At 65.6% G+C, this 54,885-nt stretch carries 58 protein-coding genes (2 of these 58 cut by a window edge); 29 read left to right on the plus strand and 29 right to left on the minus strand.

The genetic code is table 11. From position 1 onward, the window contains the following. The 3 genes from ychF to PZ895_RS02160 form a co-directional block, all read left to right on the plus strand. Window positions 1–59: the 3' portion of a redox-regulated ATPase YchF gene (gene ychF, locus PZ895_RS02150; protein ID WP_275837378.1), read on the plus strand. Its footprint begins 1,045 nt before the window's first position; 59 of the gene's 1,104 nt are visible here — the last part of the coding sequence; its start codon lies beyond the left edge, outside the window; it ends in the stop codon at window positions 57–59. A gap of 73 nt (window positions 60–132) precedes the next feature. After that, on the plus strand, window positions 133–600 hold the full coding sequence (locus PZ895_RS02155) for a MaoC family dehydratase (RefSeq protein WP_275837379.1): 468 nt from the start codon (window positions 133–135) through the stop codon (window positions 598–600). After that, on the plus strand, window positions 597–1,067 hold the full coding sequence (locus PZ895_RS02160; RefSeq protein WP_275837380.1) for a MaoC family dehydratase: 471 nt from the start codon (window positions 597–599) through the stop codon (window positions 1,065–1,067). The genes PZ895_RS02155 and PZ895_RS02160 overlap by 4 nt, the downstream gene beginning before the upstream one ends. Here PZ895_RS02160 and PZ895_RS02165 read toward each other — a convergent pair. From PZ895_RS02165 to PZ895_RS02205, 9 genes are all read right to left on the minus strand, one after another. Beyond that, window positions 1,064–1,693, minus strand: coding sequence for an FMN-binding negative transcriptional regulator (locus tag PZ895_RS02165; protein ID WP_275837381.1), 630 nt, complete (start codon window positions 1,691–1,693; stop codon window positions 1,064–1,066). The two genes, PZ895_RS02160 and PZ895_RS02165, sit on opposite strands and share 4 nt — an antisense overlap. A gap of 65 nt (window positions 1,694–1,758) precedes the next feature. Next, a complete protein-coding gene (locus PZ895_RS02170) occupies window positions 1,759–2,304 on the minus strand; it encodes an adenine phosphoribosyltransferase (RefSeq protein ID WP_275837382.1) in 546 nt (181 codons plus the stop codon). A 115-nt stretch (window positions 2,305–2,419) separates the two neighbouring features. After that, window positions 2,420–3,250, minus strand: coding sequence for a cytochrome c1 (locus PZ895_RS02175; RefSeq protein WP_275837383.1), 831 nt, complete (start codon window positions 3,248–3,250; stop codon window positions 2,420–2,422). Between the two features lie 33 nt (window positions 3,251–3,283). Then, complete coding sequence (locus PZ895_RS02180) at window positions 3,284–4,588, minus strand: cytochrome b N-terminal domain-containing protein (protein ID WP_275837384.1); 1,305 nt, start codon at window positions 4,586–4,588, stop codon at window positions 3,284–3,286. A gap of 21 nt (window positions 4,589–4,609) precedes the next feature. Further along, window positions 4,610–5,173 carry a ubiquinol-cytochrome c reductase iron-sulfur subunit gene (gene petA / locus PZ895_RS02185; RefSeq protein WP_275837385.1) on the minus strand — a complete coding sequence of 188 codons (564 nt, stop codon included), beginning with the start codon at window positions 5,171–5,173 and terminating at the stop codon, window positions 4,610–4,612. 216 nt (window positions 5,174–5,389) lie between these two features. Then, on the minus strand, window positions 5,390–5,698 hold the full coding sequence (locus PZ895_RS02190) for a DUF6665 family protein (RefSeq protein ID WP_275837386.1): 309 nt from the start codon (window positions 5,696–5,698) through the stop codon (window positions 5,390–5,392). A 4-nt stretch (window positions 5,699–5,702) separates the two neighbouring features. Beyond that, window positions 5,703–7,598, minus strand: a complete 1,896-nt coding sequence (locus tag PZ895_RS02195) for an ABC transporter ATP-binding protein (RefSeq protein WP_275837387.1) — start codon at window positions 7,596–7,598, stop codon at window positions 5,703–5,705. Beyond that, window positions 7,595–9,457 carry an ABC transporter ATP-binding protein gene (locus tag PZ895_RS02200; RefSeq protein WP_275837388.1) on the minus strand — a complete coding sequence of 621 codons (1,863 nt, stop codon included), beginning with the start codon at window positions 9,455–9,457 and terminating at the stop codon, window positions 7,595–7,597. The genes PZ895_RS02195 and PZ895_RS02200 overlap by 4 nt, the downstream gene beginning before the upstream one ends. Beyond that, window positions 9,441–9,695: a hypothetical protein gene (locus PZ895_RS02205; protein WP_275837389.1), complete on the minus strand. Its 255-nt coding sequence runs from the start codon at window positions 9,693–9,695 to the stop codon at window positions 9,441–9,443. Before PZ895_RS02205 ends, PZ895_RS02200 begins: the two co-directional genes overlap by 17 nt. Window positions 9,696–9,955: 260 nt before the next feature. On the opposite strand from PZ895_RS02205, the gene PZ895_RS02210 reads away from it, so the two are divergent. Beyond that, complete coding sequence (locus PZ895_RS02210) at window positions 9,956–10,417, plus strand: tRNA (cytidine(34)-2'-O)-methyltransferase (protein ID WP_275837390.1); 462 nt, start codon at window positions 9,956–9,958, stop codon at window positions 10,415–10,417. A 202-nt stretch (window positions 10,418–10,619) separates the two neighbouring features. Here PZ895_RS02210 and PZ895_RS02215 read toward each other — a convergent pair whose 3' ends face one another. The 3 genes from PZ895_RS02215 to PZ895_RS02225 form a co-directional block, all read right to left on the minus strand. Beyond that, entirely contained in the window at window positions 10,620–10,982 is a 363-nt protein-coding gene (locus PZ895_RS02215; RefSeq protein ID WP_275837391.1) for a DUF559 domain-containing protein, read from the minus strand. A gap of 156 nt (window positions 10,983–11,138) precedes the next feature. Continuing rightward, the gene (locus tag PZ895_RS02220; protein ID WP_275837392.1) at window positions 11,139–11,432 is read right to left on the minus strand and encodes a MoaD/ThiS family protein; all 294 of its coding nucleotides are present in this window, start codon (window positions 11,430–11,432) and stop codon (window positions 11,139–11,141) included. Between the two features lie 22 nt (window positions 11,433–11,454). Then, complete coding sequence (locus PZ895_RS02225) at window positions 11,455–12,537, minus strand: exo-alpha-sialidase (RefSeq protein ID WP_275837393.1); 1,083 nt, start codon at window positions 12,535–12,537, stop codon at window positions 11,455–11,457. A gap of 370 nt (window positions 12,538–12,907) precedes the next feature. On the opposite strand from PZ895_RS02225, the gene leuA reads away from it, so the two are divergent. The 3 genes from leuA to PZ895_RS02240 all read left to right on the plus strand — a co-directional run bounded on the left by leuA (window position 12,908) and on the right by PZ895_RS02240 (window position 16,053). After that, window positions 12,908–14,632 (plus strand): 2-isopropylmalate synthase, encoded by a 1,725-nt coding sequence (leuA, locus tag PZ895_RS02230; protein ID WP_275837394.1) that lies wholly within the window; start codon window positions 12,908–12,910, stop codon window positions 14,630–14,632. Beyond that, a complete protein-coding gene (locus PZ895_RS02235; protein ID WP_275837395.1) occupies window positions 14,629–15,399 on the plus strand; it encodes an alpha/beta fold hydrolase in 771 nt (256 codons plus the stop codon). The genes leuA and PZ895_RS02235 overlap by 4 nt, the downstream gene beginning before the upstream one ends. A 75-nt stretch (window positions 15,400–15,474) precedes the next feature. Continuing rightward, window positions 15,475–16,053: a hypothetical protein gene (locus PZ895_RS02240; protein WP_275837396.1), complete on the plus strand. Its 579-nt coding sequence runs from the start codon at window positions 15,475–15,477 to the stop codon at window positions 16,051–16,053. On the opposite strand, the gene PZ895_RS02245 is transcribed toward PZ895_RS02240, so the two are convergent. Next, entirely contained in the window at window positions 16,017–16,967 is a 951-nt protein-coding gene (locus tag PZ895_RS02245) for a metallophosphoesterase (protein WP_275837397.1), read from the minus strand. The genes PZ895_RS02240 and PZ895_RS02245 overlap by 37 nt on opposite strands. A 71-nt stretch (window positions 16,968–17,038) precedes the next feature. On the opposite strand from PZ895_RS02245, the gene PZ895_RS02250 reads away from it, so the two are divergent. Beyond that, entirely contained in the window at window positions 17,039–17,509 is a 471-nt protein-coding gene (locus PZ895_RS02250) for an NUDIX domain-containing protein (RefSeq protein ID WP_275837398.1), read from the plus strand. Between the two features lie 26 nt (window positions 17,510–17,535). Here the strand turns inward: PZ895_RS02250 and PZ895_RS02255 are convergent, their stop codons facing one another. Further along, a complete protein-coding gene (locus PZ895_RS02255) occupies window positions 17,536–17,793 on the minus strand; it encodes a hypothetical protein (RefSeq protein ID WP_252926110.1) in 258 nt (85 codons plus the stop codon). A gap of 114 nt (window positions 17,794–17,907) precedes the next feature. On the opposite strand from PZ895_RS02255, the gene hemF reads away from it, so the two are divergent. Further along, complete coding sequence (gene hemF / locus PZ895_RS02260) at window positions 17,908–18,822, plus strand: oxygen-dependent coproporphyrinogen oxidase (RefSeq protein ID WP_275837399.1); 915 nt, start codon at window positions 17,908–17,910, stop codon at window positions 18,820–18,822. Between the two features lie 377 nt (window positions 18,823–19,199). Beyond that, window positions 19,200–19,958, plus strand: coding sequence for an alpha/beta hydrolase (locus PZ895_RS02265; protein ID WP_275837400.1), 759 nt, complete (start codon window positions 19,200–19,202; stop codon window positions 19,956–19,958). 48 nt (window positions 19,959–20,006) lie between these two features. Here PZ895_RS02265 and PZ895_RS02270 read toward each other — a convergent pair whose 3' ends face one another. Then, a complete protein-coding gene (locus tag PZ895_RS02270) occupies window positions 20,007–20,630 on the minus strand; it encodes a L,D-transpeptidase (RefSeq protein WP_275837401.1) in 624 nt (207 codons plus the stop codon). Window positions 20,631–20,803: 173 nt separating this feature from the next. On the opposite strand from PZ895_RS02270, the gene PZ895_RS02275 reads away from it, so the two are divergent. Then, window positions 20,804–20,989 carry a DUF1059 domain-containing protein gene (locus PZ895_RS02275; protein ID WP_275837402.1) on the plus strand — a complete coding sequence of 62 codons (186 nt, stop codon included), beginning with the start codon at window positions 20,804–20,806 and terminating at the stop codon, window positions 20,987–20,989. Here the strand turns inward: PZ895_RS02275 and PZ895_RS02280 are convergent. The 3 genes from PZ895_RS02280 to PZ895_RS02290 are packed head-to-tail and all read right to left on the minus strand — an operon-like array spanning window position 20,986 to window position 23,505. Beyond that, window positions 20,986–22,245 (minus strand): CCA tRNA nucleotidyltransferase, encoded by a 1,260-nt coding sequence (locus PZ895_RS02280; RefSeq protein WP_275837403.1) that lies wholly within the window; start codon window positions 22,243–22,245, stop codon window positions 20,986–20,988. The genes PZ895_RS02275 and PZ895_RS02280 overlap by 4 nt on opposite strands. Then, window positions 22,242–22,880, minus strand: a complete 639-nt coding sequence (locus tag PZ895_RS02285) for a CoA pyrophosphatase (protein ID WP_275837404.1) — start codon at window positions 22,878–22,880, stop codon at window positions 22,242–22,244. Before PZ895_RS02285 ends, PZ895_RS02280 begins: the two co-directional genes overlap by 4 nt. Next, complete coding sequence (locus PZ895_RS02290; protein WP_275837457.1) at window positions 22,870–23,505, minus strand: DUF1285 domain-containing protein; 636 nt, start codon at window positions 23,503–23,505, stop codon at window positions 22,870–22,872. The genes PZ895_RS02285 and PZ895_RS02290 overlap by 11 nt, the downstream gene beginning before the upstream one ends. A gap of 108 nt (window positions 23,506–23,613) precedes the next feature. Between PZ895_RS02290 and PZ895_RS02295 the strand changes: the two genes are divergently transcribed. From PZ895_RS02295 to PZ895_RS02315, 5 genes are all read left to right on the plus strand, one after another. After that, complete coding sequence (locus tag PZ895_RS02295; RefSeq protein WP_275837405.1) at window positions 23,614–24,618, plus strand: MoxR family ATPase; 1,005 nt, start codon at window positions 23,614–23,616, stop codon at window positions 24,616–24,618. Beyond that, window positions 24,618–25,514, plus strand: coding sequence for a DUF58 domain-containing protein (locus tag PZ895_RS02300; RefSeq protein ID WP_275837406.1), 897 nt, complete (start codon window positions 24,618–24,620; stop codon window positions 25,512–25,514). The genes PZ895_RS02295 and PZ895_RS02300 overlap by 1 nt, the downstream gene beginning before the upstream one ends. Then, entirely contained in the window at window positions 25,514–28,324 is a 2,811-nt protein-coding gene (locus PZ895_RS02305; protein ID WP_275837407.1) for a DUF4159 domain-containing protein, read from the plus strand. The genes PZ895_RS02300 and PZ895_RS02305 overlap by 1 nt, the downstream gene beginning before the upstream one ends. After that, on the plus strand, window positions 28,321–30,390 hold the full coding sequence (locus PZ895_RS02310) for a hypothetical protein (protein ID WP_275837408.1): 2,070 nt from the start codon (window positions 28,321–28,323) through the stop codon (window positions 30,388–30,390). The genes PZ895_RS02305 and PZ895_RS02310 overlap by 4 nt, the downstream gene beginning before the upstream one ends. A 74-nt stretch (window positions 30,391–30,464) precedes the next feature. Further along, a complete protein-coding gene (locus tag PZ895_RS02315) occupies window positions 30,465–30,857 on the plus strand; it encodes a VOC family protein (protein ID WP_275837409.1) in 393 nt (130 codons plus the stop codon). A 156-nt stretch (window positions 30,858–31,013) separates the two neighbouring features. On the opposite strand, the gene PZ895_RS02320 is transcribed toward PZ895_RS02315, so the two are convergent. Next, window positions 31,014–31,526 (minus strand): N-acetyltransferase, encoded by a 513-nt coding sequence (locus PZ895_RS02320; RefSeq protein ID WP_275837410.1) that lies wholly within the window; start codon window positions 31,524–31,526, stop codon window positions 31,014–31,016. A 334-nt stretch (window positions 31,527–31,860) separates the two neighbouring features. On the opposite strand from PZ895_RS02320, the gene PZ895_RS02325 reads away from it, so the two are divergent. After that, entirely contained in the window at window positions 31,861–32,850 is a 990-nt protein-coding gene (locus PZ895_RS02325; RefSeq protein ID WP_275837411.1) for a glutathione S-transferase family protein, read from the plus strand. 25 nt (window positions 32,851–32,875) lie between these two features. Here PZ895_RS02325 and PZ895_RS02330 read toward each other — a convergent pair whose 3' ends face one another. The 3 genes from PZ895_RS02330 to PZ895_RS02340 all read right to left on the minus strand — a co-directional run bounded on the left by PZ895_RS02330 (window position 32,876) and on the right by PZ895_RS02340 (window position 36,961). Next, entirely contained in the window at window positions 32,876–33,643 is a 768-nt protein-coding gene (locus tag PZ895_RS02330) for a L,D-transpeptidase (protein ID WP_275837412.1), read from the minus strand. A gap of 194 nt (window positions 33,644–33,837) precedes the next feature. Continuing rightward, window positions 33,838–34,746, minus strand: coding sequence for a cation diffusion facilitator family transporter (locus tag PZ895_RS02335; protein ID WP_275837413.1), 909 nt, complete (start codon window positions 34,744–34,746; stop codon window positions 33,838–33,840). Between the two features lie 25 nt (window positions 34,747–34,771). Continuing rightward, window positions 34,772–36,961, minus strand: coding sequence for an anthranilate synthase (locus PZ895_RS02340; RefSeq protein ID WP_275837414.1), 2,190 nt, complete (start codon window positions 36,959–36,961; stop codon window positions 34,772–34,774). A 288-nt stretch (window positions 36,962–37,249) separates the two neighbouring features. Here PZ895_RS02340 and cueR point away from each other — a divergent pair, with 288 nt between their 5' ends. Further along, a complete protein-coding gene (gene cueR / locus PZ895_RS02345; protein WP_275837415.1) occupies window positions 37,250–37,642 on the plus strand; it encodes a Cu(I)-responsive transcriptional regulator in 393 nt (130 codons plus the stop codon). Here the strand turns inward: cueR and PZ895_RS02350 are convergent. Next, window positions 37,582–38,346 (minus strand): phosphatase PAP2 family protein, encoded by a 765-nt coding sequence (locus PZ895_RS02350; protein WP_275837416.1) that lies wholly within the window; start codon window positions 38,344–38,346, stop codon window positions 37,582–37,584. The genes cueR and PZ895_RS02350 overlap by 61 nt on opposite strands. Before the next feature lie 264 nt (window positions 38,347–38,610). Between PZ895_RS02350 and PZ895_RS02355 the strand changes: the two genes are divergently transcribed. From PZ895_RS02355 to PZ895_RS02365, 3 genes are all read left to right on the plus strand, one after another. Further along, window positions 38,611–39,000, plus strand: a complete 390-nt coding sequence (locus tag PZ895_RS02355; RefSeq protein WP_275837417.1) for a hypothetical protein — start codon at window positions 38,611–38,613, stop codon at window positions 38,998–39,000. A gap of 116 nt (window positions 39,001–39,116) precedes the next feature. Further along, window positions 39,117–39,647 (plus strand): YcnI family protein, encoded by a 531-nt coding sequence (locus tag PZ895_RS02360; protein ID WP_275837418.1) that lies wholly within the window; start codon window positions 39,117–39,119, stop codon window positions 39,645–39,647. 59 nt (window positions 39,648–39,706) lie between these two features. After that, window positions 39,707–41,317, plus strand: coding sequence for a copper resistance protein CopC (locus PZ895_RS02365; RefSeq protein WP_275837419.1), 1,611 nt, complete (start codon window positions 39,707–39,709; stop codon window positions 41,315–41,317). A 2-nt stretch (window positions 41,318–41,319) separates the two neighbouring features. On the opposite strand, the gene PZ895_RS02370 is transcribed toward PZ895_RS02365, so the two are convergent. From PZ895_RS02370 to PZ895_RS02380, 3 genes are all read right to left on the minus strand, one after another. Then, window positions 41,320–42,567, minus strand: coding sequence for a DUF2254 domain-containing protein (locus PZ895_RS02370; protein WP_275837420.1), 1,248 nt, complete (start codon window positions 42,565–42,567; stop codon window positions 41,320–41,322). A 116-nt stretch (window positions 42,568–42,683) separates the two neighbouring features. Further along, window positions 42,684–44,363, minus strand: coding sequence for a formate--tetrahydrofolate ligase (locus PZ895_RS02375; protein ID WP_275837421.1), 1,680 nt, complete (start codon window positions 44,361–44,363; stop codon window positions 42,684–42,686). Between the two features lie 238 nt (window positions 44,364–44,601). Further along, entirely contained in the window at window positions 44,602–45,216 is a 615-nt protein-coding gene (locus tag PZ895_RS02380; RefSeq protein WP_275837422.1) for a thymidine kinase, read from the minus strand. 197 nt (window positions 45,217–45,413) lie between these two features. Here PZ895_RS02380 and PZ895_RS02385 point away from each other — a divergent pair, with 197 nt between their 5' ends. The 3 genes from PZ895_RS02385 (at window position 45,414) to choV (ending at window position 48,473) form a co-directional block, all read left to right on the plus strand. Next, the gene (locus tag PZ895_RS02385; protein ID WP_275837423.1) at window positions 45,414–46,361 is read left to right on the plus strand and encodes a choline ABC transporter substrate-binding protein; all 948 of its coding nucleotides are present in this window, start codon (window positions 45,414–45,416) and stop codon (window positions 46,359–46,361) included. A gap of 73 nt (window positions 46,362–46,434) precedes the next feature. Beyond that, window positions 46,435–47,289, plus strand: coding sequence for a choline ABC transporter permease subunit (gene choW / locus PZ895_RS02390; protein WP_275837424.1), 855 nt, complete (start codon window positions 46,435–46,437; stop codon window positions 47,287–47,289). Beyond that, complete coding sequence (gene choV / locus PZ895_RS02395; protein WP_275837425.1) at window positions 47,286–48,473, plus strand: choline ABC transporter ATP-binding protein; 1,188 nt, start codon at window positions 47,286–47,288, stop codon at window positions 48,471–48,473. Before choW ends, choV begins: the two co-directional genes overlap by 4 nt. Before the next feature lie 10 nt (window positions 48,474–48,483). Here choV and PZ895_RS02400 read toward each other — a convergent pair whose 3' ends face one another. Together PZ895_RS02400 and PZ895_RS02405 are read right to left on the minus strand one after the other, a co-directional pair. After that, on the minus strand, window positions 48,484–48,690 hold the full coding sequence (locus tag PZ895_RS02400) for a DUF1059 domain-containing protein (protein ID WP_275837426.1): 207 nt from the start codon (window positions 48,688–48,690) through the stop codon (window positions 48,484–48,486). Window positions 48,691–48,785: 95 nt separating this feature from the next. After that, complete coding sequence (locus PZ895_RS02405) at window positions 48,786–50,066, minus strand: TadE/TadG family type IV pilus assembly protein (RefSeq protein ID WP_275837427.1); 1,281 nt, start codon at window positions 50,064–50,066, stop codon at window positions 48,786–48,788. 316 nt (window positions 50,067–50,382) lie between these two features. On the opposite strand from PZ895_RS02405, the gene PZ895_RS02410 reads away from it, so the two are divergent. From PZ895_RS02410 to PZ895_RS02430, 5 genes are all read left to right on the plus strand, one after another. Beyond that, on the plus strand, window positions 50,383–51,144 hold the full coding sequence (locus PZ895_RS02410; protein ID WP_275837428.1) for a 3-hydroxyacyl-CoA dehydrogenase: 762 nt from the start codon (window positions 50,383–50,385) through the stop codon (window positions 51,142–51,144). Window positions 51,145–51,155: 11 nt separating this feature from the next. Then, a complete protein-coding gene (locus PZ895_RS02415; protein ID WP_275837429.1) occupies window positions 51,156–52,307 on the plus strand; it encodes a CaiB/BaiF CoA-transferase family protein in 1,152 nt (383 codons plus the stop codon). A 1-nt stretch (window position 52,308) separates the two neighbouring features. Beyond that, entirely contained in the window at window positions 52,309–53,079 is a 771-nt protein-coding gene (locus tag PZ895_RS02420) for a DUF2470 domain-containing protein (protein ID WP_275837430.1), read from the plus strand. Window positions 53,080–53,184: 105 nt separating this feature from the next. Then, entirely contained in the window at window positions 53,185–53,529 is a 345-nt protein-coding gene (locus tag PZ895_RS02425) for a metalloregulator ArsR/SmtB family transcription factor (RefSeq protein WP_275837431.1), read from the plus strand. Between the two features lie 51 nt (window positions 53,530–53,580). Beyond that, the gene (locus PZ895_RS02430; protein ID WP_275837432.1) at window positions 53,581–54,387 is read left to right on the plus strand and encodes an RNA methyltransferase; all 807 of its coding nucleotides are present in this window, start codon (window positions 53,581–53,583) and stop codon (window positions 54,385–54,387) included. Here the strand turns inward: PZ895_RS02430 and PZ895_RS02435 are convergent. Beyond that, window positions 54,343–54,885: the end of a hypothetical protein gene (locus PZ895_RS02435; protein ID WP_275837433.1), read on the minus strand. The gene runs 585 nt beyond the window's last position; only the last 543 of its 1,128 coding nucleotides appear in the window; its start codon lies beyond the right edge, outside the window — the gene reads right to left on this strand; its stop codon occupies window positions 54,343–54,345. The two genes, PZ895_RS02430 and PZ895_RS02435, sit on opposite strands and share 45 nt — an antisense overlap.

Raw genomic sequence — 54,885 nt, forward strand, 5'->3', positions numbered from 1 at the left:
AAGGCAAGGAATATGTCGTGCAGGACGGCGACGTGCTGCTCTTCAAGTTCAACACCTGAGGTCGGCTGGGCCATTGCGCCCGGCGCTGCGGCAGGCCACACTATCGTTCAAGATTGAACAGGATTGCGAGCCATGACCGAAAAGCGCTGGGCGTTCGAGGACTTCACCGTCGGGCGCACGATCGTCCTGCCCGAAAAGCATGTCACGGCCGAAGAGATCATCGACTTCGCCTCGCAGTTCGACGCCCAGCCCATGCATCTGGACGAAGCGGCCGGCAAGGCGTCGATCCTCGGCGGCCTCGCCGCATCGGGCTGGCACACCTGCGCGATGTTCATGCGCATGATGTGCGACGCCTTCCTGAACGATTCGACCTCGCAAGGGGCGCCCGGCGTCGACTATGTGCGCTGGAAGAAGCCGGTGATCGCCGGCGACACGCTGACGGGCAGATCGACGATCACCGCCGCACGCGTATCGGCCAAGCGGCCGGGGCTGGGCTTCGTCACCGTCGAGCACCGGCTTTTCAACCAGAAGGGCGAGACGGTGCTCGAACTGGCCAATACCGGCATGTTCCTGCTGCGCGAACCGGGAGCGGCCGCATGACGCTCGACGAATATCTCCTGATCGGCAAAAAAGTCGAACTCGGCAGCCACACCTTCACGGCGGACGAGATCAAAGAATTCGCGGCGAAATACGACCCGCAGCCCTTTCACATGGACGACGAGGCAGCACGGCAGTCCGTCTTCGGTCGTCTATGCGCGTCGGGCTGGCACACCTGCGCGATGTGGATGCGCTACAACCTTCAAAAGCGGCAGGACATGGAAGGCGCCGGCTGGGGCGGCGAGGGCGAAAAGCCCGTCTTCGGCCCCTCGCCCGGCTTCACCAATCTGAAATGGCTCAAGCCCGTCTATGTCGGCGAAACGATCACCTTCACCCGCACCGCCAAGGCACATCGGGCGGTGGCTTCCCGCCCCGGCTGGCGCGTGATGACGCTGGTTTGCGAGGCATTCGATCAGAGCGGCGACAAGGTGCTGGAGTTTGAAAGCGCGGTGCTGTTGCAGGCGGATTAGGTTCCAGGCAGCACCATCGCCGCAGCCAGCCGATCCACCTCACGCTCACTCGCTCCAAGCCCGGCCGCCACGCCAAACCGATCCGCTTCCGGCCTGTTCTGGCTCATCTTGCGCTTGCCGAAAAGGCGGGTGATGGGCAGGCGCAGGCCGACGATGCCGCGCAGTTGCGCGTCGATGAAACGGTCCGGCGCATCCGAGACGGCCCAGGGCTCGGCGCGCCCGGCCTCGTGGCGAAGGGTCAGCCGCGTGACGATTTCGCGCAGCCGCTCTGCATCATCGAAGAACTCGACCGGGCCATGCGCGTGGACGGCGACGTAGTTCCAGGTCGGCACGACCTTGCCGTGCTCTCGCTTGGAGGCATACCAGGACGGCGTGACGTAGGCGTCCGGGCCGGAAAAGATCGCCAGCGCCTCGCCGGTCGGCGCAAGCTGCCACTGGTTGTTGGCCCTGGCGACGTGGCCGTAAAGCGTGCCGAACTCGCCTTCGCTCGCCTCAAAAATCAGCGGCAGCGGCGTGGCGATCAGCCCCTCTTCGGTCGATGTGACGAGTGTCGACAGCCCCGCTGCGCGCATGATGGCGGCGAGCGCGGCGGGGTCGTCCTCACGGAAGGCGGGCGGCGTGTACATGGCTCGATCCTACTATCGACGCTGCGTCGGAAAAGAGGCGAGACCGCCGAGCGATTGGACCAGCCTCAGTGTCCCTCGAACGCCACCAGCGTCCGCACCGGCACGCCGAGCGCTTCGAGCTTCGCCCGGCCGCCCAGTTCCGGCAGGTCGATGACGAAGCAGGCGGCGACGATCTCGGCGCCCATCTGGCGCAGCAGCTTCGCCGCGCCCTCGGCCGTCCCGCCAGTCGCGATCAGGTCGTCGACGAGGATGACCTTCTCGCCCGGCGCGACGGCGTCCTTGTGCATCTCCATTTCGTCGAGCCCGTATTCGAGGCTGTAGGCAACGCGCACGGTCTCGTGCGGCAGCTTGCCTTTCTTGCGGATCGGGATGAAGCCGGCCGACATCTGGTGCGCGATCGCGCCGCCGAGGATGAAGCCGCGCGCCTCGATGCCGGCGATCTTGTCGATCTTGGCGCCGGCATAGGGATGGACCAGTTCGTCGATGGCACGGCGGAACGCGCGCGCATTGCCGAGCAGCGTGGTGATGTCGCGGAACATGATGCCCGGCTTCGGGTAGTCGGGAATGTTGCGGATCGCCGAGACGAGCGTGTCGTGAAGGGTCGTGTGCATGGCTGCCCCGCGATGGATGTGCGCTATTGGTAGAAGAAGGCGGCGGCGAAAGGAAGCCGCGCGCGGCCACGAAAAAAGGGCGCCCGCAGGCGCCCCTTGAAAACCATCGCGAACGTCAGTGCGCGACGTTCGACCAGATCTTGCGCTTGGTCAGATACACCAGCACCGCAAAGCCGATCAGGAACAGCATGACCACGAAGCCCATGCGCTTGCGATCCTCCATATGCGGCTCTGCGGCCCACATCAGGAACGCGGTCACGTCATGGGCATATTGCTCGACGGTCTCGGGCGTCCCGTCGTCGTAGCTGATCAGGCCCTCCTGAAGCGGGGGCGCCATCGACAGCGACGTTCCGGCGATGAAATGCGGGTTGTAATAGGTGCCGGGCTGCTGCTCGTAGCCCTCCGGCGCCTCTTCATACCCGACCAGGAGGTTGTAGATATAGTCCGGGCCGCTCTCGGCATATTGGGTGAAGATGTCGAAGACGAAGAGCGGAAAGCCCCGCTCCACCGCGCGCGCCTTGGCGATCAGCGACAGGTCCGGCGGCGCCGCGCCGTTGTTCGAGGCCGCGGCCGCTTCCGCATTGGGAAACGGGCTCGGGAAATAATCGGACGGGATCGCGGTCCGCATGAACATGTCGCCATTGGCGTCCGGTCCGTCCTCGATCTCGTACTCGCCGGCGAGCGCGCGAACCTGCGCCTCCGAATAGCCGAGGTCTTCGAGCGTGCGGAACGCGACGCGCTCCATTCCGTGGCAGGCCGCGCAGCCTTCGCGATAGACCTTGAGGCCGCGCTGCAACTCGCCCCGGTCATAGGTGCCGAACGGGCCTGCGAAGCTCCAGTTCTGTTCGACCGGCTTGATCAGCGGATATTCCGCCGCGCCTGCCGCCGCCGTCGCACCGACGACGATACCGAGCGCGGCAACAATCCCCTTGAGAACAGTCTTCATGTCTTGTCAGTCCTTTCGAGCCGGCGCGCCGGTTCAGCCTTTGGTTTCCGGCGACGCATTGGCGCCGGCGGGCTGGACGGATGCCGCCCCCCTGTTCTTGGCAAGCACCGCTTCGGTGATCGAGTTCGGCAGGCGCTTCGGCGTCTCGATCAGCCCGAGAAGCGGCATGAGGATCAGGAAGAAGCCGAAATAATAGAGCGTGGCGATCTGCGACATGATCACATAGGCGCCTTCCGCCGGCTTGGCGCCGAGCCAGCCGAGGAAAATCGAGTTCGCCACGAACAGCCAGAAGAACAGCTTGTACCAGGGGCGGTAGACGGCCGAGCGGACCTTGGACGTGTCGAGCCAGGGCACGAAGAACAGCACCGCGATGGCGCCGAACATGGCGAGCACGCCGCCCAGCTTGGAGTCGATCGGGCCGATGTTGAAAGTGATGGCGCGCAGGATCGCGTAGAAGGGCAGGAAGTACCATTCCGGCACGATATGCGACGGCGTCTTCAGCGAATCCGCCATGATGTAGTTGTCCGCATGTCCCAGATAGTTCGGGATGTAGAAGACGAAATAGGCGAACATGATGAAGAACAGCACCATGCCGAACGCGTCCTTGACGGTGGCATAGGGCGTGAAGGGCAGCGTGTCGGTCTTCTGCTTGACCTCGATGCCGGTCGGGTTTGTCTGTCCCGTCACATGCAGCGCCCAGACGTGGAGGACAACGACGCCGGCGATCATGAAAGGCAGGAGATAATGCAGCGAGTAGAAGCGGTTCAGCGTCGGATTGTCGACCGCGAAGCCGCCGAGAAGGAGCTGCTGGACCCACTCGCCGACGAGCGGAATGGCGGTGAAGAAGCCGGTGATGACCGTCGCGCCCCAGAAGGACATCTGGCCCCAGGGCAGCACGTAGCCCATGAACGCCGTCGCCATCATGAGCAGATAGATGATCACGCCGAGAATCCACAAGAGCTCGCGCGGCGCCTTGTAGGAGCCGTAATAGAGCCCGCGCGCGATGTGCAGATAGACGGCGACGAAGAACATCGACGCACCATTGGCGTGGATGTAGCGCATCAGCCAGCCCGAATTGACGTCGCGCATGATCTTTTCGACCGAATCGAACGCCATGTCGACATGCGCCGAATAGTGCATGGCCAGCACGACGCCGGTCACGATCTGCACGACCAGCATGATCGAGAGAATGCCGCCGAACGTGTAGGCGTAGTTCAGATTGCGCGGAACGGGATAGGAAACGAACGAGTCGTGCACCAGCCGCGGCAGCGGCAGGCGTGAATCGAACCAGCGTCCCATGCCGCTCGTCGGCGTGTAGGTAGAGTGTCCACCGCTCATTATTGTAAGCTCTCTCTTGACTTAGCCGATTCTGATGACCGTCTCGGAAATGAATTCGAACACCGGCACGGGCAGGTTCGTCGGCGCCGGGCCGGTACGGATGCGGCCGGCGGTGTCGTAATGCGAACCATGGCAGGGGCAGAACCAGCCGCCGAAATCGCCGGCCTGGCCGAGCGGCACGCAGCCCAGATGCGTGCAGGAGCCGATCATGACGATCCAGTTCTCCATGCCCTCGCCGGCCGAGCGCGCGAGATCAGTCGCCGGCTCCGCGTCGCCCAGATTGTCGTTGCGGGCGACCGGGTCCTTGAGATCGGAAAGCTCGACGGCACGCGCGTCGGCGATTTCCTGCTCGGTGCGGTTGCGGATGAAGACCGGCTTTCCGCGCCACTTCGCGGTCACGGACATGCCCGGCTCGATCGCCGACACGTCGACATCGACGGTCGCGAGCGCCAGCGTCGACGCATCCGGGCGCATCTGGTCGATGAACGGCCAGACCGCGCCACCGACGGCGACCACGCCGGCCATGCCGGTGGCGATGTAGAGAAAGTCGCGGCGGGTCGGCTCGGTCGTATCGTTCACGCTCACGGGACTATGATCCTTATTGCCTCACTTCGACCGCAGGAAGCCGTGATGCTCACCCGTCCCGGACATGCTGCGCAACGGCAAGCGATGCCGGGGGCGTCCCCCAGTCATTTGGCGAAGGTTTCTATGCCCGCCTTGGCCTCTTGTCCAGACGTTACAAGGGCGTGAGGGCAGTTTGTCGCGGGGGTTGTTGATAGTCGAAAGAGCGCTTTTGCAAGATCAACTCGCACCCAGTCGCGCCAGCACCTCGGGCGGAATGCCGTAGTCGCGGATCGCGTCGTGGTGGCGGCGAAGGCCGATAAGTTCGCGCTGGATGAAATAGGCATGGACCGCATCCGCCGCCGCCTTGACGAGAAGCCTGCGGTTCTCGTCGCGCGTCTGATGGGCGTTGAGCGCCGCCATTGCCCTGGCGACCCGGTCCCCCGCCCGCCCCAGCGAGGACGCCATCTCGCCGGCGAGTTCGTAGTCGAGCGTGTCGAGCCCGGTCTGGATGCGCGCGCCGCCTTGTCCGGGAAGCCGAAGCGCCATCGCCCTACTCCGCCGCGAGACTCTGCGCGAGGAAGCCGCCGGACTGGCGCTTCCAGAGCTGCGCGTAGAGGCCGTCGCGTGCGATCAGCGCGTCATGCGTGCCCTCCTCCACGATCCGGCCCTCGTCGATGACGATCAGCCGGTCGAGCGCGGCGATGGTGGAGAGCCGGTGCGCGACGGCAATCACGGTCTTGCCCTCCATCAGCCGGTAGAGATTGTCCTGGATCGCCGCCTCGACCTCCGAATCGAGCGCCGAGGTCGCCTCGTCGAGCAGCAGGATGGGCGCATCCTTCAGCATCATCCGCGCGATCGCGATGCGCTGGCGCTGGCCCCCGGAAAGCTTGACGCCGCGCTCGCCGACATGCGCGTCGTAGCCGGCGCGGCCCTTGGGGTCCGAAACGCCGGCGATGAAGTCGTGCGCCGCCGCCCCGCGCGCCGCCTCGATCACCTCCGCCTCGCTCGCATCGGGGCGGGCATAGGCGATGTTGTCGTGGATCGAGCGGTGCATCAGCATCGGGTCCTGCGCGACCACGCCGAACTGCGCGCGCAGCGAGGCTTGCGTCAGGGAGCGGATGTCGCGCCCGTCGATCAGGATGCGCCCTTCCTCCACGTCGAAAAGGCGCAGGATCAGATTGACGATCGTCGTCTTGCCCGCGCCCGAGGGACCGACCAGCGCGACCTTCTCGCCCGCCCGGATGTGGAGGTTGAGATCGTCGATGATCCCGCCATCCTTGCCGTAGTGGAAGGAGACGTTCTCGAAGCGGATGTCGCCCCTCGCGCGCGGCGCGACGATCGCGTCGGGCGCGTCCGTGAGCGTCGGATCGACCGATATCGTGCCGGTCGCGTCCTGCACGGTCGCGTAGTTGCGGATGAGGCCGTTGATGTTGAACATCATGTAGCCGGACATCTGGTTGAGCCGGTAGGCGAGCCCCATGGCCGCCGCGATGGCGCCCGTCGTCGCAGTTCCCGCCATCCAGCTTTGCAGGGCGACGAGGAAGATCGCCGCCATCATGAAGCCGTTGATGATGGCGACGGCGGCGCGCACGCGGGTGATCGACCGCGTCAGCCTCTTCACCGCCATCAGATAGTTGTGCATCCCCTCGCGCACGAAGGAATGTTCGCGCCCGCCTGAATCGAACAGCTTGACGGCGAGGATGTTGGTGAAGGCGTCGACGAGACGTCCGTTGACGACCGAGCGTTCGTCCGCCGTGCGCCGGCCCGCCGCGCGCAGCGGCGGCAGGAGCTTCCAGCCGGCAATTGCGTAGACCGCGATCCACGCGGCGAGTATCGCCAGCATCCACGGATCGACCGAGAACATGATCGTCGCGGCGAGCACGAGAAAGGTGACGAAGCCCCAGACGGTCTGTAGCGAGGAGATGATGAAATCGCCCGTCGCCTCCGACCCTTGCGTGATCTTGGTGGCGATGCGGCCGGCGAAATCGTTCTGGAAGAAGGTGTAAGGCTGCTCGATCACACGCCGGAACGCCTGCCAGCGCACACGCTGGTAAAAGTTCGGTGCGATGGTCTGTTCCTCCACCACCGTCTGGAAGATCATCGCGACGGCGCGGACCAGGAGGACAAGCAGGAGATAGGCCAGGATCGCCCAGCCATAATCGGCCAGAAGCGCCGTCGGCGTCGTCGTTTCCAGAATGTCGATGATTCTGCCGAGCGCCCAGTAGAGCCCCGCATCCACCGCCCCCGTCAGCCCGCCGGCAATCAGCAGCAACACGAATGACCCCGGCGCCTGCCGTGCGAAGAAGGCAATGAAGCCGAACGCCGTCTTCGGCAGCACGGCCCGATCCGTATCGGCGAACGGATCGATGACGTTCTCCACGCTCCGCCACGCCCGTTCGGACAGGCGTGACCTGGCATCGTCCGTCTTCACCGGCGCTTCGCTCATTCGGCTGCGATATCCTTTTCGTTTTCCGCCTCGTCGGGCAGAAGGAATCCGCCCGACTGCCGGTTCCACAGATGGGCGTAAAGGCCGCCGCTTGCGATCAATTCATCGTGCGTGCCGTCCTCCACGACATGGCCCTTGTCCATCACGACCAGCCGGTCCATCGCCGCGATGGTGGAGAGGCGGTGTGCGATGGCGATCACCGTCTTGCCTTCCATCAGGCGGTAGAGGTTCTCCTGGATCGCCGCCTCCACTTCCGAATCGAGCGCCGAGGTCGCCTCGTCGAGGATCAGGATCGGCGCGTCCTTGAGCATGACGCGGGCGATCGCGATGCGCTGGCGCTGGCCGCCGGAAAGCTTGACCCCGCGCTCGCCGACATGGGCGTCGAAACCCTTGCGGCCTTCGGGGTCGGAGAGCCCGGCGATGAAATCCAGCGCCTCGGCCCGCCGCGCCGCCTCCATCATCATCTCCTCGGTCGCGTCGGGGCGGCCGTAGAGGATGTTGTCGCGCACGGAGCGATGGAGCAGCGACGTATCCTGCGTCACGACGCCGATATGCGCGCGCAGGCTCTCCTGGGTGACGTCGGCGATGTTCTGCCCGTCGATCATCAGGCGCCCGCCCTCGATGTCGTAGAAGCGCAGCAAGAGGTTGACGAGCGTCGACTTGCCCGCGCCAGAGCGTCCGACCACGCCGACCTTCTCGCCCGGCCGGATGGTCAGGTCGAGCTTTTCGAGAACACCCTTCTGCTTGCCGTAGTGGAAGCGCACGTCGTCGAACACGATCTCGCCGCGCGGCACCACCAACGCCACGGCGTCGGGCTTGTCGTCGACGATCCGCGGCAGCGAGATCGAGGCGATGCCGTCCTGCACGGTGCCGACATTCTCGAACAGCGCCGACAGTTCCCACATGATCCATTGCGACATGCCCCACAGCCGCAGGACGAGGCCGAGCGCGACCGCGATCGCGCCGACCGTCACAGCGTCGAGCTGCCACAGCCAGATGCCGAGCGCGGCGACGAAGAACAGGCAGAGCGAATTGAGCACGTAGAGCAGGCCGTAGAGCCCGGTCACCAGCCGCATCTGGCGGTAGACCGTATCGAGGAACGAACGCATACCGTCGCGCGCGAAGGACGCCTCGCGCTGCGCGTGGCTGAAGAGCTTGACGGTCTGGATGTTGGTGTAGCTGTCGACGACGCGCCCCGTCATCACCGAACGCGCATCGGCCTGCTCTTCGGCAACGCGGCCGAGCCGCGGCACGAAATGGACCATCAGACAGACATAGGCGATGATCCAGCCGGCAAGCGGCAGGGCCAGCCGCCAGTCGGCCGAGGCGACGATGAACAACATGCCGAGGAAATAGACGACGACGTAGTTCAGCACGTCGAACGTCTTGATCACCGTCTCGCGCACGGCGAGCGCCGTCTGCATCAGCTTGGTGGCGATGCGGCCGGCGAACTCGTCCTGGTAGAAGGTCATCGACTGCTTGAGCAGATAGCGATGGACCTGCCAGCGGATGCGCATCGGATAATTGCCGAACAGCGTCTGCTGCTGGAGCAGCGAATGCATCAGCACCATGCCGGGCAGGCCGACGAGGACCAGCAGCGCCATGCCGGCAAGCTGCCAGCCATTGTCGGCAAGGAACGTCTCGCGGTCCTGCGCCGTCAGCCAGTCGACGATGTTGCCGAGGAAGGAGAACATCCAGACCTCGGTGATCGCGATCGCAGCGATCAGGATCGCCGCCGGGATCAGATAGGGCCAGGCATCCTTCGTATAGTGCAGGCAGAAGGCGAACAGCGTCTTCGGCGGCTCGACCGGCTCTTCGGCCGGAAAGGGATCGAGGCGGGATTCAAACCAGCGGAACATGGTGGAAACTTTCGGTCGTGTGGTGATCGAGAACGGCAGCGCCGGCCAGGGCGCCATGTTCCGCGACCCTCATGTAGGGCGTTGATGTCGAGCTTCCCACGCCGGCGCGCGCCGCTCCTGCCATGACGATGGCAGGAAGCGCCAGAAGCGCCGCGATCGCCGAAGCGGTCAGGCCGCAGGCAAGGTTTCGGTCATCGGGAGCGCGCCGCACGGAGCGCAAATCAGGCTGGGGAAACATCGTCGAAATCTCGTGGGTCCGGTCGTGGGGCCGGCGGATTTCGAAGGCGGATGCTTCAGCGTGTCAGGGAAGCGTCGATCCGAAAACCACAGGCGCGAGGAAAGCGCGGCGCGCGCGAATGCGGGATGGCAAGAAAATATTCATCGCGTGCCTCCTGTGGTTCGGGTTGGACGAGGATGCTTCATACCCGAAACGAGGCGATTTGACCACCCGCCCCGATTGGCGCTACGCCCAACTCTCGATTGCACCAGGATAAACCGATGCGCATCGCGCTCTACCAGCCCGACATCGCCGGCAACACCGGCACGATCCTGCGCCTCGCCGCCTGCCTCGGGCTCGAAATCCACATCGTCGAGCCGGTCGGCTTCGACCTGTCGGACCGCAATCTGAAGCGCGCCGGCATGGACTATCTCGAAATGGCGGCGCTGACGCGCCATGTCGACTGGGCGGCGTTCGAGACATGGCGCAAAGCGCAAGGCGCGCGCCTGGTCCTTCTGACCACGAAAGCCGACTCCGCCTACACCGACTTCGCCTATTTGCCCGGCGACGTGCTTCTCTTCGGCCGCGAATCCGCCGGCGTTCCCGACGCGATCCACGACGCCGCCGACCACCGCCTCACCATCCCCATGCGCCCCGGCGCCCGCAGCCTCAACCTGGCGATGAGCGTCGCCATGGTTGCGGGCGAGGCGCTGCGGCAGACGGGCGGATTTCGGAACGGTTGAGCCTGGTGGCTCAGGCCGGACGATCGAAGACCCCCACCCCATACCCCTCCCCACAAGGAGGAGGGGGACGTCAGCGCCGTGTCTCGCCTTCCGCTTGGAGCTTGCTCGAACGGTTGGGAGCAACGTCGAGGTCCCCCTCCTCCTTGTGGGGAGGGGTATGGGGTGGGGGTACGGCGCAGACGTCCCAAGCAAAAGCACATCCTCAACCAACCCCGATCTCCCTCAGGATCGTCTCGACGCACCCGTCGAAATTTTCACCGAGTTCACCCGTATTGATCCTCAGCACGCGATACCCATCCATCGCCAGCCGGGCATCCCGCACTCCGTCGCGAACCTGCCGATCCGGCAACTGATGATGCTCGCCGTCGATTTCGATGACCAGACGCTTCTCGTGGATGACGAAGTCGGCGACATACGGCCCGATCGGCGCCTGCCGCCTGACATGGATGCCGTACCAGGTCCTGAACATCTTCAGTTCCGCCCACAGCCGCCGCTCGCCATCGGTCATGTCGCGGCGGAGCTTGCGCGCCCGCGAAATAGTGTTCGGATCGATGGCGCTCGGCATCTCGGCTGGTCCTCTACAAGAACGTCAACGTCCGAAACAAATATCGAATTCGCAAGGATTCCTGTGAAGAGGACCCCCCACCCCATACCCCGCCCCACAAGGAGGAGGGTATGGGGTGGGGGGTCTTTCTCGCAGAAATCTGCCTCGCCCCCTCCTCTACCCCCCGCTGATCGCCGTCAGCACGAACACCTCGTCCCCCGCCTGTAGCCGGTGCCCGAGTTTCACCCGCTCGCCATCGACGAAGACGTTGATGTGCTTGCGGATGGCCGGACGCGAATCGCAAAGGCGGTCGCGCATTCCCGGCCACAGCGCCTCCAGCCCGTCGACCATCTCGGCAACGGTTCCCGCCTGCATCTCGACCCGCCGCGCCGCCCCCGGAAACAGGTCGACGAGGATCGCCGGCAGGCGGACGATGATGTCGGGACGCTCAGTCATGGCCTCGTCATTCATGGCCCCGTCATTCATGGCCCCGTCATTCATGGATCGTCAGCGTCTCGACCGACAGGATCGCCGGCATGTGCGCCTCGATCTCGCGCCATGTCTCGCCCTCGTCGCTCGAGGCGAAGAGCGCGCCGCCGCTGGTGCCGAAATAGACGCCGGCTGTGTCCATCCGGTCGGTCGCCATCGCCTGTCGCAGCACGCCGAAATAGGCGTTCTGTTGCGGCAGGCCGTCGCGCAGATCCTGCCAGGTGCGGCCCGCGTCGCGCGTGCGCCAGACCGCCGCCTTCGCGTCGGGCATGAAGCGGCCCATGGTGTCGCCGTTGAGCGGCAAGAGGAAGAGCGTGTCGCGATCCTTCGGATGCGCGGCGGCGGGGAAGCCGAAACTCGACGGCAGACCCTGTTCGATGCTCTCCCATTTCACGCCGCCATCGTCGGTGCGGTACATGCCGCAATGGTTCTGCTGGTAGAGCCGGCCATTGGCGCCCGCCGCCATGACGACATTGTGGACGCACTGGCCGAATTCGGGATAGTTCTCGCCCTCGGGCAGGAAGTCGGCGCGCGTGCCGCGATTGCGCGGCTCCCAGGTCTCGCCGCCATCGGCGGTGTGGAACACGCCGGCGGCCGAGATGCCGATCCAGATCTTCTTCTCGTCCGCAGGATCGATCACCAGCGAATGCAGGATCAGCCCGGCCCCGCCGGGGTTCCAGTGCGGCCGCGACGGGTGCTTCTGTAACCCCTCGACATGCGTCCATGTCTCGCCATCGTCGTCGGATCGGAACAGCCCGGCCGGCTGGACGCCGGCATAGACGCTGCCATTGTGCGCGGCCACGCTCCAGACCGACGAGATCGGCTCCTGCCCTTCCGCATAGGCGAGCCCGTTGGAGGAATGCGTCCATGTCTTGCCGAGGTCGGTCGACTTCCAGACCGCGGGACCGAACCAGGCGTCGCCGCCGCCCGCATAAAGCGTGCCGGTTTCGGGATGCGCGACGAAATGGTTGATCGGCCATGTCTGGCAGAACGGGCCGGAGAGCTTCCAGTCGCGCCGGGCGCCATCACTTTCCAGAATGAAGGCACCCTTCTTGGTGCCGACCAGTATCAGTACCTTGTCTGCCATCAGATCCTCCATTTCCCCGGCCGGGACATTACTCCTTTTGCGATGACGGTTGAACGACCCGCGAACCGACAATCATGGGCGCAATTTTTTGAAAGCGGTGCGGCTTGTCACGCAATCATCGCTCGGCTATCTCTTCGCCCATGACTTCGTCGCGCGCCCCTTTCCCGATCTTCCCGGCCTTCGCTGCCGGCGATCGCGTGCGTCTTGCCTCGCTTCTTCTCCTTCTTAGCGGCGATCGTCGGGTTGGCTGAAGGAGCGCCCGGCGGTCGAAGTGCCGCCGAGACCTGGCAAAGCTCCTTGTCCCGACACCATTCCAAAAGCTAGAAGTGCCCACCGCCGAACCGATGCGCGGCCGGGCGAGGAGACGAAGATGAACGAGCAATCGAAGATCGTTGCCGCCGGCGCGAAGGGTATGCCCGACGCCGCCGAAAAGTATCAGCCCTACCCGTTCGTGGATCTGAAGGACCGCACCTGGCCGTCCAGGCGCATCGAGAAAGCGCCGATCTGGTGCTCGGTCGATCTGCGCGACGGCAATCAGGCGCTGATCGACCCGATGGGCCATGACCGCAAGGCGCGCATGTTCCAGTTGCTGCTCGACATGGGCTTCAAGGAAATCGAGATCGGCTTTCCGTCGGCCTCGCAGACCGATTTCGACTTCACCCGCTTCGCCATCGAGGAGGCGGGCGTGCCCGACGACGTGTCCTTGCAGGTGCTGGTCCAGTGCCGGCCCGAACTGATTTCGAGAACCTTCGAATCGCTGGAGGGCGCGAAGCACCCGATCGTCCATTTCTACAATTCCACCAGCGAGTTGCAGCGCCGCGTCGTGTTCGAAAAGGACGTTGCCGGCATCAAGGCCATCGCGACGGATGCCGCCAGGATGGTGGTCGACATGGCGGCGAAGGCAGGCGCCAAGGGAACAGAGAGCTATCGCTTCCAGTATTCGCCGGAGAGCTTCACCGGCACCGAGCTGGAAGTGGCGCTGGAAATCTGCAACGCGGTCACCGAGATCGTGAACCCGACGCCGGACAACAAGCTGATCATCAACCTGCCGGCGACCGTCGAGATGTCGACGCCCAACATCCATGCCGACCAGATCGAGTGGATGAGCCGCCAGCTCGACCGGCGCGAGTCGATCATCCTGTCACTCCACCCGCACAATGACCGCGGCACCGGCATCGCGGCGACCGAGCTCGGCCTGATGGCCGGCGCCGACCGCGTCGAGGGCACTTTGTTCGGCAATGGCGAGCGCACCGGCAACGTCGATCTCGTGACGCTGGCGCTCAACATGTACACGCAGGGCGTCGACCCGATGCTCGATTGTTCGCAGATCGAGCGCATGAAGGACGTCTACGAATATTCCAACCAGTTGAAGATCGGCGAGCGCCACCCCTATGTCGGCGAACTCGTCTACACGGCCTTTTCCGGCTCGCATCAGGACGCGATCAACAAGGGCATGAAGGCGATCAGAAAGGCGAACAAGCCGCTCTGGGAAGTTCCCTACCTGCCGATCGACCCGCAAGATGTCGGCCGGTCCTACGAGGCGATCATCCGCATCAACTCGCAATCCGGCAAGGGCGGAATCGCCTATATCCTCCAGGCCGATTACGGCCTCAACCTGCCGCGCAATCTGCAAGTCGAGTTCCGCGAGGACATTCAGGAGATCACCGACCGCGAGGGCAAGGAACTGCGCCCCAAGGCGATCTATGACCGCTTCCTCGAACTCTATGTCGACCAGCCGGACGGCCGGCTGAAATTCGTCGACCACCAGACCTTCCCCGACACCTCCGCCAAGGGCCGGCGCGTGGTCGAGGCGACCATCATCGACGATGGCCGGGAAGTGCAGATCACCGGCACCGGCACCGGCCCGGTCGACGGCTTCGTCGACGCGCTGTCGAAGCATATCGGCATCGATTTGACGGTTCTCGACTACTCGGAACATTCCATGCAGCGCGGCTCGAACGCCGCCGCCATCTGCTACATGGAGGTCGAGCATCCGGGCGGAAAACTCTTCGGCGCCGGCATCAACACCAACATCGTCGCGGCCTCGCTCGAAGCGGTCGTCTCGGCGGCCAACCGCATTCTCGGTGCCAAATGAGCGAACGCCTCGGCGCACGCGTGATGGGGAAAGGCGGCCGCACGGTCGTCCTTCTCCACGGTTTCGGCGGGTCGCATTCGACCTGGACCGACATCCAGCCATCGCTCGCGCGCGATGCGCAGGTCATCGCCTATGACCTTCCCGGCCATGGCCGCTCGCTCGATTTTCCGGGCGCGGGTCCGGCGACGGTGGCGGCGAAGGCCGTCGCCGCTGACCTGACGGCGCGCGGGCTCGAGCGCGTCCATCTCGTCGGCCATTCGATGGGCGGCGCAATCGCCACGCTGATCGCCATGCGCACGCCCGAGCGCGTCGCCTCGCTGACGCTGCTGGCGCCCGGCGGCTTCGGGCCGCAGATCAATGGCGAACTTCTGAAGCGCTACGCCAATGCGTCCGATGCCGGCGCGCTGGGTCAGATCATGGACGAGATGTCGGCCCCCGGCTTCTCGACGCCGCCGAAATTCGTCCTCGGCCTTGCAGCCGTTCGCGGCCAGCCCGGCCAGCGCGCGAATCTCGACGCGTTCCACGGCATCATCCAGAAGGACGGCGTCCAGGGCGAAATCCCGCGCGAGGCACTCGCCAGGCTTGCGATGCCAGTCAGCCTCGTCTGGGGAACTGCCGATCCGGTCCTGCCTTTCTCGCAGACCGCGAACCTGCCCGAAAACATCCGCCTCACCGCCATCGACGGCGCCGGACACATGCTGACCGTGGAAGCGAAATCCGCCGTCCTCGCCGCCATCCGCGCTTCACTTGCTGCCGGAAGCCCTTGACTTTTGGCGCGTTTTCGCCGGAATCGTGGTGTAACGAAGCGTTAACCGTACCCACTGAGTGCCCGGAGCGCCGGCATGAGCGAAGCTTTGGAAGAAACGTCCCAGAAGGGCGAACTGCGCCGCCTCGCCGCCGCGATCCGCGAGGTCAAGACCAACAATGCCGACCGCACCGACGTCGTGGTCGATCTGCGCGAGGCCCAGCAGACCCGGCTCGAAATGCTCGCGCAGGATCTGGAGCAGGTCTTCGCCGACATCCCGCCCCACGACGAGCGCTTCGATCTGAACGTCACCGGCGGGCTTCAGCCGCGCCTGTGGATCGACGCGGTCAGCCACGTCACCATGGGCCGCGACAAGCGCACCTACCGCTTCCTGAAGGACACCCGCAACGGCCGCATCGTGCTTGCCGAAACGCCCGACATCAAGAAGGTTGCCAATGCCGTGACGCTCTATGTCGCCGAGCGCATGGTCGAGCGCGAGGCGGTGCTGGCGGGCGACCGCGAAATCCCCGCGCCCGTCCTCGGCGTTCTCGACAGCGAGCCGGCCAAGGCCGCCTTCGACGTCTTCACGTCGCTGGCGCTGTTCCTCGCCGGCGCGTTCGTCGGCGTCGCGGCGGTGCTCTATTTCGCCTGGGACCGCTTGGCGATCAGCTTCTGACCGATCTCTTCTGCGGGCAGAAGCGTTTGCGCCACGATCTCGCGCACGCCCTCATGGCCGTGCACCAGCCCGCGCCGCTGGACGCGCACGTTCCAGCCGTCCGGCCCGCCGTCGATCTCGACGAGGTTATATTGCGCCGCCGGCTTCGACCCGCCGACCGCCTGCCCTGCTGCCGCGACGCCCAGAACCGGCACGCGCCCGTCGCGCCCGTCGAGCCAGTAGAGGCTCGGCAGATGGGTGTGGCCGTGCAGCACGAGTTCGGCGCCGTGGCGCAGCATCACCTTCTTGAACCGGCCGATGCCGTAAAGCCGCTTGTGCTGCGGCGCCGCGCCGCGCACCGGCGGATGGTGGATCAGGATCACCCGGCACAACCCTTGCGTCTTTGCCTCGTCGAGCATCCGGCCGAGCCTGCGCGCCTGCGTCGAGCCGAAATAGCCCGACGCCATGAAGGGCGCCGTCGCGCGGGCCGATGAAAGGCCGATGATCGCCATGTTTGCGCGCACGCGCATATAGGGAAAGGCGCCGCGATGCGCCGGCTGCGCCTTGCCGTCGCCCCACATCCACTTGCCCCAGGCCCGGCACGCCTTGTCGAGCGCGCCCGGCACATAGGCGTCGTGATTGCCCGGCACGACCGAGACGTCCTCGCCCGGCCCGACATTCTCGAGCCACTGGCGGGCGAACTCGACTTCCGCATCGAGCGCGAGGTTGACCAGATCGCCGGTGACCGCGATATGGTCGGGCGCGCGCGCCTTGATGTCGTCGAGCAGCATCCCGATCACCTGGTCGTGGAGATTGGCCTTCCGGTTGCGCTGCCAGTTGATGTAGCCCGTGATCCGCTTCGAGGCGAGTTCACGATAGGACATGTCGGGAAGGGGGCCGAGGTGGACGTCCGAGAGATGAGCGAGCCTGAGCATACCCTTCCTTACGATATGAAATTCCGCGTGACCACCCTGCGAGAAGCCGCATGAGCGAGGCGTCCCGGTCAATGCCGACCCGGCTTCAATGGTTGCGGGTCAAACTCTTCCATGGCTGGTTTCTTTTGCGGCGCCCGATGACGCTGGGCGTGCGCGGCATCGTCCACGACGCTGAAGCGGGCACCGTCTTCCTCATCCGCCACACCTATATCGATGGCTGGCAACTGCCCGGCGGCGGCGTGGAAGTGGGCGAGACGATGCGGCTTTCGCTCGAACGCGAACTCGCCGAGGAAGGCAATATCGCCTTCACCGCCGAGCCGCGGCTCGTCTCGATCCATCTCAACCGGCAGGCGAGCCCGCGCGATCATGTCGCGCTCTATCTCATCACCGAATATCGCCAGACGGCGCCGAAACTGCCCGATCACGAGATCGCCGAGGCCGGCTTCTTCCCGCTCGACGCCCTGCCCGACGCGACCACCCCCGCGACAAGAAGACGCCTCGCCGAAGTGTTCGGCGACGCGGTTCTGGAGCATCATTGGTAGCGCCGAGGGCGCGCCGAGATTCGGGTCTAATCAGCCGTAGGCAAACGCCGGATCGTGAATTCGATGATGTCGTCGGGCCGCTCGGCCCAGCTTTCGATCTCGGTCCAGTAGGCCTGTTTCGGCCAGCGGTCGAACCATTCCTGCGCCTTCACCCGCGCGTCGAGGCGCGGCAGGCGGAACGTCTCGCGCACGAAACCGTCGCGCGGATGGGGGCTGCCTTCTGCGCGATGCTTTTCGAGGCTGCGCCTCAACCCTTCCAGCGGTGGTCTGGCCGGCACCCGCAACAAAGAACTCCTTGACCCCAACGACCAACAGATTAGGGATCAGAGCGTCGAATTACGAGTCAAATGTTGAACGCGCGGGCCTGACCCACGGCGCAACTCCCCACGGAGACATGAATGGAACGCCCCGACATCCCAGCCGGCCTGCCCGACGACATCGAGGCGAAGAAGGCGGCTGCGAAGGCCTGGTTCGAAGAATTGCGCGACAAGATCGTCGCCGGCTTCGAGGCGATCGAGGACGATCTGTCGGGACCGCACGCCTCCTGGGCGCCGGGCCGGTTCGAGCGCACCGAATGGCTGCGCGACGAGGGGCGCGGCGGCGGCGGCATCATGTCGATGATGCGCGGCCGCGTCTTCGAGAAGGTCGGTGTCCACACCTCGACCGTCCATGGCGAGTTCTCGCCCGAGTTTCGCCAGCAGATCCCCGGCGCCGACGAGGACCCGCGCTTCTGGGCAAGCGGAATCTCGCTCATCGCCCACCCGCACAATCCCAACGTCCCGGCCGTCCACATGAACACGCGCATGGTGGTGACCACGCGCCAGTGGTTCGGCGGCGGCGCCGACCTGACCCCGGTCCTCGACCGTCGCCGCAAGCAGGACGATCCCGATACGGCCACCTTCCACAAGGCGATGAAATTCGTCTGCGACAAGCACAAGGCGGTGGCCGACTACGACCGGCTGAAAGCCTGGTGCGACGAATATTTCTTCCTCCCCCACCGCGACGAGCCGCGCGGCGTCGGCGGCATTTTCTACGACTGGCTGAAAACACCGGAGGACAAGGGCGGCTGGAACGCCGACCTGCGCTTTTCCCAGGACGTCGGCCGCGCCTTCCTCGTCGTCTACAACCACCTCGTCCGCAAGAACTTCAACGACAACTGGACCGACGCCGACCGCGAGGAGCAGTTGATCCGCCGCGGCCGCTATGTCGAGTTCAACCTCCTCTACGACCGCGGCACGATCTTCGGCCTGAAGACCGGCGGCAACGTCGATTCCATCCTGTCGTCCATGCCGCCCGAGGTGAAGTGGCCGTAGGATGGGCTCGGCTTAACGATACGAGTGAAGACGCGCCGCGCCTCATCTGCACCCTCAGCGCCGCACCCCCACCCCCTACCCCTCCCCACAAGGAGGAGGGGATCGCCGGCTTGGCGCCCGTCCGTTGGCGAGACGCCCGGCGGAAAGGGCATGGCGCGACGCGGACGCCCTCCCTCCCCCTTGTGGGGAGGGATAAAGGGTGGGGGTCCGCTTCGCAAAATACCGTTCGCGCGATCATGCAGCGCAGCGCCGATCGCGTCGTCACTTTCCTCAGACCTCGAACGACAAGTTGCGCCTAAGCAACAGAGACCGAACACGAAATTGCGAGCGCATCTTCCTTAAATCACGCATTAACCTTCTGCGTTAATCTCGCGTGCATGAAGACAGCGCGCATCGTCACATTAGCTTTGACTGTTGCAATCGCCTGGCCGGCCTTCGCCAGCGAGGTCGTGCCGTCTCCCGCCCTGCCCGCGCCGCAGCTTCCGGCGACGGCGGAGAGCGTGACGCGCGAGACCAATTTCACGCACCGCATCCACAAGCCGGCCCAGCCGAACGGGCGCACGATCATCCTGATGCACGGATCGGGCGGCGACGAGACGACCTTGGTGCCGCTGGCGACCAAGATCGATCCGAACGCGACGCTGATCGGCATTCGCGGGCGCGTCGTGCAGGAGGGCGTGAAGCGCTGGTACAAGCGCATCACCCCGACGAGCTTCGACCAGACCGACATTCGCGGCGAGGCGGCGGCGTTTGCGGAATTCTTCGCCCGCCTGGTCGGGAGCGAGGGGATCGACCTCGAGCGCACGACCTTCCTCGGCTATTCAAACGGCGCGAACCTGATCGCGGCGCTGTCGGTGCTGCATCCCGACGTGGTGAAGACGGCCGTCCTGCTGCGCCCGATGCCCGTCCTCGAAACCGCGCCCCATGCCGACCTCGCCAAGGCGAAATTCCTGACCATCTCCGGCCGCGACGACACGCTCTACGCGCCCTTCGCGCCCAAGCTGGAGGCAATGTTCAAGTCCTGCGGCGCGGATGTGATGGCGAAGACCATCATCGCCGGCCACGACATCGGCGACGAGGACGCGAAGATCGCGTCGGAATGGCTGGCGGGGTTGCAGATGGCGTCGGTGCAGTAGCGCGACGGAGTGGGCGGCTCGCTACCTCTCAACTCCTAGCGTTGACCCTCAAGCCTGGATCACCACCACATTCGCCCCCACCGGCACGCGCTCGTAAAGATCGATGATGTCGTGGTTGAGCATCCGCACGCAGCCCGACGACATGGCGAGGCCGATCGATTGCGGCTGGTTGGTGCCGTGGATGCGGAACATGGTGTCGCGGCCGCCGCGATGGAGATAGAGCGCGCGGGCGCCGAGCGGATTGTTCGGCCCGCCGGGCACACCGCCGGCGAATTCGCGATTGCGCGGGTCGCGGCTGATCATATTGGCGGTCGGCGTCCAGCTCGGCCACTGGGCCTTGCGGCCGACCGTGGCATTGCCGCGCAGCGCCAGCCCTTCCTTGCCGACGCCGATGCCATAGCGCATGGCCCGTCCGTCGCCCATCACGTAGTAGAGGCGGCGCACGGGCGTGTCGACGACGACCGTTCCCTTCGGATGTTTCGTCTCATAGGCGACTTCCTGCCGGCGCAGTTCCGGCTTGATCTTGTCGAGCGGGACGGCGCGCAGCGGGAAGCTCTCGTCCGGCAGCGCGGCATAGTTGAGCATGGCGGTGCGGTAATCGGTGCCGGCGGCCGTGCAGCCGGCGAGAAAGAGCGGAAGACCGGCCAGAAAGCCGCGACGCGAGATGGACATGATGTTGCCTTTGACCAAGAAACCCCTGTCGATTTTCGTAAACGCGTATGGTTAACGATACCTTCCCGGACGGAAATTTGAAGGAACTTCCGCACCGTCGTCAGGTTGAAGATGCATCGACGCCACACCCGGCGTCGGCTATCATTGGACGTTACCAGAAAGGGAGAAGACCGATGAAGGAATTTCATTGCGGCTCGCTCGTTCCAGGTTGCGACTGGCACACCCGTCACGACGAAGAGGCGGAGGTGATGCGCCGCACCGTCGAGCACATGCGCCAGGCGCATGGCGAGGACACGATCCGCGAGACGATGGTCGAGGCCATTCGCTCGCGCATCACCAATGCGCAGAAGGCCGCCTAATCTTTCAAAAGGTCGCGCGCTCGCTCGAGAAGCGCGTCGCGGCCGATGATGAAGCCGGACGATGTCCATTCGTCCTTCAAGGTTGCGAGCGCCTTGCCGAGGCGCTCGTCCTGCGGCGCGCCGAGCGCGACTAGGTCGCGGCCCTGGATCGGGAATTTCGGCGCGTCCCATCCTTCGGCATATTTCAGCAATTGCGAATATTGGCCCGCCGCGACGAGATCGAGGTCGTTCTGGACTGCTCGGGTCCGGGCTGCGGCGAGCGCGATCTTCAACTTATCCACCGCCGGTTGACGTCCGGCCGAAAACATCCGTTTTGCCAGCGCAATCTCGCTGGTTTCAGCCGGAATTTCACCGAAACCGGCCCATTCATCCAGTCTTTTGGCCTCGTTCTTCGACAGTTTCAGCCGCTCGGAAAAACTATCCACGCGTTCGCGCGTCGGCGGGATGATCGACATCAGGCGCAGCATCGGATCGATCGCCCATCCAAGATCGCGCCCGGCAGCGATCAATCCGGGAACCGCATCGATGCCCCATTTCTCGCTCTCGGGCAGTGCCGCGGTCAGGACGCCGGACTGGCGCATCCAGAGCAGCGCGCGGGACGGGTCGGGAGCTGAGAGGATTTTCTTGAGTTCGGCCCAGATGCGCTCGGCGGAAAGCTGGGAAAGGCCCGATTTCAGCCGTGCCGACGCCTTGATCCCCTCCGCATCCGGCCGCCCGGAGCCGTACCAGGCGAAGAAGCGGTAGAAGCGCAGGATGCGCAGATAGTCCTCGCGAATGCGGTCCTCGGCATTGCCGATGAAGCGGAGATTTCGCTTTTGAAGATCGGCGATGCCGCCGACGAGGTCGATGACATGGCCGTCGGCGGTGGCGTAGAGCGCGTTGATGGTGAAGTCGCGCCGTTCGGCGTCGACCTGCCAGTCGCGGCCGAAGGCGACGGTGGCGTGGCGGCCGTGGTTTTCCACGTCGGCGCGCAAGGTCGTGACTTCAAAGGGTTTTCCATGCGCGACGACGGTGATCGTGCCATGCGCCTTGCCGGTCGGGACCGGCTTGAAACCGGCCGCAGCAGTGCGCCGTTCGGTTTCGTCCGGCAGGCAGGTCGTGGCGATGTCGATATCGGTGACCGGCTCGCCCAGAAGCGCGTTGCGCACCGCCCCGCCGGCGATCCGCGCCTCCTCGCCATCGGCCGACAGGACGGCCAGCAGCTTTTGCAGCGTCCTGTCCTTCAGCCACGGCGCATCGGATATGGAAACGCTCACGCATAGAGCCTTTCATAAAGCGTGCGGATGATGCCGGCGGTCACGCCCCAGATATACCGCTCGCCGAAAGGCATCGTGTAGAAGAAGCGTTCGCGCTCCTGCCAGATGCGGCTGTCGCGGGTGTGGTTGGCCGGGTCCATCAGGAAGGACAGCGGCACCTCGAAGGCGTCGTCGACCTCGTCCTCGTTGAGCGTCAGCATGAAACCCGGCCGGGCGATGCCGAGCACCGGCGAAATGCGGAAACCGGAGCCCGAGACATAATCCGGCATCCGGCCGACGATCTCGATCGTCTCGGCGCCGATGCCGATTTCCTCTTCCGTCTCGCGGATGGCGGCGAATTCGGGCGTCGGGTCGGTCGCATCGATCCGCCCGCCGGGAAAGGCGATCTGGCCGGAATGGCTGCGCAGTTTCTCGGTGCGCTTGGTGAGAATGATCGTCGCGCCGCCCGGATGGTCGACGGCGGCGATCATGACGGCCGCGTCGCGCAGGCGCTCATGGACGATCAGATGGCGCAGGTCCGGGTTGAGATGATGGTCGCCATAGTCGGTCTCGCCATGCGGCGCCTGTTCGCGCGCGGCGCGGCGGCGAAAATCGGCGGCCGAGAAAAGCGGTGCGTCAAGTGCTTCAGCCCGCAAGACGGTTCAGCTCCGCAACCGGCATGACCGGAAAGATCTCACCCTTCGAGCGGACGCAGAACATCGCGCGTCCGTCGATCTCGATCTCCTCGCCGATCTCGGCCAACTGGTACATGACCGGCCGCGCGACGAGCGCTTCGAGCCGGCCGCGGACATGGAGATAGGGTTTCAGGCCGCCGGTCTCGTCCTCGTCGACGAATCGCAGCGGATGCTCCGGCCCGGCTTCGACCACGTCGCCGACATTTGTGCGGAAGGTCAGGACCTGGTCTTCGCCCCTGCCGGAAACGTCCATCTCGACGGCGAGGAAATGCGCGTCCTCGACGCGGATGCCGACCTTTTCGACCGGCGTGACGAGATAGGTGTTGCCGTCCTCGTCCTTGCGCAGGACGGAGGAGAAAAGCTGGACGAGCGGCATTCGGCCGATCGGCGTTCCCATGTAGAACCAGGTGCCGTCCGCCTTGATCTCCATGTCGAGATCGCCGCAGAATTCCGGGTTCCATCTGTCGACGGGCGCGGCCCCCTTGCCGGCGCGCGCAGCCCTTGAAATCAGCGCTTCGAGGCCGGCACTGTCGGTTGCCCCGGCGAGGCCGGCCGCTTGCGTGGAGGTTTTCTGTGCATCGGTCATCGTCACGAAATAGTCACTGTTGTTTCGCTTGTCAGCACAGGCGTACCATTTAAGTTGAACGCACCGGTTGCGCCAAGGCGTGAATTGCCCGAGCAAAAGGACTGCCAGATGAGCCTGACCATCAAGGAACCAGCGATGAGCGAGACCGAGATGGTGGCAGAAGCCGAACGGGCTCTGTCCGAAATCGGCAAGGTGCGCGAGGCCGTCGGCAAGGTGATCTTCGGCCAGGAGCAGGTGGTCGAGCGCACGCTGGTGGCGATTCTTGCAGGCGGCCACGGCCTGCTCGTCGGCGTGCCGGGCCTGGCCAAGACCAAGCTGGTCGAGACCCTTGGCACCGTGCTCGGTCTCGACGGACGGCGCATCCAGTTCACGCCCGACCTGATGCCCTCCGACATTCTCGGCTCCGAAGTGATGGAGCAGGACGAGACGGGCCGCCGCTCCTTCCGCTTCATCAGGGGACCGATCTTCGCGCAGCTCCTGATGGCCGACGAAATCAACCGCGCCTCGCCGCGCACGCAGTCGGCGCTTTTACAGTCGATGCAGGAGTATCACGTCACGGTGGCCGGCGAGCGGCACGACCTGCCCTCCCCGTTCCATGTGCTCGCGACGCAGAACCCGCTGGAGCAGGAAGGCACCTATCCGCTGCCCGAAGCGCAGCTCGACCGCTTTTTGATGCAGATCGACATCGACTATCCCGAACTCGCCGCCGAACGCCGCATCCTGATCGAGACGACGGGCACCAGTGACCAGAAGGCGGAAAACGTGCTCGATGCCGCGCGGCTGAAAACCGTGCAGGCGCTGATCCGGCGGATGCCGGTGCCCGAAAGCGTGGTCGACGCCATCCTGAAGCTGGTGCGCTCGGCACGTCCCGGCGCCGGCGACGCCGAAACAGACCGGCACGTTTCCTGGGGACCGGGGCCCCGCGCCAGCCAGGCGCTGACGCTGTGCGCCCGCGCCCGCGCGCTCTATGATGGGCGGCTCGCGCCCTCCATCGACGACGTGCGCGACCTTGCCGAGCCCGTGCTCCAGCACCGCATGGCGCTGACCTTCGCCGCAAGGGCCGAGGGCATGACGGTTCGCGACGTCATCGCGCGGCTGGCAAAGGCGGTCTGATGGCGAATATCGGCGCGGTCAGTGCAGCAGTCGCCCCGCGCGACGCGCTGGCCCGTGCCCGTGTGCGCGCGGCGCTGGTGCCCGATCTGCTGGTCGAGGCGCGGCGCGTGGTCAACACGGTGATCGCCGGCTGGCACGGCCGCCGCAAGCGCGGCATCGGCGAGAATTTCTGGCAGTTCCGGCCCTATGTCGACGGCGAGGCGATCGCCCGGATCGACTGGCGCCGCTCGGCCCGCGACGACCATACCTATGTGCGCGACCGCGAATGGGAGGCGGCGCACACGGTCTGGCTGTGGGCCGATCCGTCCGCCTCCATGCTCTACCAGTCGAAGGCGGCGAGCGTTTCGAAGGAATCGCGCGCGCTGGTGCTGGCGCTGGCGCTGGCCGAACTCTTGTCGCGTTCGGGCGAGCGGATCGCCTGGCCGGGGCTGACCGACCCGTTTTCGGCGCGCAACGGCGCCGAGCGGCTGGCCGCGCAGATGCTGCACATGGCGCATCTGCCGACGCGGCCGGACCTTTCGGCGACGAAGCGCTTCTCGGACGTGGTGCTGATCTCGGACTTCCTCGACCCGGTGGACGAGACGCAAGAGTGGCTCGACACGCTGGCGACGCGCGGCGTGCGCGCCCATCTGATCGAGATCGCCGATCCGGCGGAGGAAGAATTTCCCTATGCCGGCCGTACCGAATTCCAGGACCCCGAGACGGGCGCCAAGCTGACCGCCGGCCGCGCCGAGACGCTGCGCGACGACTACCGCACCCTCTACAATGCGCGGCGCGATGAATTGTCGCGTTGGGCGCGGAAGCTCGGCTGGAGCTACACCGTCAACCACACCGACAGGCTGGCCTCCGAAGCGCTGGTGCGCGTTCATCTGGCAATGAGCCAGGGGAGCCGCTGATGGGTTTCCTGCCGCTCTCCTTCGGACTGCCGGCGGTGCTGGCCGGGCTTCTGGCCCTGCCGGTGATCTGGTGGCTCCTGCGCCTGACGCCGCCGAAGCCGCAGGCGGAAGCCTTTCCGCCGCTGAAGATCCTCGCCCGCGTGCTGCGCAAGGAGGAAACGCCGCATCAGAGCCCCTGGTGGCTGACGCTGCTGCGCCTGGCAATGGCGGCGCTGATCATCCTTGCGCTGGCCGAGCCGGTGTTCAATCCGCGCGAACGGGTCTCGACCGGCGGCAATGCGGTCGCGATCGTCATCGACAATGGTTGGGCCGCCGCGCCCGACTGGGCGATGCGCGTGGCGACCGCCGAAAGGCTGATCGCCGATGCGGAAGCCGAAAATGCGCCAGTCCTGCTCGCCTTCACCGTCGATGCGCCCAATGCCGAGATCGGCCCGTTCGATGCGCAGGCCGCCCGTGAACGGCTCAACGCGGCCGAGGCGCAGCCGGTGCCGGTCGACCGCGCGGCGGCCTTCGCGCGCGTCGCGCAGGCGATGACCGACATGCCGAACGCCTCCGTCGCCGTGCTGTCGGACGGGCTGGCGAGCGAGGCCGACGAGGCGGCGTTCGACGCGCTTCTCGCCGATGCCGGCGAACTGATCTGGGCGAGCCCGCAGGGCGTGACCGAGATCGGCCTGACGGCGACCGCCAACGAACCCGACGCCTTCGTGGTCGAGGCCGTGCGGCCGACGAGCGAGGTGGGCCCGCGCCAGGCGATGGTGGCGGCGCTGGACGATCGCGGCCGGCGGATCGCGGAGGCGCAGCTTTCCTTCGGCGCCGGCGAAGCGGCGGCGACGGCGGCCTTCACCGTGCCGTTCGAACTGCGCAACGATTTCAATTCCCTCGCGGTGGACGGCGAGGCGCAGGCGGGCGCCGTGCGTGTTCTGGACGAAAACGCGCGCCGACGCCGCGTCGGGCTGATCGCGCAGGGCGACGGCGACGTGGCGCAGCCGCTCTTGTCGCCGCTCCACTATATCAGCCGCGCGCTCGTGCCCTTCGCCGACCTGATCGAGCCGACCAGTGCCGACCTCGGCTCGGCCATTCCCGAACTGCTCGAGCAGCGCCCGGCGATGATCGTGATGGCCGATGTCGGCACGCTGCCGGACGAGGCCCATGCGGCGCTCGTCGACTGGGTGGACAATGGCGGGACGCTGGTGCGCTTTGCCGGCCCGCGCCTTGCTGCTGCCGAGCCGGACGAGGACTTGCTGCCGGTGCGGCTGCGCGTCGGCGAACGCGCGCTGGGCGGCACGCTCTCCTGGACCGAGCCGCAGGCCATTGCCGAATATCCCGAAGGCTCGCCCTTCGCCGATCTGACGCCGCCGACCGACGTGACCGTATCGCGGCAGGTGCTGGCCGAGCCGACCGCCGACATCGTCGAGCGGAGCTGGGTGAACCTTGCCGACGGCACGCCGCTCGTCACCGGCGCGCGGCGCGGCGACGGCACGCTGGCGCTGTTCCACATCACGCCGCAGGCGACATGGTCGAACCTTCCGATCTCGGGCTCCTTCGTCGAATTGCTGCGCCGTCTGGTGCAGCTCTCGCGCAACCAGGGGCCGGGAACCGCGCAGGCCGGCAATGGCGAGGCGACGCTGCCGCCCTATCGCCTGATCGCCGCCGATGGCAGCCTCGTGCCTCCGACGCCCGGCGCGCGGCCGCTGGCGGTTTCCGCCGAGGCGCCAGTGACGATCGAGAACCCACCCGGCCTCTATGGCAGCGAGGAAGGCGTGGTGGCGCACAATCTCTTGCCGGCGGACGCGGTGCTGGAGCCGATCGCGCGGCCTGAGACCCCGCTGGCCGTGCGCGACGTCGCCTATGGCTTCGACGAGCAGGTGGATTTGCGCGGGCCGCTCTTTGCGATCGCGCTCGCGCTGATGATCCTCGACACGCTGGCGGTGCTGTGGCTGGGCGGCAAGCTGCGCCGGCCGCGCGCCGGCCGCGCAGTGCCGGCAGCACTGGCGCTCGCGCTGGTCGGCGCGATCTCGATGCCGGATGCCAACGCGCAAGAGGGCGATATTCGCCCCGGAGACGAGGAGGCCATCGCCGCGATCAGCCAGACGCGCATCGCCTATGTGCTGACGGGTGACAGTTCGATCGACGCGATCAGCCGCGCCGGGCTCGAAGGGCTCGGCCGGTTCCTGGCCGACAAGACCGCGCTGGAGCCGGGCGAGCCGGTCGGCGTCGACATTGCCGAGGACGAGCTTGCCTTCTATCCGCTGGTCTACTGGCCGATCGACGAGGGCGCCGAAATGCCCTCGCAAGCCGCGCTGGCGCGCATCGACGCCTATATGCAGGAGGGCGGCACGGTGCTGTTCGACACGCGCGACCAGTTCGGCGCCGGGTTCGATGCCGGCTCGGCGAGCGCGTCGACGATGCGCCTGCGCGACATTCTCGCCGACATGAACGTGCCGCCGCTGGAGCCGGTGCCGGACGACCACGTCCTGACCAAGGCCTTCTACATCCTTCCCGAATTCCCCGGCCGCTTCAACGGCAGCCCGCTCTGGGTCGAGGCGTCGCAGACGCTGGAGGAAACGGCCGACCGCCCGGTGCGCGTCGGCGACGGCGTGTCGCCGATCATGATCACCGCCAACGACCTGGCCGGCGCCTGGGCGATCGGCGGCAATGGCGCGCCGATGCTGCCGACCGTGCCGGCCGACCCGATGCAGCGGGTCCATGCCTATCGGGCGGGGGTGAACATCATGATGTACATGCTGACGGGGAATTATAAGTCCGACCAGGTGCATGTGCCGTCGATACTAGAAAGGTTGGGGCAGTGAACTGGTCCCTCGCCTTCGAACCCCTTCTCGCCTGGCCGTGGCTGGCCGCGCTGCTGCTGCCCGTCGCGGCGCTCGTCGCCTGGGGCCTCGTCGCTCGCCAGCGCGGCGCCTGGCTGCGGCTGGCGGCGATGGCGGCGCTGGCCCTGGCGCTGGTCAATCCGGTACTGCTGGACGAGAAGCGCGAGCCGCTGAGGAGCGTCGTCGCGCTGGTGGTCGACCGGAGCCAGAGCCAGGAGATCGGCGACCGGCGCGCGACGACCGACCGGGCGCTGGAAGAGATGCAGGCGCGGCTGTCGCGCTTCGACCAGTATGAATTGCGCGTGGTCGAGACCGGACAGGCCGACGGTGCCGACGACCGCACCGAAACACGGCTCTTCGGCGCGCTGGATTCGGCGCTGCGCGACGTCGCGCCCTCGCGCGTCGGCGGGGCGATCATGATCACCGACGGGCAGGTGCATGACGTGCCGGAGACGCCCGGCTTTTCCGGTCCGCTCCATGCGCTGGTAACCGGCGAGGAGGACGAGTTCGACCGGCGCATCCGCTTCGAGCGCGCGCCGCGTTTCGGCATCGTCGACCGGCCGATCGAGATGAGCTACCGGGTGCTGTCGACCGACGGAGCGACCGGGCCGGTCGAGGTGACTGTCCGGGTCAATGGCGAGCATGTGGTGCGCCAGACGGCGATCATCGGCCAGGAAACGAGCGTCGACATCGTCATCCCCAATGCCGGCCGCAACATCGTCGAGCTGGAATTTCCGGTGGCCGAGGGCGAACTGACGGCGACCAACAACCGCACCATCGCGATGATCGACGGCATCCGCGAGAATCTGCGCGTGCTTCTGGTCTCGGGCGAACCCCATGCCGGCGAGCGCACCTGGCGCAACCTGTTGAAATCCGACGCGGCGGTGGATCTCGTCCATTTCACCATCCTGCGCCCGCCCGAAAAGCAGGACGGCACGCCGATCAACGAACTTTCGCTCATCGCCTTTCCGACGCGCGAGCTCTTCGTCGACCGGATCAACGATTTCGACCTCATCATCTTCGACCGCTACCAGCACCGCGACGTGCTGCCGATCCTCTATTACGACTACATCGCCGAATATGTGGAAAATGGCGGCGCGCTCCTGATCGCGGCGGGGCCGGAATATGCCGGCAACCAGTCGATCTCGCGCACACCCTTGATGGCGGCGCTGCCGGCGATGCCGACCGGCGAAGTGGTGGAACAGGCGTTCTTCCCGCGCCTGACCGATACCGGCGAGCGCCATCCGGTGACGCGCGGGCTGGAGGGTTCGGGACAGGAGCCGCCGCAGTGGAGCCGATGGTTCCGCCAGATCGGCATCGAGCGGCCGCAGGGCGAGGTGGTGATGCAGGGCGCGGACGACATGCCGCTGCTGCTGCTCGACCGGCAGGGCGAAGGTCGCGTCGGGATGCTGCTCTCCGACCATGGCTGGCTGTGGGCGCGCGGCTTCGAGGGCGGCGGCCCGCATGTCTCGCTGTATCGCCGCATGGCGCACTGGCTGATGAAGGAGCCGGAACTGGAGGAAGAGCGCCTGACGGCGTATGCGCGCGGCATGACGCTCGAGATCGAGCGCCAGACGATGGCGGACGAGGCCGGCGAGGCGAGCGTGACGACGCCCAACGGCGAGACGCTGGCCGTGCCGCTGGCGGCCGGCACGCCGGGCACGTTCGCCGGATCGGTCGAGACGGACGAGATCGGGCTCTATCGCATTAGCAATGGCGACCTCGAGACGCTCGCCCATGTCGGGCCGGTCAATGCGCCCGAATTCACCGACACGGTGTCGACGACGGAAAAGCTGCGCCCCGTCGCGGAGGCCAGCGGCGGCACGGTTCGGCGCATCGAGGCCGGCCTGACCGGCGCGCTCGACCTGCCGAACATCGTGCCGATCCGCCCCGGCGCGAATGCGGACGGGCGCGGCTGGATCGGGCTCCAGACGACCAATGACAGCGTGCTGCGATCGGTCAGCCGCGTGCCGCTCTTTGCCGGTTTCTTCGGACTGGCGCTGCTGCTCTTGGCCTTCGGCGCGACCTGGTATCGCGAGGGCCGCTGATTTTTTACGGGCCTGATGTCGGGATGGGGGATGCCTGGCCGTCCTTTGCGCGGACATCAATCAGGGAGTTTTCCATGCGTATGATCTTCGTCAATCTGCCGATCAAGGACCTGGCCGTAAGCCGCGCCTTCTTCTCCGCGCTCGGCTATTCCTTCAACGAGGACTTCTCCGACGACACGGCCGCCTGCATGGTGATTGCCGACAACATCTTCGCCATGCTGCTGACGCATGAAAAGTTCAAGGGCTTCATCAATGGCGAGATGGCCGACGCGCACAAGGTGACGGAGGTGCTCACCGCACTCTCCTGCGACAGCCGTCAGGAGGTCGACGACATTCTCGAAAAGGCGCTCGCAGCCGGCGCCAAGCCGTGGAAGCCGGTGATGGATCTCGGTTTCATGTATTCCTGCTCGTTCCAGGATCTGGACGGGCATGTGTGGGAATATGTGTTCATGGAGCAGGCGGGTTAGGCGACGCCGAGCAGCCCCCCACTCCGGTCCTTCGGACCACCTCTCCCTCTCAAAAGGGGAGAGGAACCCAGGCTGGAAAGGCGTCGTCATCGCGGCAGCGACTTCCTCTTCCCTTGGGGAGAGGTGTGTGGTCCGCAGGACCGGAGTGGGGGTCTTTTACGCCCTCGCCGCATCCTCGTGAACGACCATGCCATTCAGTGCGGCGGCGGCGCCGGGCACCAGTTCCATCACCAGAAGGCGCGCCGGGTCGACCGGCCAGGGCATGGTCATCGTGCCCGGCCTGACCTGAACATAGCCGAGCGGGCCGTAATAGGGCGCGTCGCCGACGAGCACGATCGCGCGGACGTCCCTGGCGCGGGCGGCGTCGGCGGCCATACCCATCAGCTTGCGGCCGATGCCGAGATTCTTCCAAGACGGCCGCACGGCGAGCGGACCGAGAAGCATCGCCTTGCCCTCTCCGACCGCGATGGGCGTCAGGCGCACCGAGGCGATGACGTGGCCATTTTCGGTGGCGACGAAGGACAGGTCCCGCGCGTGCGGGCCGCCCTCGCGGATCCTGTGCGCCGCGCGGGTGAAGCGGCCGGGACCGAAAGCCTCGGCGTTGATCTCTTCGATTTCAGCGTCGTGGGAGGTGAGTTCCGGCGCGTAGGCGACGTCGGCAAGGGTCATGGCGGGAATTCCGGATCGGCATGGGAAAGGCAGGGCTTAATGGCGGCGGCCATCGTCGGCGCTCAGGCGCGGGTGCTCTTTCGTCGTCGCTCGATGCGGATGGTCGGCATGGATTTCCCCCGGAGCTTCGCTGCTAGCACGGGAATGGGGGGACGTCTATCGCGTTTCGCGGTGAGCGGGATGGGGAAGCCAAGGCTTTGAGCGCGAATATAGCCTTCAATATCCGTTGCGCAGACCGTCCTGCGCACCCATCACTTGACGATCTGTTCAATGCGCAAAGTTTGGTGCTCGACCTACCCTGCCCTAACTCCTAACCCAACAAGAGGAGCACGGCATGGGACTTCTGGTCGACGGGAAATGGCAGGACAAGTGGTACGACACGTCGAAGACGGGTGGGCGGTTCGAGCGCTCGCAGTCGCAATGGCGCGACTTCGTGACGGCGGACGGTGAGCCGGCCGAAGGGCGCACGCGCGGCTTCAAGGCCGAGCCCGGTCGCTACCATCTCTACGTCTCGCTGGCCTGCCCGTGGGCGCACCGGACGCTGATCTTCCGCAATCTGAAGAAGCTCGAGGACGTGATATCCGTTTCGGTCGTCCATCATTTCATGGGCGAGAACGGCTGGACGTTCAAAACGGACGAGGCGGCGACCGGCGACGATCTCTACGGGCTCGACTTCCTGCACCAGATCTACACCAAGGCCGACCCGGCCTATTCGGGCCGCGTGACGGTGCCGGTGCTGTGGGACAAGCAGGAGAAGACGATCGTCTCCAACGAGAGCGCCGAAATCATCAGGATGCTCAATTCCGCCTTCGACGAATGGGGCGATGCGCGCCTCGACTTTTATCCGCAGCCCCTGCGCGGCGAGATCGACGCGGTGAACGAGCGCGTCTATGACGCGATCAACAACGGCGTCTACAAGGCCGGCTTCGCCACGAAACAGGAGGCATATGAGGAGGCGTTCGACGAATTGTTCGCGGCGCTGGACGAGATGGAGGCGCGGCTTTCACGGCAGCGCTACATCGCCGGAAACGTGCTGACCGAGGCCGACTGGCGGCTGTTCACGACGCTGGTGCGCTTCGATGCGGTCTACTATTCGCATTTCAAATGCAATCGGCGCCGGATCGAGGATTACGCCAATCTTTCCAGCTATCTGCGCGAGCTTTATCAGGTGCCGGGCGTGGCGGAGACGGTGAACATGCACCACATCAAGAGCCATTATTACGGCAGCCACGAAACGATCAATCCGACACGGATCGTGCCCAAAGGGCCGAAGCTCGACTTCACCCGGCCGCATGACCGGGCGAAGCTGAAGAAGGCGGCCTGACGAAATCTCCGTCAGGCCGCGCCGATCAGATCTCGATCATCGGGTTCTGGTCCTGCCGCTGCGGGATTTCGAGCTGGCGGCGGATCGATTCGGGCACTTCGCGCTGTGGGAACATCAGCGGCTCGTTCTGCAGGACCAGAACGGGCGTATCGATGGCGACGCGGGCGTAGAGGTCGATAATGTCCTGGTTGAACAGACGGATGCAACCCGAGGAAACGGCGAGGCCAATCGACCACGGCTCGGACGTGCCGTGGATGCGATAGAGCGTATCGCGGCCGCCGTCGAAAAGATAAAGCGCGCGCGGCCCGAGCGGGTTTTCCAGGCCGGGCGGCATCCCGCCGGCCCATTGCGCATTGCGGGCCGGCTCGCGCTCGATCATCGCGGCCGTCGGGGTCCAGGTCGGCCACTGCGCCTTGCGGGCGACACGCGCCTCGCCCTCGAATTCGAGACCGGCGCGGCCGACGCCGATGCCGTAGCGCATCGCCATGCCGCCTTCCTGAACGAGATAGAGGAAGCGGTTCTGCGTATCGACGACGATGGTGCCGGGGCGCTCGGAGCGGTGATAGCGGACCTGCTGGCGGAAGAAGCGTTCCTCGACATTCGAGATGTCGATGGCCGGAAGCGGGAAGCGCTCGTTCGGCTGCGGGCCGTACATGGCGAGGAAGTAGGGATCAGGACCGGGCTTCACCGCCTCGATGGCGCCTGTCGAAGACATGCAGCCCGAAAGGACCAGCGGCGCGACCGCGCCCATGGAAGCGGCCTGAAAGAGGAAGCGACGTCGAGACACACACATCAATTTTTTACCCATCACTGAAGTCTTGAACTGGCTGGCAGGCAACCGATAGCTCCTTGAATGGAAACGAAGTGTGGCGTCTGCCGGGACGAATTGCGGCGAAAACGAGTCGGCCCCGCCTGTGTGTTCTTTGTGTCACAGTTTGAAATAGGTCGAAATGTGACGTGATGCGGGCGCCGGCGTGACGGTCTCCCTCAGGCGAAGGGAACGGCGGCGGTGCCGGGCGGCAGCTTCGCTTCGTGATCCGGCTCGACATGGATGACGACGCGAACGGACGGGATTTCGTTTTCGAGCGCCGCCTCGATCCGATCGCAGATCAAATGGCTCTCGCCGACACTCATGTCGGCGTTGACGACCATGTGGAACTCGATGAACGTCGCGCGCCCGGCAATGCGGGTCTTCAGGTCATGGATTTCCAGCGCGCCCTGCGAACTGGCCGAGATCAGGTCGCGGATGCGCAGATGATCGTCGGCATCAACCGCCCGGTCCATCAGCCCGTCGAGCGAAGCGGTGATGACCTTCCAGCCCTGCCACAGAATGTTGAGCGCGACGACGAGCGCGAGCAGCGGGTCGAGCATCCACCAGCCGGTGGCGATCGCGGCGAGAAGGCCGACAAGGACGCCGAGCGAGGTGACGACGTCGGTCAGGATGTGGTGACCGTCGGCCGCGAGCGCCGGCGAGCGGTGCTCGCGGCCATTGCGGATCAAAAGCCATGCCCAGAAGCCGTTGACGCCGGCCGCCGCCGCATTGATGGCGAGACCGAGGCCGGGTGCCTCCAGCGGCACCGGGTTCTGCCACGCGCGCCAGACCTCGGCGAGGATCAGGAGCGCGGCGACGACGATCAGCACGCCTTCGAGCACGGCCGAGAAATATTCCGCCTTGTGGTGGCCGTATTGATGGTCGCGGTCGGCCGGCTTGTGGCTGACCGAGATCGCCCAGAAGGCGGCGAAGGCGGCGATGACGTTGACGATGGATTCGAGCGCGTCGGAATAAAGCGCTACCGACCCGGTGAGCCACCAGGCGACGAATTTCAGGCCCATCACGGTAAAGGCGACGACGATCGACCAGGCCGCGAGACGGCGGATTTTCTGTTTGGTGGTCATGGATTGGAATCGAGCAAAATTTTCCCTAAGCCGCTTTCGTCTTCACCTTGCGCGGCAGATGCGCGACGACGTTCTCGATCATCCGCATTCCGGCATTCTGGCCGAGCGTCATGATCGATTCGGGATGGAACTGCACGGCGGCGACCGGTTCGGACTTGTGCTCAAAGGCCATGATGACGCCGTCCTCGGTCTCGGCGGTGACGAGAAGTTCGGGCGGGAGCCGCACCGGGTCGGCGAAGATCGAATGGTAGCGGCCGACGGTGACCTCCTTCGGCAGGCCGGAAAAGACGATGCCCGGCTTCGTCACACGGATGCGCGAGGGCTTGCCGTGCATCGGTTCGTGCAACTGGCGCAACTCGCCGCCATAAGCCTCGGCCAGCGCCTGAAGGCCGAGGCAGACGCCGAAGATCGGCAGGTCGCGCGATCTTGCCTTCTGGATCGTCGCCTTGCAGTCGAAATCCGACGGCATTCCGGGGCCGGGAGAGAGGACGACGAGATCTGGATCGACGCGGTCGAGGACTTCTTCCGGGACCGGCGAGCGGACCGTGGCGACCGAGGCGCCGGTCTGGCGGAAATAATTCGCCAGCGTGTGGACGAAGCTGTCCTCGTGGTCGACCAGCAGGATCGAGACCCCCTCGCCCACCTTCGCGCTTTCGCGCGCCGCCTCGGCGGCGTTGCCGGCCGACGCCTCGCGGATCGCGGCCAGCATGGCCGACGCCTTCAATTCGGTTTCGGCCTCTTCCTCGGCCGGATCGGAATCGTTGAGCAGCGTCGCGCCGGCGCGGACCTCGGCAATGCCGTCCTTGATGCGGATGGTGCGCAAGGTGAGGCCGGTGTTCATGTCGCCGTTGAAATGGACCATGCCGATCGCCCCGCCATACCAGGCGCGCGGGCTCTTCTCGTTCTGTTCGAGAAACCGCATCGCCCACAGCTTCGGGGCGCCGGTGACGGTGACGGCCCAGGCGTGGGAGAGGAACGCGTCGAACGCGTCCATGCCCTCGCGCAGGCGGCCCTCGATATGGTCGACCGTGTGGATGAGGCGCGAATACATCTCGATCTGGCGCCGGCCGATGACGCGCACGGAGCCGGGCTCGCAGACGCGGCTCTTGTCATTGCGGTCGACGTCGGAGCACATGGTGAGTTCGGACTCGTCCTTCTTGGAATTGAGCAGCTTCAGGATCTGCTCCGAATCCGCGATCGCATCCTCGCCGCGCCGGATGGTGCCGGAGATCGGGCAGGTCTCGACCCGCCGGCCCGACACGCGCACGAACATCTCGGGCGAGGCGCCGATCAGATATTCGTTCTCGCCCAGATTGATGAAGAAGGAATAGGGCGACGGGTTGATGGATTTCAGCTTGCGGCTGATCTCGGACGGCTTGGAGACGCAGCGTTCCATGAACATCTGGCCCGGCACGACTTCGAAGAGGTCGCCGCGACGGAAGCTTTCCTTGGCCTTCGTCACCAGCCGAGCATATTCGCCAGGCTCGTGGTCGGAACGAGGCGGGACGGTCGTCGACGGCTTGAAGGACGCTTCGGCCCCGCCGCGCGGCAGGCTCTCGGTCGAAAAGCCCGCGCCGGAAAAATCGTAGCGGTCATGCCAGGCTTTCGCCTGATGATGGTCGACGACGAGGATTTCGTCGGGAAGGTAGAGCACGACGTCGCGCTGGCTTTGCGGCCGGTCGAGCCTCAAGGTGACGGGGTCGAACTGGAAGGCGAGATCGTAGCCGAAGGCGCCGTAGAGGCCGAGATTGGCGTCTTCCGGCGACTTGAACAGCGAGACGATGACGCGCAGGACGGAAAAGACCGTGGGAACGCGGCTGCGTTCTTCCTCGGCGAAGATTCGGGCGGGTTCGGCGACGGTGAGCGTGACGAGCGCCGGCGCGCGGACGAATTCGGTGACCTCGGCCAGCGCCTCGACCACCGGCGCGATGCCGTCGAGCAGCTTTTCGCCGCGCGCGTTGAGCGCCTCGATGCGCATGTCCCGGCCGCGGGCAGAGACGACCAGCGGCGGATCGACGATCGCCGTGTCCCAGCGCGTGTAGCGGCCCGGATATTCGTAATTGGAGGAAAAGACGCAGCCGCGGCGTGAATTCAGCGCATCGACATAGGTCTCGATGGCGCCGACATAGGGCGTCTCGTGGCGCTGGCGGGTGACGGTGACGCCGCCCTCGGTGCGGTAGCGCTCCGCGCCGTTGTCCAGAAGCTCGGTGCTCATGATGTCCTTCCCCTCATCTGTCAGGTTCCGGATCGGCAGGTCCCAAAAAGACGAAGGCCGCCCGGAGAATTCCGTTGCGGCCAAACCTTCAAAACGCGCACGCGAGTGCTCGTGGCCGCTTCTAGCGGGCCCACCACCACTTGTTCGTGTGCGAAAGCGCGTTCATGGGCAAACTCATACAAACGATCCGCCGCCGCGGCAAGCGCGATTGTGCGGGCTTGATCTTCCAGCAACTGGAAGGATTAGTGTGGCCATCTTATCTCAGGGATCGATCAGGAGTTGACCGAAATGAACATCGGAACCGCCGCCCGCCGTTCGGCCCTGCCGGCCAAGACGATCCGTTATTACGAGGAGATCGGCCTTTTGCGTCCGGCCCGCGCCGGCAACGGCTATCGCGACTACTCGGGCGACGACGTCCACCGGCTGAAATTCCTGCAACGCGCGCGCGGGCTCGGCTTCTCGGTCGAGGAATGCCGGCAATTGCTGTCGCTTTATGGCGACACGCACCGGGCGAGCGCCGACGTGAAGGCGCTGGCGGCGACCAAGCTCAATCAGATCGAGCACAAGATCGCCGAACTCCAGAGCCTGAAGAAGACGCTGACGCATCTGGTGCAGACCTGTCATGGCGACGCGCGGCCGGACTGCCCGATCCTCGACGAGCTTTCCGGCGCATCGGACTGATCGACATTGCGCCTTCTGTAGAAGCGGAGCGCCGAAACGGCCAGCCAGGCAAGGCTCGCCCACGCCGCGCCCATCGCCCAGCCGGCGGCGACGTCGCTTGGCCAGTGGACGCCCAGATAGATCCGCGACAGGCCGATCAGGAAGGTGAGAAGGATGGCGACGGCCAGCACATAGACCCGCACCCGGCCCGAATCGACAAAGCGCAGGATCAGCGAGCCGAGCGTCAGGTAGACGATGGCCGACACCATCGCATGGCCGGACGGAAAGCTGGGCGTGTGCGTGTTGACGAGATGCTCGACGAGGTCGGGCCGCGGCCGCGCATAGAGTTCCTTGAGGAGGTGGCCGACCAGCGTTCCGGTGCCGATCGACAGGAAGGTGTAGAGCGCCGGTCCGTACTTGCGCGAGACGAGAAGAAAACCGATCACCGAGGCGACCAGCACGAAGACGACCGTATAGCCGCCGAGCGCGGTGATCTCGGCTGCGGTCTCCTGCAACCATTCAGGACCGATCGGCGCGCCGCCGGGGGTGTGGAACCAGAGGAATATCCGCTCGTCGATGGCGTTGAGTTCGCCATCGTCCAGTTCGTCGGCGATCGACAGAAAGAGCGAGATGCCGGCGGCTGCAATGGCGAAGATCGCAAGCGGCAGGAAGGCGGTCCTGTGATCGCGCATTCCGCGCACGAGGTCGGTGATGGATCGGTTCATGACGCCCCTTGAAAATGATCTGTGCCGATAAGGATGGGGCGGGCGAAAGGTTGCAGCAAGTGCGGCATCCGTTGCCACCGCGCTCGACCTGTTAGGCATGGAGGCAGCGCTTTCGCCCAAAGATTCAGCGTCTTACCCCTACCCACCATACCCCACGCGACGCGGCAAGCGCAGCCTGCGACAATCGGCACCACCATCATGCGACCAAAGTCAGTGGCTCGGGAACGCGCCGATTGCTAGCGTCGTCGTGCAGAGGGAAAGTCGATGCCGAGGGTCCGGGGAAAGCTGTCGAGCAAGGGGGTCGCGCTGGTCGCGGCCTATATGCTCGTGCTCCAGGCGCTTTTCGGTTCGTTCGCATCCGGTGCGGCCGCAGGCACGGCGATCCTCGACGATTTCGGCAATCCGCTCTGCATCACCAGCCACGTTCCCGGCCCTTCCGGCGGGGAAGGCCGCGACCATTCGGGCCTGCCCGACTGTTGCGCGCCCGGTTGCAGCATGTTCGCGCCGGTCACGCTGGGCGACCGGGAGCCGCACGCGCTTTCGAACCCGCTGACGGTCTCCTTCGCGGTCGCCATAGCGGCGCCGACGATCGTTGCCGCCGGCAAGGCGGGACGAGAGCCCGGAAATCCCCGCGCACCGCCCCTGGCGGCCTGATCTTCCCGATTCCATTCATCTGACGGGTGAACGCGGCATTTGCCGCGGTCGTTTCCCATGCGCCAAAGCGCATGGACGGCGCCCGGACAATCCTCAGTTCGATTCGAGAAAAAACGATGTTCAAGCACATCATCACCGCCGCCGGGCTTGTCGCGCTCGCCGCCACATCCGCCTCCGCCCATGTCACGCTCGAAGGCAAGGAAGCCGCGATCGGCTCGACCTACAAGGCCGTGTTCCGCGTGCCGCATGGCTGCGAGGGGCGGCCCACCAATGTCGTCCGGGTGCGCATCCCCGAAGGCGTGATCGCGGTCAAGCCGATGCCCAAGCCGGGTTGGGACCTGGAGAAGGTGCGCGGCGACTACGGCACGACCTACGAATATCACGGCTCGCAGGTCAGCGAAGGCGTGACGGAGATCGTCTGGAGCGGCGGCAATCTGTTGGACGACGAATATGACGAGTTCGTCCTGCGCGGCTATCTCACGCCTGCCCTGACGGCCGGCGAGACGCTCTACTTCCCCGTCGTGCAGGAATGCCCGGAAGGCGCGGCGGAGCGCTGGATCGAGGAGCCCGCGGCAGGCCAGTCCTCCGACGATCTCGAAATGCCGGCGCCGGGCGTCAGGCTGATCGAAGCGACCGGCGGTCACTGACGGCCAGCAGGCGGCGGCCGGTCCGAGCGCCGGCCGCCAGCATGAGGAAGGGCGAGCCGATGAATTCGTCGATGTCGGGGGCGTTGCTGGCCATGCGGATCGCAGCCTTTGGCGCGCTCGTCGCATTGATGATGGCCGGCGAAGCGGCCGCGCACGCCTCGCTGACGGGTGCCGAGCCGGCAGACGGTTCGGTGGGCGAAAACGCCCCGAGCGCCCTCCGGCTCGATTTCAACGAGCCGGTTTCGCCGCTCGTGCTGCGGATCGTTCGTCCCGATGGCGAAGCCCTGGACCTCGAGGATTTCGAGGTGCGGGACCGGACGGTCGAGATCGGCGCGCCACCCGGTCTCGGCGAAGGAACGCATGTGCTGACCTGGCGCGTGGTGTCGTCGGACGGCCACCCGGTCGGCGGATCGGTCGTCTTTTCCATCGGCGCGCCGAGCGCCGCGCCGCCCGCCCTCGGCGAGCCCGTCGACCGGACGGTGAGCGCGGCCAACTGGCTGGCGAAGCTCGGCATATATGTCGGGCTTTTCCCTGGAGCGGGCGGAGCATTCGCGCTCGCCTGGTTCGTTTCGCGATCACGCCCGGCAGCGCGCCCGGTGCTGGCCACCATTCTCGTCGGCCTCATGGCCACGGCCGTCTCGCCGGGCTTGCAAGGGCTCGACGCGCTCGGCGCGCCGATGGCGCGGCTCAGCGACCCCATGGTCTGGTCGGCGGGACTGGCGACGAGCTATGGGCCGACGATCAAACTGATGCTCGCCGGGCTGGCCGCGACGGCACTTTCCGTTCTATCGGCCGGGCCGGCCTTGTCGAAATTCCTCGCAGCGGCGGGGCTTGCCGCCGGCGCTTACGCGCTGACCCTGTCGGGTCATGCAAGCGCCGCCGAGCCGCAATGGCTGACCCGGCCGGCCGTCGCGCTCCATGCGGCGGGCATCGCCGTGTGGGTCGGCGCGCTTGTGCCGCTCGGCCTCGCGCTGCGGGCGGATGCGCCCGACGCCATCACCGGCCTGAAACGGTTTTCGATGTTCATCCCGTTCGCGGTTGCGGCGCTGATCGCGGCGGGCATCGTGCTTGCGATCATCCAGGTCGAAACGCCGGCCGCCTTGACCGGCACGGCCTATGGGCAACTGTTTCTCGCCAAGCTCGGCTGCCTTGCGGCGCTGTTCGCGCTCGCCGCGTTCAATCGCTGGAAACTGACGCGGCCGGTATTGGCGCAGGATGCGAACGCCCGAACGAAGCTGGTGCGTTCCATCGCGGCGGAGACGCTCGTCGTGCTCGTCATCATCGCCGTCGCGGCCGGCTGGCGCTTCACGCCGCCGCCGCGCGCGCTCGCCATCGCCGCCGCGCAGCCGGCCCTGGTGCATATCCACACGGCCGACGGGATGGCCGACGTCGCCGTGACGCCGGGACGCGCGGGGGCCGTCTCCGTTTCGGCGGTGATCATGACGGGCGATTTCGGTCCGCTCGACGCGAAGGAGGTCGCGTTCGTCTTCTCCAGCCCGTCGGCCGGCATCGAGCCTTTCCGACGCGAGGCGCAAAGACACGGCGACGGAAGCTGGCGGGCCGATGGCGTCATCCTGCCGCTGCCGGGGTTGTGGACCGTCCGGCTCGACATCCTCGTCACCGATTTCGACATCGTGCGGCTGTCGACGCAGATCGAGATCAGGCCGTGATGTCAGACCTGCACCTCGCCGGCGGCGGCACGAACGGCGGCGATGTCTTCGTCGAGGGTAAGGGCAGCTTCAGCGCGGCGAAGCGCCATGCGCGAGTGCCGCACCGCCTCGATGCGGAAGCGGGGATCGTCGAAGGCGGCAAGGGCGGCGAACGCCTTTTGCAGCCGCACATGCACTTCGGCGATCGCCGCGCCGTCGCGCGCGATCGGTGAATAGACGTCGTCGAAAAGCTCGGCCAGCTTGACCGAAGCGACATGGACGTTCGGGAAGCGGACCGGATCGCGCTCTTCAGGCTCGTCCCAGATCGCGAGCAACCGGACGCTGCGTCCGATGACGTCGATCGCCGTGCCCGGATCGTTGATGGCCGGCGACAGTGCGCGCTGCGCGATCTCGGCCAGGACCGAAAGGCCGAAGCGCGGATCCTGATCGAAGGAGCGTTCGCGGGCAAGGGAATAAGCCTGTGAAATCGCCGCGTGAACCTCCCTGTCGCTCGATGCGACGCGGACCAGTGGCCGGCGGCCGTCGACGAAGCTGCCGGGAAGGGCCAGCGAATAGATGATCGTGCCTGCTTCCTCTGCGATCTCCTGGAGCTTCGCCATGTCGATATGCTGGACATAACCGATGAAGGGCGCGGGAATCGCGGCGGCATCGGCAGGAATGTCGTCCTCGCCGGCGAGGTGGATTCCGCCGAGATAGGGCTGGCGGCGGCTGGTGCGAAGCGCCTCTTCGGTCGCCTTCTCCACCACTTCGGTCGTCTCTCCCACCCGCCCAAGCCGCGTCAGATAGTCGATCCAGCGCAGAAGCGTGGCGACGATCAGAAGCACGACGAAGATCGTGACCACGAACAGGATCACGCGGCCGCGATCGCCATAGGCGCCCATCGAGAGCGTGATGATCGCGACGAGGCTGTAGAGGAACGAGCCGACGAAGGTCGACAGGACGTTTTGCGACGTCGGGTCTTGCAGCAGAAGCTTGGTGGCGCGCGGCGTGACGTTGGTCGTCGCGGCCGAATAGGCGGCGACCATGGTCGACAGCGAGAAGGTCGTCACCGCCAGCATCGACGAGGCGATGATGGTCAGGATGTTGTCGACCGCCTCCGCCCCGATGGAGGCGGAGATTTCATAGGGAATGTAGGGCCCGAGAAACACCGCGAGCAGGGCCGAAAGAACGGCGAGCAGCGAGATCAGCGTGCTGCGGAACCACAGTCGGCGCGTCAAGAGCCGGTAGATCCAGTTCCATTTCGAGATCATGCTTCCCCGCCCCCGCCCGCCTTGTTGAGCACAAACGCATATAGGCGCGGAGCGTTGCCTTGCACCGCATATGAAAAGGGCGCCGGAGCGCCCTTTCGCAACGATCGTCGAGGTGCCTAGAACAGCCCCTCGATCTGACCTTCCTCATTGAGGAAGATCTTTTCCGAAGACGGGGATTTTGGCAGGCCCGGCATGGTCATGATCTCTCCGCAAATGGCGACGATGAATCCGGCGCCGGCCGACAGGCGCACCTCGCGCACCGGCACGACATGGTCGTTGGGCGCACCGCGCAAATTCGGATCGGTCGAGAAGGAATATTGCGTCTTGGCCATGCAGACCGGCAGATTGCCGTAGCCCGCCTGCTCCCACTGGTGAAGCTGGTCGCGCACCGACTTGTCGGCGATGGCGTGCGAGCCGCGATAGATGCGCTTGACGATGGTGTTGATCTTGTCGAAGAGCGGCATCTCGTCGGGATAGAGCGGGGCGAATTGCGAAGCGCCGCCTTCGGCAAGTGCGACGACCTTCTTAGCCAGATCCTCAATGCCGGCCGAGCCTTGCGCCCAGTGCCTGCACAGGACCGCCTCCTCGCCCATCGAGGCGACATAGTCCTTCAACGCCTGGATCTCGGCGTCGGTGTCGGAATGGAAGTGGTTGATCGCGACCACCGCCGGCACGCCGAACTGGCGCACATTCTCGATGTGGCGGCCGAGATTGGCGCAGCCCTTCTTCACCGCCTCGACATTCTCGGTGCCGAGGTCGTCCTTCTTGACGCCGCCATTCATCTTCATCGCGCGGACCGTGGCGACGATGACCGCCGCGGCGGGCTTCAAGCCGGCCTTGCGGCACTTGATGTCGAAGAACTTCTCCGCGCCGAGATCGGCGCCGAAGCCGGCCTCGGTGACGACATAATCGCCCAGCTTGAGCGCGGTCGTGGTCGCCACGACCGAATTGCAGCCATGCGCGATATTGGCGAACGGGCCGCCATGGACGAAGGCCGGGTTGTTCTCCAGCGTCTGGACGAGGTTGGGCTGCATCGCATCCTTGAGCAGGACCGCCATCGCGCCATCGGCCTTGAGGTCGCGCGCATAGACGGGGGACTTGTCGCGGCGATAGGCCACGATGATGTCGCCGAGCCGCTTTTCCAGATCGGCGAGATCCTTGGCCAGGCACAGGATCGCCATGACTTCGGAGGCGACCGTGATGTCGAAGCCGGCCTCGCGCGGGAAACCGTTGGCGACGCCACCCAGCGAACAGGTGATCTGGCGCAGCGCGCGGTCGTTCATGTCCATCACGCGGCGCCACACGACGCGGCGCTGGTCGATGCCGAGATCGTTGCCCCAGTAGATGTGGTTGTCGATCAAAGCCGACAGAAGATTGTGCGCCGTGGTGATGGCGTGGAAGTCGCCGGTGAAGTGGAGGTTCATGTCCTCCATCGGCACGACCTGCGCCATGCCGCCGCCCGCCGCGCCGCCCTTCATGCCGAAATTCGGCCCGAGCGAGGCTTCGCGGATGCACACGACGGCCTTCTTCCCGATGCGGTTGAGACCGTCGCCGAGGCCGACCGTCGTCGTCGTCTTGCCTTCGCCGGCCGGCGTCGGGTTGATCGCGGTGACCAGGATCAGCTTGCCGTCCTGGTTGTCCTTGATCGACTTGATGTAGTCGGCCGAGACCTTCGCCTTGTCGTGGCCATAGGGCAGGAGATGCTCGTGCGGGATGCCCAGGCTCGCGCCGATCTCCATGATCGGCTTCTTGTTCGCGGCGCGCGCAATCGCGATGTCGGATTTCACTTCGGCCATTGGTAATCCCCCAGGAGGCTTATTCGTCGGTTCTGTTCGCGACGGGCTCGCGCCGCGCGCTTCGGTTCGAATTCATGGCGGTTGCCGCTGGTGCGCGCCGTCTCAATAAAGCCGCGCAATGCACGGAATGCGACAGGGAAAATGGTGAATGGAAGGTTGCGAAGGCCAGAACGCCATGCAAGCCTTATTCGACAGGTCGCGAGGCTGTCCACGCTTCCCATTCACAATTCACCATTCACTATTCACCGGCAAAGCCGACCAAGTCTTCCGGCGGCAGGCGGCCCATCTCTTCCTCCCAGTGGCGCCGGCACAAGGAGACGTAGCGATCCTCGCCGCCGATGGCGACCTGATCGCCTTCATGCAGCACCTTCCCGTTCGGCCCGAGCCGCACGACCATGGTGGCCTTGCGCCCGCATTTGCAGATGGTGCGCACCTCGCGCAATTCGTCGCCGATGGCGAGCAGCGCTCTGGAGCCGGGAAAGAGTTCGCCGCGAAAATCGGTGCGCAGCCCGTAACACATGACCGGTACGGAGAGCCGGTCGGCGACGCGGGCAAGCTGCCAGACCTGATCTTCCGACAGGAACTGCGCCTCGTCGACGAAGACGCAGTGCAACGGCCCGCTGCGGGTGAGTGCGTCGATGACGGCGAAGAGGTCGGTCTCGGCCGAAAAGAGTTCGGCATCGGCATGAAGCCCGATCCGCGAGGCGATGCGGCCGACGCCGGCGCGGTCGTCGAGCGCGGCGGTGAAGATGGCGGTGCGCATCCCGCGCTCGCGATAATTGTAGGACGCCTGCAAGAGCAGCGTCGACTTGCCGGCATTCATCGCCGAATAGTGGAAATAGAGCTTGGCCATCGCCCCTCTTAGGCCGGTTGGCCGCCACTATGGGAGTGCGGCCGCGCAACCGTCCACGAAAAAGAGCTGCACATGTGCAATTTCAGGCTTTTCGACATGGTTCTTGAATCATCGTGGAAATGATGTTTGGTTTTAGCAACCCGTGAAAGACCGCAGTCCAAGCGGTTTTCCATTAAACCCGATGGGAGACGAATTCGATGTTGCGTACCCGCACATTCCTCACGACGCTTGCCCTTTCGACCGCGCTTTCGGCCGGAGCGGCGCTCGCACAGGACCCGCAATCCTGCCAGACAGTGCGCTTTTCCGATGTCGGCTGGACCGACATCACGGCGACGACCGGCATGGCGACGGTTCTGCTGGAAGCGCTTGGCTACGACACGAACGTGCAAGTTCTGTCCGTACCGGTGACCTATGCCTCGCTCAAGAACGGCGACATCGACGTCTTCCTCGGCAACTGGATGCCGACCATGGAAGCCGATATCGCGCCCTATCGCGAGGACGGCTCGGTGGAAACGCTGGTGACCAATCTGGAAGGCGCGAAATACACGCTCGCCGTGCCGAAATACACCTATGACAAGGGCCTGACGAGCTTCGACAAGATCGCCGAGTTCAGCGACGACCTGAACGGCCAGATCCTCGGCATCGAGCCGGGCAATGACGGCAACCGGCTGATCCTCGACATGATCGAAGCCGACCAGTTCGGCCTGTCGGGCTTCGAGGTCGTCGAAAGTTCGGAAGCGGGGATGCTCTCGGCGGTGACGCGCGCGGCGCGCTCCCAGCAGGACGTCGTCTTCCTGGGCTGGGAGCCGCATCCGATGAACGCCAATATCGAGATGGAATATCTCGAAGGCGGCGACGACGTGTTCGGTCCGAATTTCGGCGGCGCGACGGTTCATACCAATGTGCGCGCCGGTTACGCCGAAGAATGCCCGAATGTCGGCAAGCTCTTGACCAATCTCGTCTTTTCCCTGGAGATGGAGAACGAGATCATGGGCGCGATCCTCGACGACGGCGCCGACCCTGAGGCCGCCGCGACCGAATGGCTGAAGGCCAACCCCGACGCGCTGACGCCGTGGCTCGAAGGCGTGATGACGCTGGACGGGGAGGACGGCGAAGCCGCCGTGCGCGCCGAACTCGGGCTTTAGTCCGGCGAACATGTGATTTCGAAGCGGCCGGAAACATCCGGCCGCTTCGCGTTTGAACCGCGAGGGATGAGCGATGGATCCGGTTTCGGATTGGGTGGCGAGCGAGAAGATACCTGTCGGGCGCTGGGGCCAGACGCTCTTCGATTTCCTGATCGACAATTTCGCCTGGTTTTTCGATTCCGTTTCCAACGGTTTGCGCACGGTTCTGGACGCGATGGTGAACCTCATCATGTGGTTCCCACCGGTCGTCGTCGTGCTCGCGATCGCCGCCCTCGCCTTCGCGCTGAAACGCTCCTGGAAACTGGCGCTGGGCGTCATCGCGGGGCTTCTCTTCATCATCAACCAGGGCCTCTGGTCCGAGACGGTGCAGACGCTCGTCCTGGTCGTCTCGGCCGCCACCGTGTCGATGGCGATCGGCGTGCCCATCGGCATCTGGGCCGCGCACAACGACCGCGTCTATGCCTGGCTCCAGCCGGTGCTCGATCTGATGCAGACGCTGCCGACCTTCGTCTATCTGATCCCGGTTCTGATCCTTTTCGGCCTCGGCATCGCGCCGGGCCTGATCGTGACCATCATCTTCGCCTCCCCCGCCCCCATTCGGCTCACCTATCTCGGCATCAAATCCGTGCCCAAGCCGATGCTGGAAGCCGGAGAAGCCTTCGGCGCGACGCGGCGCCAGCTCTTGTGGAAAGTGGAACTGCCCTCCGCGCTGCCGACGATCATGGCCGGGCTGACCCAGTGCATCATGCTGTCGCTGTCGATGGTGGTGATCGCGGCGCTGATCGGCGCCAACGGTCTCGGACGGCCGGTCGTGCGGGCGCTGAACACGGTCAACATCCCGCTCGGCCTGGAAGCGGGGCTCGCCATCGTGGTGCTGGCGATCATCCTCGACCGGATGGCGCGGATCGGCCAGGAGAAGACGAAATGAGCACCGCCGTCGAATTCCGCCGCGTCGACATCGTCTTCGGCACGCCGGCCGAACAGCGCGCCGCGCTGCCTCTGCTCGACGCGGGCGCGAGCCGATCTGAGATTCTGGAGAAGACCGGCGCCGTGCTCGGCTGCTGTCAAGCCGACCTCACGGTGAACCAGGGCGAGATTTCCGTTCTGATGGGGCTTTCGGGCTCGGGCAAGTCGACGCTTCTGCGCGCCGTCAACGGGCTCAATCAGGTGACGCGCGGCGCGGTGATCGTCCATGACGGGGACTGGCAGGCGGATGTGGTGAGCTGCGCGCCGACCAAGCTGCGCCGGATCCGCCGCGAATGCGTGGCCATGGTGTTCCAGCAATTCGCGCTGCTTCCCTGGCGCACGGTGGCGGAAAATGTCGGCTTCGGCCTCGAACTGGCGGGCGTGCCGTCGAAGGAGCGCAAGGAGCGCGTCGCCGCCCAGCTCGACCTCGTCGGGCTGACGCAATGGGCCGACAAATATGCGCATGAATTGTCGGGCGGGATGCAGCAGCGCGTCGGCCTTGCCCGCGCCTTTGCGACCGATGCGCCGATTCTCCTGATGGACGAACCCTTCTCCGCGCTCGACCCCTTGATCCGCACCAAGCTTCAGGACGAACTTCTCGACCTTCAGGACAAGCTGAAGAAGACCATTCTCTTCGTCAGCCACGACCTCGAGGAGGCGCTGAAGATCGGCAACACGATCTCGATCATGGAGGGCGGGCGGATCGTCCAGACCGGCGCGCCCGAGGAGATCGTGCTGGCGCCGGCAAACGACTATGTCCGCGACTTCATCGCAAACGTGAACCCGCTCTCGGTGCTGACGGCGTGGAACATCATGCGCGACGCGCGCGACCTCGATGCGGCCGGCGACGACTGGCTGTGGCTCGATCGCCGGCACACGACGCGTTTCAAGTTCGACGAGAACATGCTCGTCGTCGATGCTGAGCGCAACGGCGTGCCGGCGATCTGGGTGTCGTGCGAGAACATGGAGAACCTGCCGGCCGACAAGCCGCAGGTCTTCTGGGCCTCGCCGGGAACGCCGCTCAAGACCGTGATGGCCGCAATGCACCGCTCGGCGACGGCGCCCGTCGCCCTGTTCGACGAGCAGTCGCGCTTCGTCGGCTCGATCGGCGTACGCGACGTTCTGAAGGCGGTGATCCGACGCTGAGCGCCAAGCTCTACGCGGCGACGCTGGCCGGCGGATTGCCCTTGTGAATGGCCTTGCGGATTTCGGAGCGGAACTCCGGCGTGTCGTGATGGCCATGGACGGCGACCGCGTGCTGGACGGCGGCGTCGACCAGTTCCCTCTCACTGTCGGCGGCGATCGCGACCGTGCACTTCATGTCGCTGGGAAACTCTCGGCAGTCGATGTACAGGCGTTCCATGTCAACCTCCCGGAACCTGCGCCCGCCAGGGGACGCAGCCGGCAAGGATACGCCGGTCGCGCCCTCCCGGAAATAGACCGGCCTCGTCTCTTCGATCAATAGATCAGTCGCAGATCGCCCTTGTTGATCTCCTGGCCGATCGTCTCGAAGGCCGAAATCAGCGCCGCGTTCGAAAGCGCGTCGTAGTGATATTCGGGCTTCGACGCACATGACTGATAGAGCGTCGTCAGCGAATTGCCCATGTCGAAGGCGATGGAGTAGATCGTGATGTCGTTCGCCTTCATCAGCGAGCAGGTCTCGAGCAGCATCTGGTTTGACGTGTCGCGCGAGAAGTCGTCGCCCGCCTGGTGCGGATTGTTTTCGCCATCGGTCATGATCACGGCGATCTTGCGCGGCGTGTCGGCATAGGAAAGCGGCAGATTGGGATTGCCCCATTCGCCCTGCCATTTCGGCGACAGCATCCGGAAACCCCAGGCCATGCCCTCCTGCGTGCTCGTGCCGTGACCGGTATAAAGCGAGGACAGGAGCGCGCGCACCTGCGCCTTGTTCGCAGTCAGCCCCAGCGCCCTCGGTCCGGGACAAACCTTCTCGTCATGGGTGAAGGGCGGGAAGGTCTCTACGTCCGGCGGCGCGTCGTTCTGCCGGTTTTCTTCAGAGCGCAGATCGGGGCAGCCGGGAGCAGCACCCGCAATGGTCTGGCTTTTCTTGCCGCTGCCCTTGCCTCTACCCTTGCCCTTTCCTTTCCCCTTGCCCTTTTCCTTTTCCTTCGGATCCAGCTCCTCGATCCAGCCATTCTCGTAATCGAGGATGTTCACCCGGCCGGAGAACGGCGCGACGCCGACCCAGGTGTTGGGCAAGGTGGCATTGTCGCCATAGATCGTGTCGATCAGCTTCAGGCTCGCCGAGCGAAGCGCCTCGATCTTGCCCTTGCTCTTCATCGAACCGGAGACATCGAGGACCAGAACCAGTTCCATGCCGCCGCCCGATGCGCCCGCCGCCGAGCGCGCCGACAGATCGATGGCGTCGTAATTGGCAAGCTGCATGAAATAGGTCGGCGACTTGTAGTCCACGCTGCCGTGAAGGACACCGTCGCGCACCTCGAAGGACTGGCTGTAGCTGTTGGTCCCGCTTGCGCCGATCAGCGTCGCATTGGCGGCGAAGAAGGCATTGGCGGCGTCGATGGCGGCCTTATCGCCCGAAGGCAGATAACGCGCACCGGCCAGGACCGCCGAGTCCATCGCCTGCTGCAACGCGGCCTGCTGGCGGTTGGCCATCGTGATGTCGACGCCGAAGCCGGCCGCCAGCACGAGCGGCACCGACAACACCCCCATCAAGATGGCATAGGAACCGCTTTTGTCCTGCGCAAATGCTTGCATCGTCTTCACCCCCAAAGACTATCAATTGACAGCAGGAAGCGGGCGAATTGCTAAGAATTGGTGAAACTTGACTGGTCATGGCCGGTTTTCACGGCAGCCTGAACTTGTTGAACGGACTTGGTTTTTTGTCAGGATTGATGAGTTCTTCTCCATGTCAGATCCAACAAAGACAAAGCGCCGTTCAACTTCAGGCCGAAGCAGCCCGATCGCCGATCTCGCCCTGCGTCAACCGGCGCGGACGCTTGCGCGCGTTCCGGTCGGCCAGCTAAGATGGGGATCGATTGTTTTGACTCATAACATTTTCGGAGGGAAATTGATGAACCCATCAGGTCACGTCGCCGTCGTCACCGGCGGCGGTTCGGGTCTCGGCGAAGCGACGGCGCGCGCGCTGGCGGCCAAGGGCGCCAAGGTCGCGATCTTCGACGTCGGGATGAAACGGGCCGAGGAAGTGGCGGCCGAGATCGGCGGCATCGCGGTCAAGTGCGACGTGTCGAGCGCCGAAGCCGCCGAAGCAGCCTTCAGGGAGGTTTCCGAAAAGCTCGGCGAGCCGCGCATCCTGATCAATTGCGCCGGCATCGCCATCGCGATGAAGACGCTGAGCAAGGACGGCGTCCACCCGCTCGACGCCTATCGCAAGGTGATCGAGGTCAATCTGATCGGCACCTTCAACATGATCCGCCTGATGGCCGACCGCTGCCAGAACCTCGAGCCGATGGAAAGCGGCGAGCGCGGCGTCATCGTCAACACCGCCTCCGTCGCCGCCTATGACGGCCAGATCGGCCAGATCGCCTATGCGTCGTCGAAGGGCGGCGTCGTCGGCATGACGCTGCCGGCCGCGCGCGACCTCGCCCGTTCGGGGATTCGCGTCTGCACCATCGCGCCCGGCATCTTCATGACGCCGATGCTCGCCGGCCTGCCCGAAGAGGCGCAGAAGTCGCTCGGCCAGCAGGTGCCGTTCCCGCCGCGCCTCGGCCAGCCGGCCGAATATGGCGCGCTCGCTGTCCACATCGTCGAGAACCAGATGCTGAACGGCGAGACGATCCGCCTCGACGGCGCCATCCGCATGGCGCCGAAATAAGGACGCCCGGCGTGGGGGAGGAAAGGCGCGACGGACCGCTTGCCGGCCTCACCGTGATCGAGATGGCCGGGCTCGGCCCCGTCCCCCTCGCCGGCCTGATGCTGGCCGAGCTCGGCGCGCGCGTGGTGCGCGTCGAGCGCAAGGCGAAGGCGAGAAGCTTCCTGCATGTTCCGCCCGAATTCGATCTCGACCGGCACGGACGCGACATCGTCAAGGTCGATCTGAAGGACCCACGCGGCACCGCGCTGGTGCTCGACCTGATCGCCGGCGCCGATGTCGTGATCGAGGGCTTCCGCCCGGGCGTCATGGAACGGCTGGGCCTCGGGCCGGATGTCTGCATGAAGCGCAATGCGAAGCTGGTCTTCGCGCGGCAGACGGGCTTCGGTCAGGATGGACCGCTTGCCGACCGCGCCGGCCACGACATCACCTACCTCGCCTATTCGGGCGCACTGCACGCGATCGGCGAAAAGGACGGCAAGCCGATCCCTCCGCTCAACCTGGTGGCCGATTTCGGCGGCGGGACGATGTTCCTTTTGACCGGGCTGCTGGCGGCGCTGGTCGAGCGCGGGATTTCCGGCAAGGGGCAGGTGGTGGACGCGGCGATGATCGACGGCGTGGCGATGCTGACCGCGCCGTTCCATTCCTTCCTTGCCACCGGCTTCTGGAAGGACAGGCGCGGCTCCAACCTGCTCGACACCGGCGCCCCCTTCTACGACACCTACGAGACGGCGGACGGCAGGCATGTCGCGGTCGGCTGCCTCGAACCGCAGTTCTTCGCCGAATTCGCACGGCTCCTGCCGCTCGATACGGCATTCGTTTCAAGGCAGTACGATTTGTCGTCCTGGGGCGGGATGCGCGCGGCGATCGCGGCGCGGTTCCGGGAAAAAACGCGCGACGAGTGGGCGGCGATCTTCGAGCCGACCGAAGCCTGCGTCGCACCCGTCCTGTCGCTTGCCGAGGCGACGCGGCATCCGCACAATGTCGCCCGCAACGTCTTTGCGGCAAAGGGCAAGATGACGCGTCCGCGCCCTGCCCCGCGATTTTCCCGCACGCCCGGCGAGGTCGCGGCGATGGGCGACGGCAACGCTGCGGACAGCCTGGCAAGCCTCGGCGTGGCGGCCGACCGGATCGACGAACTGATGCGCGCCGAGGTCATCGGCTGACATGGCGGAGGCGAAGAAGGAAGTGCTGCGCCCCACCGACGACGAGGCGATCCGGCTCGGCAAGACCTTGCTGCGCGCCGCGCGCCACGCGGCGCTGTCCGTGCTGGAACCCGGCAGCGGCTGGCCGCTCGCCAGCCGCGTCTCGGTGGCGACGGATTGCGCCGGGCGGCCTTTGATCCTCGTCTCGGAACTGTCGGCGCATACGGGCGGACTGTTGGAGGACGAGCGTTGCGCTCTGCTCCTCGGCGAGACCGGCAAGGGCGATCCGCTCGCCCATCCGCGCATGACGCTGAAATGCCGCGCGCGCAAGGTCGCGCAAGGCACGGACGACCATGCCGCGATCGCGCAGCGCTTCCTCGCCCGGCATCCCAAGGCGGCACTCTATGCCGATTTTACCGATTTCTCCTATTTCCGGCTGGAGCCGGAGGAAGCGAGCCTCAATGGCGGCTTCGGCAAGGCATACAGGCTTGCGGGCGACGATCTGATGAGCGATGCGGCGGTCGCACATGACCTCGAACGCACCGGACCTGGCGCGGTGGCGCATATGAACGCGGATCATCGCGACGCGATCGCGCTCTACGCGAAGCATTTTGCCGGCATCGCCGAGCCGCTCGACTGGGCGATGACCGGGATCGACCCTGACGGGTTCGACCTGATGGCGGGCGACCGCGCGGCACGCGTGTTCTTTCCCGAACCGCTGGTTGCCGCCGGCCAGATGCGCGACAGGCTCGTCGAAATGGCCATTACGGCCCGCGCGGCGAGCGAGATCTGAGCGCGCTCCTTTCCATCAATTGATGCAAAGTTTCGTGACCGCGCGCAACCTGCGTGCCCGCCGGACGTTATCGGCAAAATTCTCTTCGAATTACCGAGGGGTAGGATGGTATCCGATGAACTCGTCAGGAATGCCGGCAAGGCCGCCGGGCTGCTTGGCGTCCTGGGCAACGAGAAACGCTTCGCGATCATGTGCCACCTGCACGAGGCCGAGCTTTCCGTGGGCGCGATTGCAGAAAAAGTGTCGCTGAGCCAGTCGGCGCTGTCGCAGCATCTTGCGAAGCTGCGCGCCATGGATCTCGTCCAGACGCGGCGCGACCGGCAGACGATTTTCTACAGTTGCGATTCCTCGGCCGTCGAACTCCTGCTCGATACGATGGAACGCATTTACGGCAGCGCGCCCAAGCGCCGCCAGAACTCCGAACTGCACGACGACCGTCAGGCCAGTTGAAGCGGCCCCCCCGGACTGGACGCCGGCTGGCCGGAGTGGAATAAGCCGGCGATGGCGCCGATTTCCATCACCGATCCCGACGACCCACGAATTGCCGCCTATCGCGACGTGCGCGAGCGCGACCTCGTCGGCCGCGAAGGCCGCTTCGTCGCCGAAGGCAAAGTGGTGCTGAACGTGCTCTTCGCCGCGCGGCGGTTCGAGGTCGAATCCGTCCTGATCCTCGACAGGCGGCTCCCCGGCATGGCCGGCACGCTGGCGGCGAAACCCGCCGACGTGCCGCTTTATGTCGCCGACCAGGCGACGATGGACGCGATCGCCGGCTTCCACATCCATCGCGGCATATTGGCGATCGGCAGGAAACCCGCGCGCCAAGCACCGGACGCAATGCTTGCCGCCCTGCCCCGCGACGCGCTGGTGGTGGCGCTCGTCGGCATCGCCAATCACGACAATGTCGGCGCGATCTTCCGCAATGCCGCCGCGCTCGGCGCCGATGCGGTGCTGCTCGACGCGGCAAGTTGCGATCCGCTCTACCGCAAGGCGATCCGCGTTTCGGTCGGCGCGGCGTTGAAGGTGCCCTATGCGGTCCTGCCGGATGCGGGCGCGATGTTCGACCAACTGGTGGCGGCGGGTTTCGCGCAACTGGCGATGACCCCGCGCAATGCCGAAGATCTCGCCAACGTGGTGCCGGGGGGCCGTCAGGCGATCTATCTGGGCGCGGAAGGTCCGGGCCTGCCTGACGATCTGATGGCGCGGATGCGGCGCGTGCGCATCGACATGGAGGCCGATTTCGACAGCCTCAACGTCGCCGCCGCCTCAGCCATTGCGCTCCACAGGCTGCGCCGGCTCGGCCGGAACTGAGCGCGCGCGCTCGGACGCCTCGCGCAGCGCCCGGATCCGCTCGGCAAGACTGACCGGGAGCCCCTCGCCCGATGCCTGCGCCGCCTCGATGGCCTTGCGAATGGGCGATTGCGGACCTTCGAGCGTGGCTGTCAGATTGACCATCTCGGCGGCGAGCTGATGGAGCAGGTCGCGCAGCTTCGCGTCGTCCTCGGGAGCCGGTTTCGACGAGGCGGCCTGCGATTTCAGCTTCTTGTTCTCGCGCGTCAGCGTGGCGAGCTTCTTTTCCAGCCGGTCGCGTTCGGCGGCGATCTTGTCCGCCGCATCCGGTTCGTCGGACGCGCGCGCATTGCCCCTGAGCCGCGCGATCTCCTTTTCGCGCCGTTCCAGCCGGTCCTCGCGATCGGACAGGTCGGCCAGAAGCCGCTCGATCCGGCGATTGGCGTCCTCGGCCTTGCGCGTCTCGACCTTGAGCGCCTCGCGCGTCGCCTTGTTGTCGGCGGTCACGTCGCGCAGCTT

The organism is Mesorhizobium sp. YIM 152430, assembly GCF_029210365.1.
Taxonomy (GTDB): domain Bacteria; phylum Pseudomonadota; class Alphaproteobacteria; order Rhizobiales; family Rhizobiaceae; genus Aliihoeflea.

Coding starts and splice junctions, on each gene's coding strand:
- PZ895_RS02190 (WP_275837386.1), bottom strand. CDS start 5,698: ATGGCGCTTCGGCTTCCCGGACAAGGCGGCGCGCGCATCCAGACCGGG.
- PZ895_RS02380 (WP_275837422.1), bottom strand. CDS start 45,216: ATGGCCAAGCTCTATTTCCACTATTCGGCGATGAATGCCGGCAAGTCG.
- PZ895_RS02305 (WP_275837407.1), top strand. CDS start 25,514: ATGGGTTTCCTGCCGCTCTCCTTCGGACTGCCGGCGGTGCTGGCCGGG.
- PZ895_RS02275 (WP_275837402.1), top strand. CDS start 20,804: ATGAAGGAATTTCATTGCGGCTCGCTCGTTCCAGGTTGCGACTGGCAC.
- PZ895_RS02155 (WP_275837379.1), top strand. CDS start 133: ATGACCGAAAAGCGCTGGGCGTTCGAGGACTTCACCGTCGGGCGCACG.
- PZ895_RS02410 (WP_275837428.1), top strand. CDS start 50,383: ATGAACCCATCAGGTCACGTCGCCGTCGTCACCGGCGGCGGTTCGGGT.
- PZ895_RS02270 (WP_275837401.1), bottom strand. CDS start 20,630: ATGTCCATCTCGCGTCGCGGCTTTCTGGCCGGTCTTCCGCTCTTTCTC.
- PZ895_RS02335 (WP_275837413.1), bottom strand. CDS start 34,746: ATGACCACCAAACAGAAAATCCGCCGTCTCGCGGCCTGGTCGATCGTC.
- PZ895_RS02160 (WP_275837380.1), top strand. CDS start 597: ATGACGCTCGACGAATATCTCCTGATCGGCAAAAAAGTCGAACTCGGC.
- PZ895_RS02295 (WP_275837405.1), top strand. CDS start 23,614: ATGAGCCTGACCATCAAGGAACCAGCGATGAGCGAGACCGAGATGGTG.
- PZ895_RS02365 (WP_275837419.1), top strand. CDS start 39,707: ATGAATTCGTCGATGTCGGGGGCGTTGCTGGCCATGCGGATCGCAGCC.
- PZ895_RS02350 (WP_275837416.1), bottom strand. CDS start 38,346: ATGAACCGATCCATCACCGACCTCGTGCGCGGAATGCGCGATCACAGG.
- PZ895_RS02425 (WP_275837431.1), top strand. CDS start 53,185: ATGGTATCCGATGAACTCGTCAGGAATGCCGGCAAGGCCGCCGGGCTG.
- PZ895_RS02420 (WP_275837430.1), top strand. CDS start 52,309: ATGGCGGAGGCGAAGAAGGAAGTGCTGCGCCCCACCGACGACGAGGCG.
- PZ895_RS02205 (WP_275837389.1), bottom strand. CDS start 9,695: ATGTTTCCCCAGCCTGATTTGCGCTCCGTGCGGCGCGCTCCCGATGAC.
- cueR (WP_275837415.1), top strand. CDS start 37,250: ATGAACATCGGAACCGCCGCCCGCCGTTCGGCCCTGCCGGCCAAGACG.
- PZ895_RS02405 (WP_275837427.1), bottom strand. CDS start 50,066: ATGCAAGCATTTGCGCAGGACAAAAGCGGTTCCTATGCCATCTTGATG.
- PZ895_RS02400 (WP_275837426.1), bottom strand. CDS start 48,690: ATGGAACGCCTGTACATCGACTGCCGAGAGTTTCCCAGCGACATGAAG.
- PZ895_RS02180 (WP_275837384.1), bottom strand. CDS start 4,588: ATGAGCGGTGGACACTCTACCTACACGCCGACGAGCGGCATGGGACGC.
- PZ895_RS02240 (WP_275837396.1), top strand. CDS start 15,475: ATGAGCGAAGCTTTGGAAGAAACGTCCCAGAAGGGCGAACTGCGCCGC.
- PZ895_RS02225 (WP_275837393.1), bottom strand. CDS start 12,537: ATGGCAGACAAGGTACTGATACTGGTCGGCACCAAGAAGGGTGCCTTC.
- hemF (WP_275837399.1), top strand. CDS start 17,908: ATGGAACGCCCCGACATCCCAGCCGGCCTGCCCGACGACATCGAGGCG.
- PZ895_RS02385 (WP_275837423.1), top strand. CDS start 45,414: ATGTTGCGTACCCGCACATTCCTCACGACGCTTGCCCTTTCGACCGCG.
- PZ895_RS02215 (WP_275837391.1), bottom strand. CDS start 10,982: ATGCCGAGCGCCATCGATCCGAACACTATTTCGCGGGCGCGCAAGCTC.
- PZ895_RS02175 (WP_275837383.1), bottom strand. CDS start 3,250: ATGAAGACTGTTCTCAAGGGGATTGTTGCCGCGCTCGGTATCGTCGTC.
- PZ895_RS02200 (WP_275837388.1), bottom strand. CDS start 9,457: ATGTTCCGCTGGTTTGAATCCCGCCTCGATCCCTTTCCGGCCGAAGAG.
- PZ895_RS02220 (WP_275837392.1), bottom strand. CDS start 11,432: ATGAATGACGAGGCCATGACTGAGCGTCCCGACATCATCGTCCGCCTG.
- PZ895_RS02235 (WP_275837395.1), top strand. CDS start 14,629: ATGAGCGAACGCCTCGGCGCACGCGTGATGGGGAAAGGCGGCCGCACG.
- PZ895_RS02290 (WP_275837457.1), bottom strand. CDS start 23,505: ATGACCGATGCACAGAAAACCTCCACGCAAGCGGCCGGCCTCGCCGGG.
- PZ895_RS02355 (WP_275837417.1), top strand. CDS start 38,611: ATGCCGAGGGTCCGGGGAAAGCTGTCGAGCAAGGGGGTCGCGCTGGTC.
- PZ895_RS02250 (WP_275837398.1), top strand. CDS start 17,039: ATGCCGACCCGGCTTCAATGGTTGCGGGTCAAACTCTTCCATGGCTGG.
- choW (WP_275837424.1), top strand. CDS start 46,435: ATGGATCCGGTTTCGGATTGGGTGGCGAGCGAGAAGATACCTGTCGGG.
- PZ895_RS02370 (WP_275837420.1), bottom strand. CDS start 42,567: ATGATCTCGAAATGGAACTGGATCTACCGGCTCTTGACGCGCCGACTG.
- PZ895_RS02300 (WP_275837406.1), top strand. CDS start 24,618: ATGGCGAATATCGGCGCGGTCAGTGCAGCAGTCGCCCCGCGCGACGCG.
- PZ895_RS02325 (WP_275837411.1), top strand. CDS start 31,861: ATGGGACTTCTGGTCGACGGGAAATGGCAGGACAAGTGGTACGACACG.
- PZ895_RS02265 (WP_275837400.1), top strand. CDS start 19,200: ATGAAGACAGCGCGCATCGTCACATTAGCTTTGACTGTTGCAATCGCC.
- choV (WP_275837425.1), top strand. CDS start 47,286: ATGAGCACCGCCGTCGAATTCCGCCGCGTCGACATCGTCTTCGGCACG.
- PZ895_RS02210 (WP_275837390.1), top strand. CDS start 9,956: ATGCGCATCGCGCTCTACCAGCCCGACATCGCCGGCAACACCGGCACG.
- PZ895_RS02340 (WP_275837414.1), bottom strand. CDS start 36,961: ATGAGCACCGAGCTTCTGGACAACGGCGCGGAGCGCTACCGCACCGAG.
- PZ895_RS02430 (WP_275837432.1), top strand. CDS start 53,581: ATGGCGCCGATTTCCATCACCGATCCCGACGACCCACGAATTGCCGCC.
- PZ895_RS02165 (WP_275837381.1), bottom strand. CDS start 1,693: ATGTACACGCCGCCCGCCTTCCGTGAGGACGACCCCGCCGCGCTCGCC.
- PZ895_RS02360 (WP_275837418.1), top strand. CDS start 39,117: ATGTTCAAGCACATCATCACCGCCGCCGGGCTTGTCGCGCTCGCCGCC.
- PZ895_RS02320 (WP_275837410.1), bottom strand. CDS start 31,526: ATGACCCTTGCCGACGTCGCCTACGCGCCGGAACTCACCTCCCACGAC.
- PZ895_RS02245 (WP_275837397.1), bottom strand. CDS start 16,967: ATGCTCAGGCTCGCTCATCTCTCGGACGTCCACCTCGGCCCCCTTCCC.
- PZ895_RS02330 (WP_275837412.1), bottom strand. CDS start 33,643: ATGTGTGTGTCTCGACGTCGCTTCCTCTTTCAGGCCGCTTCCATGGGC.
- PZ895_RS02170 (WP_275837382.1), bottom strand. CDS start 2,304: ATGCACACGACCCTTCACGACACGCTCGTCTCGGCGATCCGCAACATT.
- PZ895_RS02375 (WP_275837421.1), bottom strand. CDS start 44,363: ATGGCCGAAGTGAAATCCGACATCGCGATTGCGCGCGCCGCGAACAAG.
- leuA (WP_275837394.1), top strand. CDS start 12,908: ATGAACGAGCAATCGAAGATCGTTGCCGCCGGCGCGAAGGGTATGCCC.
- PZ895_RS02315 (WP_275837409.1), top strand. CDS start 30,465: ATGCGTATGATCTTCGTCAATCTGCCGATCAAGGACCTGGCCGTAAGC.
- PZ895_RS02195 (WP_275837387.1), bottom strand. CDS start 7,598: ATGAGCGAAGCGCCGGTGAAGACGGACGATGCCAGGTCACGCCTGTCC.